We start from the raw sequence: 50,041 nt of genomic DNA on the forward strand, positions 1-50,041 counted from the left end.
CACCAGCCGGAACGATTCGCCCAGCCGCTGCTCCAGCGTCGCGTGCAGCTTCTCGTCGACGGTGCGGCGCATTTCCTCGAGCTTGGCGGCATTGTTGGCCTCGATGTCCTGCAGCTTCTGCTCCAGCGTGGCGCGGACCTCGGCCAGGCGCCGCTCGTTGGCCTCGGACAGTTGCGCCAGCTGCTGCTGCAGGCCGTCGCCGAAGCGGCGCAGCGTGCCGGCCTGCTCGTCGCGCGCCTGCTGCGACTGCAGCATCAGGTGCTGGCGCACCTGCTCCAGTTGCTGGGTGTTGGTCTCGGTCAGCTTGGCCAGCTGCTGCGCGAAGGTGTCGATCTGGTTGTTCTGCAGCGTGGCGATGCCGGTCAGCTGCGACGACAGCGCCTGCTGGAAACTCAGCATCTGCTGCGCCGACTCGCCGCGGCTGCCGCGCGCGGCCTCGGCCACCTCGGTGCGCACCTCCCGCTCCAGCCGTTCCATGCCGCGTGCCTGCTCCAGCCGCATCTGGTCGAGCTGCCGCGCCATGCCGGCCCCGGATGAGCCGGCCTGCTGGCGCAGCAACACGATGGCCAGCAGCACGAGCGCGAGCAGCGCCGCGGCCAGCGTCAGGAACGGAATCAGGGTCATGCGAAAACCTCAGCGGCGATGCGGCATCACTTCAGGGTTGATCACGGTGGGCGGATGGCCGGCGCGCGGGCCCTGGTCGAGCGCCGCGATCAGGTTGTCGGCAGCGAGGATGGCCATGGCGCGGCGGGTTTTCTCGGACGCGCTGGCGATATGCGGCGTCAGCACGACGTTGGGCACGGTCAGCAGGTCCGGATGGACCGACGGCTCGCCCTCGAACACATCGAGGCCGGCGCCAAAGATGCGCTTGTCGCGCAGCGCCTGCGCCAGCGCGGCGTCGTCGACGATGCCGCCGCGCGCCAGGTTCACCAGCGTCGCGGTAGGCTTCATCAGCGCCAGTTCGGCGGCGCCGATGGCGTGGTGGCTTTGCGGGCCATAGGGCAGCACCAGCAGCAGATGGTCGGACTGGCGCAGCAGCGCTTCCTTGCTGACATAGCGGGCGTTGAGCGCGCGCTCGGTCTCGGCCGGCAGCTGGCTGCGGTTGTGGTACAGCACGTTCATGCCAAACCCGCCCGCGCGCCGCGCCAGGGCCTGGCCGATGCGGCCCATGCCGAGGATGCCCAGCGTGCTGCCGTACAGGTCCATGCCGACCAGCATGTCGTAGCTCCAGCGCTGCCACTTGCCGGCGCGCAGATAGTGCTCGGCCTCGGTCACGCGGCGCGCGGTTGCCATCAGCAGGGCCCAGCCGAAGTCGGCGGTGGTTTCCGTCAGCACGTCCGGCGTATTGGTGGCGACGATGCCCGCGGCGGTCAGCGCCGGCAGGTCCAGGTTGTTGTAGCCGACCGCCATGTTGCAGACCGCGCGCAGCGCCGGCAGCCCGGCGATGACCCCGGCGTCGATACGGTCGGCGGCATTGGCCAGCACGCCGGCCTTGCCGGCCAGCCGCGCCTTCAGCGCCGCGGCGTCCAGTACCGCGTCCTGCTGGTTGTCGTCGACGTCGAAATACTGCGCCAGGTGCGCGATGACCTCGGGATAGATGGCGCGGGTGACCAGGACGGACGGCTTCATGGCATCAGATATGGAAGAAGAGGAAGGTCATGATGACGAACAGCGGCACCAGGAAAATACCTGAATACAGCATGTAGCCGAAGAAGCTCGGCATGCGCACGCCGCGGTTTTCGGCGATGGCCTTGACCATCAGGTTGGGCGCATTGCCAATATAGGTGTTGGCGCCCATGAACACCGCCCCGGCCGAGATCGCGGCCAGCGTCGAGGCATCGCGCGTCATCAGCGTGGCGGGATCGCCACCGGCGGTATTGAAGAACACCAGGTAGGTCGGCGCGTTGTCGAGGAAGGACGACAGCACGCCCGTCGCCCAGAAATACATGCTGTCGACCGGCTGGCCGTTGGCGTCGCTGACCGCGCGGATCACTCCCGCGAAGGCGCCGTCGGTCCCCGCCTTCAGCATGGCGATGACCGGGATGATGGTCAGGAAGATGCCGGCGAACAGCTTGCCGACCTCGAGGATGGGCTCCCAGTTGAATTCATTGCCCACGCGCGCCGAGCGCGGCGTGACCAGCAGCGACACCACCGCCACCACCACCAGCAAGGCGTCGCGCACCGCGGCCTGCAGCGGCACCTCGGTGCCCATGAGGTCGAACGAGATCCCCGGCTTCCACAGCCCGCTCATCAGCACCAGGCTGACCACCGCCAGCAGCAGCACGAAGTTGAACTTGCCTTCGATGGCGATGCCGCCCGAATCCGGGGTGGGATCGACTGGCAGCTGCTCTTCCTTGTTGCGGTAGTAGTGACGGTCGACCAGGTAGAACACCAGCAGCAGCGCCGCGCAGATAAAGAGCGTTTCCGGGAAGATGTTGCGCAGGGTCCAGAAGAAGTCGACGCCCTTCAGGAAGCCCAGGAACAGCGGCGGGTCTCCCAGCGGCGTCAGCGAGCCGCCGGCGTTGGCCACCAGGAAGATAAAGAACACCACCACGTGCGCCACGTGGCGGCGATTGTCATTGGCGCGCAACAGCGGCCGGATCAGCAGCATGGCCGCGCCGGTGGTACCCATGAAGCTGGCCAGGAACGTGCCCAGCGCCAGGATGCCGGTATTGAGCCCCGGCGTGCCGTGCAGGTTGCCGCGCACGCAGATGCCGCCGGCCACGATATAGAGCGTGGTGATCAGCGCGATGAACGGAATGTACTCGGCCAGAAGCGCATGGACCGTGCTGGCCGCGGCGGCATGCGCGCCGAACACGAGCGCGAACGGCAGCAGGAACAGCAGACCCCAGCCGGCGGCGATCTTGCCGTAATGGTGGTGCCAGAACTTCGGCCCCAGCAGCGGCCACAGCGCGATCGACAGCAGGATGCCGGCAAAGGGCAGCCCCCACAGCGGCGACAGCGATGCCCCGTCGAGCTCGGCGGCATGGCCGGCGGCGGGAAAGGCGGCCAGCACGGCCAGCAGTGGCAACAGCACGGGGGCACGTCGCATCAGGCAGGATCTCCTCGAACAATGCAGCGCTCATGGGCGCACGCGGCGCGATGCCAAAGCATCGCGGGCAAGCCTGCAAGTGTAATGCAAGGCCCTGCCCGCGCTTCCTCATGCGCCGTGCATTTTCGGATTGCGGCGCGCTGGCTTCGCGCCACGTGGCTCAGGCCGAGTCGACCAGGATCACATGCACGCGGTACGGGCCGTGCGCGCCCAGCACGATGGTCTGTTCGATATCGCCGGTGCGCGAAGGTCCGCTGATGATGTTGGTGGCGCGCGGCAGCTCACCGCGCTCGCTGCGCACCAGGGCAAACGCATCTTCCAGGCCGGCAACGATGCGCGAGCGCGGCACCACCGCGACATGGGTCTCGGGCAGCAGCGCGGCCGAGGCGAAGGTAGCCGGGCCGGACAGCAGCATCAGCGAGCCGGTCTCGGCAATCGCGCAGAAGCAGCCGGTGATGCCGACCAGGTCGCCATGCTCGCGGTCGGCCACGGCGTCGCGCACCGGTGGGCGGCATTCCACCGCGAGCCCCGCGTCCTGCCACGGCAACGGGCCGAACTCATCCCAGGCGACCGCGCGGCGCACCAGGGCCAGGCTGTCGAGGTAGCGCACCGTGGCGGCGGGCACCTCGGCCATGGTCGCGACCCGGTCGACAGTCGACGCCATGCGCTGCGCCTGCGCCAGGAAGGCTTCGGCGAGGTCGGGCGCGGCGGCCGGACGCGGGCCCTGCGGATGGCGGGCCAGGTAATCGGCAACGGCGCCGCGCTCTCCCGCGCTCGGCCGGGCCGGCCTGCCCTGGGCGGCACGGATGCGGGCAAAGATGCGGTCGCGGGCGTCGTTGGTTTCCATGGGGCCTGGCTGGAGTAGCAATGCGCAAAGGCGCGATGCGGCGATTATAGGGTCGATAAGGCGGGGTCGATACAGCGGGCGCCGTGCCCGAGCTCGCTACGCGGCGGGCTGCACCGAATACACCTGGCGCAGGTAGGCCAGGTAGCCGGGATCGTCGCACATGGTCTTTTCGGGCGTGTCAGACAGCTTGGCCACGGGCTGGCCGTTACAGCGCACCATCTTCAGCACGATCTGCAGCGGCGTGTAGCCGAGGTCGTTGGTCAGGTTGGTGCCGACGCCGAACGCCAGCCGGCAGCGGCCGTGGAAGCGCTGGTACAGCTCGATCACGCGCGGGATGTCGAGGCTGTCGCTGAAGATCAGCGTCTTGGTGCGCGGGTCGACGCGGTTGGCGGCATAGTGGGCCACCATGCGCTCGCCCCACAGCACCGGATCGCCGGAATCGTGGCGCACCCCGTCGAAGAGCTTGCAGAAATACAGGTCGAAGTCGCGCAGGAAGGCGTCGAAGCCATAGGTGTCCGACAGCGCGATGCCCAGGTCACCGCGGTACTCGCGTGCCCAGCGCTCCAGCGCAAACACCTGCGAATCGCGCAGCCGCGGCCCCAGCGCCTGGCAGGCCTGCAGGTACTCATGCGCCATCGTGCCCAGCGGCACCATGTTGTGCAGGCGCGCGAAGTGGACGTTGCTGGTGCCGGCCAGCTGCGGTCCCAGCAGGCGCCGCATGGTCAGCAGCACCTCTTCCTGCCAGTCGCGCGAGAAACGCCGGCGCGTGCCGTAGTCGGCGATGACGCAATCGCCCAGCTCGGGCGCCTTCAGCAGCGCCAGCTTGGTTTCCAGCCGGCGGCGGCCTTCGGCCAGGTCGGGCCGCGGCTGGGTGCGGCGGAAGTAGACCTCGTTGACGATGGCCAGCACCGGCACTTCGAACAGGATGGTGTGCAGCCACGGGCCGGCGATGGCAATCTCGATCTCGCCGTTGCCCAGCGGCGACGGGCGCACCGAGACATATTTCTCGTTCAGGTGGAACAGCCCGAGAAAATCGACGAAGTCGCTCTTGATAAAGCGCAGGCCGCGCAGGTAGGCCAGTTCTTCCTCGGTGAAGCGCAGCTGGCACAGGTGCGCCACCTCGGCGCGGATCTCGTCGATATACGGGGTGAGATCGATGCCCGCGTTGCGGCACTTGAAGCGGTATTCCACTTGCGCCTGCGGGAACTGATGCAGCACCACCTGCATCATGGTGAATTTGTACAGGTCGGTGTCGAGCAGAGACTGGATGATCATAGCGGGGCAGACGGCGATGCCGGGTCAGAACGCCATGCTACCTGAAGTCCGGCCGCTGCCGGCTGGCCCGGTGGTGCCACGCAGCATGCTCAAACGCAGGCAAAGCCGCTGACCGCAGAGCGTGCGTTAAATCAAAAGTACATAAAGAAATAAGAAAACTATCTGATCCGGCTATATAGACCCGCTATCCTTGCCAGAAGGCTCGGCTACAATACCGGTTTCCGAAAGGCCTCGGCCGGCGCTCGCCCAGCCCATGCTGCCATGCGGCACGCGGGCACCCCCATGTGGTGGATGCGGCGCGTCTCGCCGGCAAGAAGCGGCCCCACAGTTTCCCATTAAAAGCCGACCCGTTTTCCTGGAACCGAAATGACTCACGTTGTCACCGAATCCTGCATCCGTTGCCGCTACACAGACTGCGTTGACGTGTGTCCGGTCGATTGTTTCCGCGAGGGCCCCAACTTCCTGGCCATCGACCCGGATGAGTGCATCGACTGCGCCGTGTGCGTGGCCGAATGCCCGGTGAACGCCATTTACGCCGAGGAAGACGTCCCGGGCGACCAGCAGCAGTTTATCGAGCTGAATGCCGAACTGGCGCGCGCCTGGCCTTCCATCACCAAGACCAAGGCCCCGCTGGCCGAGGCCGAAGAATGGAAGGACGCCACCGACAAGCTGCAGTACCTGGAGCGCTGAGCGCGCCGGGCAGCAAAGAAAGCCGTCCCCACGCGCTTTCCGCAATGCCGGGCACCCGCGTGCCCAACCAACGTATCAGGACGAATATGGACTTGAGCATTCCAAATCCCGTTGCCGACACGACCAGGCAGGTCGAGGGCGGCAGCCCCGCAGGCGGCCAGCCGCTGGAAATCGACGCGCTGATCGTCGGTGCCGGCCCGGTCGGTCTGTTCCAGGTGTTCGAACTGGGCCTGCTCGAAATCAAGGCCCACGTCATCGATTCCCTGAAGGTCGTTGGCGGCCAGTGCGTCGAGCTGTATCCGGACAAGCCCATCTACGATATCCCGGCCGTGCCCAGCTGCACCGGCCAGGAACTGACCGACAACCTGCTCAAGCAGATCGAGCCGTTCGAGCCCACCTTCCACCTGGGCCAGGAAGTCTCCGTGGTCGAGCGCCGTGAAGACGGCCGCTTCTTCGTCGAGACCTCGCTCGGCACGCGCTTCATCACCAAGACCATTTTCATCGCCGCCGGCGTGGGCTCGTTCCAGCCGCGCACGCTGAAGGTCGATGGCATTGACAAGTTCGACGGCAAGCAGCTGTTCTACCGCGTCAAGGACCCGAGCCGCTTCCACGGCCGCAACCTGGTCATCGTCGGCGGCGGCGACTCGGCGCTGGACTGGACCCTGGACCTGGTCGGCAAGGCCGAGTCGGTGGTGATGATCCACCGCCGCGACGGCTTCCGTGCCGCGCCGGCGTCGGTCGCCAAGATGAAGGAACTGTGCGAGCAGATGGAAATGCAGTTCCTGGTCGGCCAGATCAGCGGCTATGAAGAGAAAGACGGCGTGCTCACCGAGATCAAGGTGTCCGGCGCCGACGGCGTGACCCGCCGCCTGCCGCTCGACGACCTGCTGGTGTTCTTCGGGCTGTCGCCCAAGCTGGGCCCGATCGCCGAATGGGGCCTGGACCTGGAGCGCAAGCAGATCAAGGTGGACACGGAGAAATTCCAGACCAATATCCCCGGTATCTTCGCGGTCGGCGATATCAACACCTATCCCGGCAAGAAGAAGCTGATCCTGTCGGGGTTCCACGAAGCCGCGCTGGCCGCGTTCGGTGCTGCGCCGTATATCTTCCCCGAGAAGAAGATCCACATGCAGTACACCACCACCTCGCCGAAACTGCACAAGGTGCTGGGCGTGGAATCGCCGGTGTTCGACTGAACCTTCGCGGACCCCGCAGAAAAAAACCGCCGCGAGGCGGTTTTTTTTTCTGGCACAAAGGCGGAACCGTCGCTATAATGCGGCCTCGCTGTTCGGCGCCCACGGCCTCGAAGCCGGCGTCCAGCCTCTCTGGATCGCACGCCAGGCAGCAAGCCGGCCTTCCCCGCACCCCCGCGACGAGAACTAAAATGTCGAAAGGGTGTTGACGAAGAAAAGAGAAACTGGCTATAATTTCTTTCTCAGCTGTTCCCCGATAGCTCAGTCGGTAGAGCGACGGACTGTTAATCCGCAGGTCCCTGGTTCGAGCCCAGGTCGGGGAGCCAACCGATACGGAAGCCCGGTGCAAACGCACCGGGCTTTTTCGTTTGCGGGTCGCAAATGGCTTTGGTTCGGGGCTGCCCCAGCGCCCCGCCCTTCGTTTTACCCCTGCAACGTAGCGCCTGCGGCCTTCAGCGCCACGACGATAGCCTCTGCATTGGCTTCGACCCGATGCAGCGGCCCAGCCACCGACATCCCGTAGACAACGCCGCCGAGCGATACCGGCATCGCGATCGCCCCCAAGTCGGGGAAAGACTCGCCGAAATTCGGATACCACCCCTGCGTCTGCCATTGCTGCATCGCCGCCTCGAATACCCGCAGCGAGTCCACCGTGCGGCCGGTGCGCGACGCAAAGGAAGCGCCGGCCAGCAATTCCGCGCGGCTTTCCATGGTCATGGTGCCGAGGATGGCGCGGCCGATCGAATTGACATGCGCGTCGCGCAGCTCGCCCGGCGCGGCGATATAGCGCACGGGATTGGACGATTCGCGCACTTCCAGATACAGCACGCGGCCGTCGTCCTGCAGCTTGCCGAATACCACGGTCTCGCCGGTAATGTCGCGCAGCGATTCCAGCACCGGCTGCACGCGCTCCAGCAGCGGGTCATTGCGGGCGATGCGCTGCGCGATGTCGAGCAGCCGGCGCGTCGGGTAGTAGCCCTGGCGGCGCCCGGTCTCGTACAGATAGCCCAGCGAGGCCAGCGTGCGGATCAGTCCCAGGCAGCTCGACATCGGCGCGCCCAGCAGCTTGGCCAGCTCGGTCAGCGTCAGCGAGCGGCCTTCGCGCGCATAGATTTCCATGATTTCGATCACGCGCAGCGCCGTCTTGACGCTGCCGTAACCGGACTTTTCCGCCACTTCGTTTGCTGCCATCGCTTGGCTTCCTCGACTTCAGTATCCGTTGGCCGGGATTGTACGCGGCGGCGGCGCGGGTCAGTCCTCCTGACCTGGGGCTGGCGGCAAGGCCTGCGGCCAGCTGCGGATATTGCCGGGCGTGCGCGAGAAGCGCGTGGGAATGCCGACGCCGCGCAGGCGCCCTTCGCTTGGATGGTCGTATTCGAACATCATGCCGGTGGCGCGCAGGTGCGGGTCGTCGGCAAGGCTGTCGAAGTGCGGCACCTCGCTGTGCGGGATGTCGGCATCGCGCAGCAGCGCGAGCCATTCGGCAGTGGTGCGCTGCGCGACGATCTCGGCCAGCGTGGCATAGAGCGCGTCGATATTGGCGCTGCGCGCGGCCGGCGTCGCGTAGCGCGGATCGCTGGCCAGCGGTGCATGTCCGGAGACATCGAAGAAGCGCTGCCATTGCGCGCTGGTGTAGGGAAGCAGCGCGATATGCCCGTCGCGGGTGCGATACGGCTTGCGGTGCAGCGACATCACGCGCGGATAGCCGGCCGGGCCGAGCGGCGGCACGAAAGTCTGCCCGGCCAGCTGTTCGGTGGCCAGGAACGACACCAGCGTCTCGAACATCGGCACCTCGATGGCCTGGCCGCGGCCAGAGCGCTCGCGCTCGTACAGCGCCATCGGAATCGCATAGGCCACGGTCAGCCCGGCGACCTTGTCGGCAAGGATGGTGTTGACGTACTGCGGCCCTTCGTTCGAGTTGGCGCCCTGGAACTGCGCCATGCCGCTACGCGCCTGGATGATGTCGTCGAAGGCCGGCGCGCCGGCGTACGGCCCTGACTCCGAATAGCCATAGGCGCCGCAGTAGATCAGCCGCGGATGGCCGGCGCACAGCGAGGCATAGTCCAGGCCGAGCTTGCGCAGCGACTGCGGCCGCACGTTCGAGACAAAGACATCGGCGCCGGCGATGAGCGTCTTCAGCGCCGCCAGGTCGTCGGGCTGCTTCACGTCCAGCACCACGAACTGCTTGTTGCGGTTCAGGTTGAGGAAGCTCGCGCCCATGGCGGCGTGCCGCGCCGGCTCGGCGTGGCGGAATACGTCGCCGGCCGGCGGCTCGACCTTGATCACCTCGGCGCCCATGTCGCCGAGGATCTGCGTGGCATACGGTCCCATCGCCACCGAAGTCATGTCGATCACGCGGATCCCGGCCAGCGGCCCGGTCGCCGCACTGGCCTGCACTGGCTTGTCTTGCATCGCCGCTCCCGCTCAGTACGACTTGGGCAAGCCCAGCACGCGCTCGGCGATAAAGCACAGGATCAGCTGCGGGCTGACCGGCGCGATGCGCGGGATATAGGATTCGCGCAGCAGCCGCTCGACCCGGTACTCGCGCGAATAGCCCATGCCGCCCAGCGTCAGGATCGCGGTCTGGCAGGCATTGTGGCCGGCCTCGGCGGCCAGGTACTTGGCGGCGTTGGCCTCGGCCCCGCAGGACTGGCCCGCGTCGTAGCGGGCCGCGGCCTTGAGCATCATCAGGTTGGCCGACTCCAGCTGCATCCACGCCTGCGCCAGCGGATGCTGCACGCCCTGGTTCATGCCGATGGGGCGGCCGAACACCACGCGCTCCTTGGCATACTGCGTGGCGATGGCCAGCGCCGCGCGGCCTAGCCCGATGGCCTCGGCGGCGATCAGGATGCGCTCGGGGTTGAGTCCGTGCAGGATGTACTCGAAGCCCTTGCCCTCTTCGCCGATGCGGTCTTCGTCGGGGATGAACAGGTCGTCGATGAACAGCATGTTGGTGTCGACGGCGGCGCGGCCCATCTTGTCGATCTCGCGGATCTCGATCTTGCTGCGGTCGACTTTCGTATAGAACAGCGACAGCCCCTCGGTCGATTTCTTCACCGACTCCAGCGGCGTGGTACGCGCCAGCAGCAGCATGCGGTCGGCCACCTGCGCGGTCGAGATCCAGATCTTGCGCCCACTCACCGAATAGCCGCCCGGCACCTTGCGCGCAAAGGTCTTGAGCTTGGTGGTGTCGAGCCCCGCATCGGGCTCGGTCACGCCGAAGCATGCCTTCTCCTGGCCGGCGATCAGCGGCGGCAGGAAGCGGCCCTTCTGCGCGTCGGTGCCGAACACCACCACCGGGTTCAGGCCGAACACGTTCATGTGCACCGCCGACGCGCCGGTCATGCCCGCCCCCGACTGCGAGATGGTCTGCATCACCAGCGCCGCCTCCAGGATGCCCAGCCCCGCGCCGCCGAAGGCCTCGGGCATGGCCACGCCGAGCCAGCCGCCTTCGCACAGCGTCTGGTAGAACGCGTGCGGATAGGTGCCGGACTTGTCGAGGCGGTCCCAGTATTCCATGTCGAATTGCGCGCAGACCTGCTGCACCGCCTCGACGATGGCGGCCTGTTGTTCGGAGAGATCGAAATTCATCGCGTTACCTGCTTGCTGTCGTTGTCTGTTCGATGGTGTCTTATTCCGGCTGGATGCCCGCGTCCTTCACCAGCCGCGCCCACTTCTGCAACTCGGCCGCGACAAACTGGCTAAGCTCCGCCGGCGTGCTGCCGAACGGCTCGAAGCCGAGCGCGTGGAACTGCGCCGCATGCTGCTTGCTGGTGGCGATCGCCACCAGCTCGCGGTTCAGGCGCTCGACCACCGGCGCCGGCACCCCGGCCGGCGCGAACACGCCGTTCCACGAGGTCACGTCGAAGCCTTTCAGCTCAGGCACGCTCGCCAGCGGCGGCAGGTCCGGCAGCAGCGCACTGCGCTGCGCGGTGGTGACCGCCAGCGCGCGCAGCTTGCCGGCGCGCACGTTGGCGATGCCGGCGGCAAAGTCGACGAACATGGCCTGCACCTGGCCGCCCATCACGTCGGTCATCGCCGGCGGCGTGCTCTTGTACGGCACGTGCAGCATCTTCAGCCCCGCCATCTTCGACAGCGTCGCGCCCGAGACGATGCCGGTGCTGTTGCCGCTGGCATAGGTCAGGCCCGGATGCGCCTTGGCATAGTCGACGAACTCGCGCAGCGTCTTGACCGGCAGCGCCGGGTTGACCACCAGCATGAACGGCAGGTTGCCCATGCGCGAGATCGGCGTGAAATCCTTGACCGGGTCATAGCGCAACTGCTTCATCAGCGATGGGTTGGCCGAATGCGTGGTGTTGGTGGTCATGAACAGCGTGTAACCGTCGGCGGGCGCCTTGGCCACGAACTCGGCGGCGATGGTGCCGTTGGCGCCGGGCTTGTTGTCGACCACCACCGGCTGCTGCAGCGACTCGCCCAGATACTTCGCGGTCAGGCGCGCCACCGCATCGGTGCCGCTGCCGGCGGCAAACGGCACCACCAGGCGCAACGGCTTGGAAGGGAATTCATCTACGGCAAGCGCCGGGATCGCGGCCAGCGCCGCGCTGCAACCCAGCACCAGGCCGGCCAAAGCGTTCTTGAAGGACTTCACGGTGGTTGTCTCCTGTCGTTTTATGCCCTGCCCGTGACCGCCGCGCCTCAGGCGGGCCGTATCACGCGTTCAGGGGATTCCTCGTAGGGCGGGGAATAGATCACCAGAATCTTCGCCGGCTCATCGCTGACCACCGTGAAGACGTGCATCTGGTCGGGCGGGAAGAAGCAGCAATCGCCCGGACCGAGCTCCCGGCGCTGGCCGCCGACCTCGGCAATGGCGCGCCCTTCCAGCACATAGCAGACCTGTTCGATGCCGGGATGCGCGTGCGGCAACGCGCCCTTACCCTTCTCGATGGTGCCGTGGATCACTTCCAGGTGGCGCGAACCGACGGTCTCCGGCGCGATCAGCCGGCGGTTGAGCGTGCCGACATGGTTGGCGGGGTGGTAGCCCTCGACCTCTTCGGTCGAGATGAAATACACGGGTTGGTCCGCCATGCGGTTCTCCTGCCTGAATTCATGTTTGTGAAAAATAGTTTATACACATGAATTCAGACGTCAAACGATTTTGATGCGTTTGCGGGTTTACCGGGAGGGAATGGACGGGTCCGCGCCGCGCGTTGGAAACGATGCGCTATCATGCGGATGTCCGCGGCGCCGAAGTGCTCTCAAAATAACTATCAGCCACGTGCCATCACGCGTACATTGCACTGCATTCTTGACAGCGCCGTCGTATACATGCCATAGTTACGGGCGTATAGCATTCATGGAAACCGGTACTGTCAGGCTCCCGTAATGTTCGGACCTGGCGCTATCACCCCTGACACTGGTTGCACGGACTGAAACGTCCACATCTTTCAGGTTCGCGGGGGCGCACCAGGGCATCGCCCCGCGTGCAATACCAGTCGCTCCGGCGACCGCAGTTTCCCCCCGTGTGAACCAGCCGCCCCGGCGGCAATCCCCTAAAGGACTGAATTGACTAAGATCGTCTTGAAACCCGGTGAGCCCGTTGAAGTTGCAATGCGGCGTTTCCGTCGTGCCATTCTGCAGACTGGCCTGATCGTTGAACTCAAGAGCCGTACCGCTTACGAGAAGCCGACGACCGAGCGCAAGCGCAAGAAGAAGGCCGCCGAAGCACGCCTGCGCAAGCGCCTGCGCATGCAGATGCTGCCGAAGAAGATGTACTGATTGCGGTACGCTTCTCTGCCCGGCATCGCCAGGCATAAAAACCGCCAGTTCGCTGGCGGTTTTTTTATGCCCGCGTGCCGCGGCATACGCGTCCGCGCCAGCACGGCTCTGCTGCAGTGCGCCACCTGAGCGCCGCGCGGATGACCGGCATAATGGCGGATATTGCGCCGTTGCGGCGCCACACCGGACCCTGCCTTGACTGCCATCCTCGAGTTGCGCAAGGTGCGCAAGCAATACGGCGACACGGTCGTGGTCGACGACCTCGACCTTCAGGTTTTCCGTGGCCAGTGCTTTGGCCTGCTGGGCCCCAACGGCGCCGGCAAGACCACCACGCTGAGGCTGCTGCTGGGCCTGACCACGCCCCTGGCGGGCACCCTGACGCTGTGCGGCGAGCCCATCCCCGAGCGCGCGCCGCAGGCCCGCATGCGCGTGGGCGTGGTGCCGCAGTTCGACAATCTCGACCCGGACTTCTCGGTGATCGAGAACCTGCGCATCTTCGGGCGCTACTTCGGGCTGTCGTCGGCCGAGATCGAACGGCGCGTGCCGAAGCTGCTGGAATTCGCGCGCCTGGAAAACCGCGCCGACGCCCAGGTGCGCGACCTCTCCGGCGGCATGCGCCGGCGCCTGACCGTGGCGCGCGCGCTGATCAACGACCCGGACCTGCTGGTGATGGACGAGCCCACCACCGGCCTGGACCCGCAGGCGCGCCATCTGATCTGGGAGCGGCTGAAGTCGCTGATGGCCAGCGGCAAGACCATCCTGCTGACCACGCACTTCATGGAAGAAGCCGAACGGCTGTGCAACTATCTGTGCGTGATCGACGGCGGCCGCAAGATCGCCGAAGGCAAGCCGCACGAGCTGATCGACAGCCAGATCGGCTGCGACGTGGTCGAGGTCTATGGCGATGAACTGGACACCCTGCGCGGCACGCTGACGCCGCTGGCGCAGCGCACCGAAATGAGCGGAGAGACGCTGTTCTGCTACGTGCGCGAGCCTGCCCCGCTGCTGGCGGCACTGCACGGCAGGAGCGGCGTGCGCTACCTGCACCGCCCGGCCAACCTCGAGGACGTGTTCCTCAAGCTGACCGGCCGCGAGATGCGGGACTGAACCAAGGGACGACATGAGCGAACAGGACCCCCGCGCGGACGCCGCCGATGCCTCCCCCGCCACCGCCATGGCGGCGCGCCAGACCTATCCGCAGCCGCTGCTGCCGCGCAACCTGCGCAACTGGATGATGGTCTGGTACCGCAACTACATGGTGTGGAAGAAGCTGGCGATCCCGTCGATGATCGGCAACCTGGCCGACCCGATGATCTACCTCTTCGGCCTTGGCCTCGGGCTGGGGCTGATGGTCGGCCAGGTCGACGGCGTGTCGTATATCGCCTTCCTGGCGGCCGGCACCACCGCGTCAAGCGTGATGATGTCGGCCAGCTTCGAGTCGATGTATTCGGCGTTCTCGCGCATGCATGTGCAGCGCACCTGGGAAGCCATCATGCATGCGCCGCTGACGCTGGGCGACGTGGTACTGGGCGAGATCGCCTGGGCCGCGAGCAAGGCGGTGCTGTCGGGCCTGGCCATCATGCTGGTGGCGGGCGCGCTCGGCTATGCGCAGATGCCGGGGGCGCTGCTGGCGCTGCCGGTGATCGTGCTGGCCGGGATTGCCTTCGCCGCGCTGGCGATGATCGTGACCGCGCTGGCGCCCAGCTACGATTTCTTCATGTTCTACCAGACCCTGGTGATGACGCCGATGCTGCTGCTGTCGGGCGTGTTCTTCCCGCTGGAACAGCTGCCCGAAGGCGTGCAGGCCGCCGCCAAGTCGCTGCCGCTGGCGCACGCGGTGGCGCTGATCCGGCCGTTGATGCTGGACCGCCCGGTCGACGGTGCGGGCCTGCACCTCGCGGTGCTGGCCGCCTATGCGGTGGCCGCGCTGGTGGCATGCCTGGTGCTGCTGCGCCGCCGGCTGCTGCGCTGACCCCGCCCCCATGCCAGGCTCAACCCACTACCGAGTTCCATGCCGTCTTTATTTCCCCGCTTGCGTCGCAAGCTGCGCCACGATCGCGAAACCGCCGCCACCCTGCCCCGCCTCGCCCTGATGCTGGCGGCCGCCTGTGCCGCCGGGTCGCTGTCCGGCTGCATGGTGGTCGGCGCTACCGTGGCGGTCGGCAGTGCCGCGGTGTCGACGGTGGCGACGGTGGGCTCGGCCGCGGTCAGCGTGGCCTCGACCGCGGTCGGCGCCACCTATGACGTTACCGCCGCCGGCGTAAAGGCGATGGCCGGCAGCGATGAGCCCGCACTGCAAGCGCCGGCACCGCAAGGGCCGGTCCTGCAAGAACCGGCCCCGGTGGTCGCGGCGACCGAGTAGCGCCTCAGTCGCCCAGGCCGCGCAGCAGGTCGGCCTTCAGGTCCTCGACCGACTCCAGCCCCACCGCCAGGCGGATCAGGCCTTCGCCGATGCCCGCGGCCGCCTTGGCCTCGGGGCTCACGCGTGCGTGCGTGGTGGTGTAAGGGTGTGTGATGGTGGTACGGGTATCGCCCAGGTTGCCGGTGATCGAACACAGCCGCGTGTTGTCGATCACGCGCCAGGCATTGGCGCGCTGCTGCTCGGGCGTGGCGCCCTTGAGCTCGAACGACACGATCGCGCCGCCGCCGCTTTGCTGGCGCATGGCGATCTGGTGCTGCGGGTGCGACGCCAGCGCCGGGTGAAATACGCGCGCCACCGCCGGGTGCGATTCGAGAAACTGCGCCAGCGCCAGCGCGCTGGCCGAATGGCGCTCCATGCGGATCGCCAGCGTCTCCATGCCCTTGAGCAGCACCCAGGCATTGAACGCCGACAGCGTCGGGCCGGCGGTGCGCACGAACGGGAACACCTTGCCCATGATGAAGTCGTGCGTGCCCAGCACCGCGCCGCCCAGCACGCGGCCCTGGCCGTCGATATGCTTGGTGGCCGAGTGCACCACGATGTCGGCGCCGAACTTCATCGGCTGCTGCAGCGCGGGCGAGCAGAAGCAGTTGTCGACCACCAGCAGCGCATTGGCGTTGTGGGCGATGTCGGCCACGGCCGCGATGTCGGCCACTTCGGTGAGCGGATTCGACGGCGTCTCCAGGAAGAACAACCTGGTGTTCGGCCGCACCGCCGCGCGCCATGCTTCGAGATCGGTCGGATCGACAAAGGTCGTCTCCACGCCGAACTTGCCGAAGATATTATTGAACAGCGTCATGGTCGAGCCGAAGATCGCGCGCGAGCTGACCAGGTGGTCGCCGGCCTGCATCGACGACAGCACCACCGACAGGATCGCGCTCATGCCCGAGGCCGTCGCCATGCAGGCCTGCGCCCCTTCCAGCGCGGCCAGGCGCGACTGGAACATCGACACGGTCGGGTTGGTGAAGCGCGAATAGGTGTAGCCCTCTTCCGAGTTGGCAAAGCGCTCGGCGGCCTCGGCCGCGCTGTTGAAGCAGAAGCTCGAGGTCAGGTACATGGCCTCGGAGTGCTCCATGAACTCGCTGCGCAGCGTGCCGGCGCGCACGCCAAGGGTATCGATGCCGAGCGATTCGGGATTGAGCGGTTGGTTCATGCTGGTGGCGCGGTCGTACCCGCGCGAATGCGATGGTTGCGACAAGCTGCGCACCGCCCTGCGGACGGCGCGCGGCCATGAAAAAAGCCCGTGCGATCGGATGGGCCGGATCGACGGGCTTGCTGTCCTGCGTGTGCGTATGGCCTTGGGCTTCAGGCTGTGGCGGCCGGCTTCCGGGCATCGCCGCGCCGGCAAGGCGCTGCGCAGCGGGAATCGTTGCTGGCCACCATCTCTTTAGCTGTTTCGGGCTGTACCCGCGTCCGCAAGCTGACTGTCAAATCGACGCCCGGCCATGTTACGGCCGGGCATCGCGTTCGTCAACGCGCGCGGCGCGGCTTACTCGTTGCCGCCGGAGCGCTGCAGGTGCAGTTGCGAGCGCTCGGTGTCGCCACCGGTGCCGTCGCGGTCGGCCTGGCTGCGGGCGGTTTCCAGGCGGTCCAGGTAGGCCTCGTCGATATCGCCGGTGATGTAGCGGCCGTCGAAGCACGACGCGTCGAAGTCCTTCAGCGCGGGGTTGATGTCGCGCACCGCCTGCTTCATCGCTTCCACGTCCTGGTACACCAGCTTGTCCGCGCCGATGATCTTCGCGATCTCCTCGTGCGTGCGGCCATGCGCCACCAGTTCGCTGCGGGTCGGCATGTCGATGCCGTACACGTTGGGGAACTTCACCGGTGGCGCGGCCGAGGCGAAGATCACCTTGTTGGCGCCGGCGTCGCGCGCCATCTGCACGATCTCGAACGAGGTGGTGCCGCGCACGATCGAGTCGTCGACGATCAGCACGTTCTTGCCCTTGAACTCCACGCCCATGGCGTTGAGCTTCTGGCGCACTGACTTCTTGCGCACCGCCTGGCCCGGCATGATGAAGGTGCGGCCGACGTAGCGGTTCTTGAAGAAGCCTTCGCGGTAATTGACGCCTAGGCGGTTGGCCACCTGCATCGCGGCCGGCCGGCTGCTGTCCGGGATCGGCATGACCACGTCGATATCGCCGGCGGACACTTCCTGGCGGATCTTCTCGGCCAGGTAGTCGCCCATGCGCAGGCGCGCGTCATAGACCGGCACGCCGTCGATGCACGAATCCGGGCGGGCCAGGTAGACGTATTCGAAGATGCACGGCGTCAGCACCGGGTTGTCGGCGCATTGCTTGCTGTAGAGCTTGCCGTCGAGGTCGATGAAGATGGCCTCGCCCGCCGCCACGTCGCGTTCGAACTTGTAGCCGATGCCTTCCAGCGCCACCGACTCGGAGGCCACCATCCATTCCTTGCCGGTGGGGGTTTCGACGCTGCCCAGGCACAGCGGGCGGATGCCGAACGGATCGCGCACGGCCAGCATGCCGTAGCCGGCGACCTGCGCGGCGATCGCGTACGAGCCGCGCACACGCCGGTGCATGCCCGCCACCGCCTTGAAGATCGTTTCGGGATCGAGCGCCATGCCGTTGCTGGCGCGCTGCAGCTCGTCGGCGAGCACGTTCAGCAGCACTTCGGTGTCCGAGTGCGTGTTGATGTGGCGACGATCGCGGCGGAACATTTCCTCGCGCAGCTGCTGCCAGTTGGTCAGGTTGCCGTTATGCGCCAGGATGATGCCGTAGGGGGCGTTGACGTAGAACGGCTGCGCCTCTTCCTCGCTCGACGCCGACCCCGCGGTCGGGTAGCGCACCTGGCCGATGCCCGCCGTGCCCGGCAGGCCGCGCATGTTGCGGGTGCGGAAGACATCGCGCACCAGGCCGTTGGCCTTGTGCATGTGGAAGGTACTGCCGTTGGCGGTGGCGATGCCGGCAGCATCCTGTCCGCGGTGTTGCAACAACAGCAGGCTGTCGTAAATCAGTTGGTTGACAGGGGTGGCTGAAACCACACCGACGATACCGCACATGCCAAGCTCCCAGGAAAGGCTTTGATTCAGGGGGCGCAGCCCGGCCCGGGATCCTCCGGGCCCGAAGGCCTGCGTTACTACCAGCCGGGCAACGTGCCCGGCTTATGTCTTCACGTACTTCGCCAGCTCCGGCGGCAGCCATGGCTTGATCGATTCCATGGCCTGCATCACATACGGGCGGCTCACCGCATCGCGCCAGAACGGTTCTTCCGGCAATTTCGTCAGGCTGGCCAGCGTCACCATCACCATCACCAGCAGCACGCCGCGCAGCAGCCCGAACACCAGTCCAAGGCCGCGGTCGGCGGGCTTGAGGCCGGTGCTCTCCAGCAATTGCCCGACCACCATGCCGGCCAGCGAGGCCCCAGCACGGTGCCGATCAGCAGCACCACGAAGCCCAGCGCATGGCGGGCCAGCTCGCCGCCCGGCAGGGATTCGGGCATCCAGCCCGCGGCCACCGCGCCGTAGCGGAACGCCACCCAGAACGCCACCACCCAGCCGATCAGCGACAGCACCTCTCGCACCAGCCCGCGCAGCACGCCCAGCACGCCCGAGGCCAGCAGGATGAAGACCACGGCATAGTCGAAGAAAGTCGGCTGCATCGTTGCTGGCGGCCGCGCACGCGCGCCGGCCGCGGCGCCCTTACTGTTCCACGACCTTCGAGGTCAGTCCCACGGCCCGCACCCGCTTGTCGGCGGCGTCGGCGGCGTCGCGGTCGTTGAAAGGACCAGCGCGCAGCAGGATGCGCTCGCCATCGGCCAGCACTTTCCTTTCGACATAGGCCGGCACCTTGCTCGCCTTGAGCTTGGCCAGCCAGCCCTTGGCACGTTCTTCCGAAGAAAACGCGCCGATCAGGATCAGGTACTTGCCGCTGCCGGTCTTGGCTTCGGCCCTGGTTTCAGGCTTCGCCTCGGGCTTGGCTTCGGTCCGCTGCGCGGGCTTGTCGGCGGGCGCCGCCGCGGGCTTCGGCGCATTGACGATTTCTTCGCCGGCATCGAGCGCGGCGGCATCGTTGCGCGACGCCGGCGAAGCCGGCGCCGGCGGCAGCGGATCGGCCTTGCGCGGCTCGACGCGCGGCTTCTGCGGGCCGGTGACACCGTTGGCGACCTTGACCGAGACATCGTCGGACACCGGCCGCGGCTTGGTCTCGAACACGATCGGCAGCACGATCACGGCCGCCACCATCAGCACCACGGCGCCGATCAGCCGGCGGCGCGCGCGCTGCTTCTGCGGGAATTCAGGGTCCAGCGTGTCGTCGGCATACTCGTCGGCCAGGCGGCGCGACGAGGCGATGCCCGCACCCGTATCGGCGCGCTGGCGCCGGGCACGCTCGGGTGCCGGGTCGTTGCCCTTGCGGGAGGAAAACAGCGAAAGCAGGCCCATAGATTGGTTCGGTGATACGGCCCCGTGGGCCGCTCGTTGCGTTTGCCGCTCAGTGATCGGCCAAGGCCGCCGGGGTTGCCGGCTCGGCGCGCGCCGGGACGCCCGCTTCAGTTAGCCTGCGTGGCACGGTAAGCCATCACGCCGGCGACGGTATAGAACGATCCGAAGACCAGAATTCTATCATTCTCGGTGGCGCGCTCGATGGCGTCGCGGAATGCCGCCTCGGGGCTGGAAAAGCAGGCCGCGGTGGCATCCGGGCCGGGGCGGAAACCGCCCGCTTCCAGCTTGTCGAGCAGATCCGCGGCGCTGGCCGCGCGCTCGGTGGGCAGGTCGCACAGGCACCAGTGGTCGACCTTGTCGGCCACATGCTGCAGCACTCCGGCGATGTCCTTGTCCTGCATCGCGCCGAACACCGCATAGGTGTAGCGGAAGAAGCCCATGTTCTCGAGGTTCTGCCCCAGCGTCGCCGCGGCATGCGGATTGTGCGCCACGTCGAGGATGACCGCCGGGCGACCCGGCAGCACCTGGAACCGGCCCGGCAGCTCGACGAAGGCCAGGCCGTTGCGCACTTCCTGCGCGCTCACCGGCAGGCGCTCGCGCAGCGCCTGCAGCGCCGCCAGCGCCGCCGACGCGTTCAGCAGCTGGTTGGCGCCGCGCAGCGCCGGATAACCCAGGCCGTTGAGCTTGCGCCCGCCGCCGCTCCAGTCCCATTGCTGGCGCTCCTGGCCCTTGGCGGCCTGGAAGTGGTAATCGCGCCCCACCAGCCACAGCTCGGCGCCAACCGCTTCGGCGTGCGCCAGCAGCGACTTGGGCGGCACCGGGTCGCCGCAGATCGCCGGCACGCCCGGACGGAAGATGCCGGCCTTCTCGAAGCCGATTTCCTCGCGGGTGTTGCCCAGGTACTGGGTATGGTCGATATCGACGCTGGTGATGATGGCGCAGTCGGTATCGATCACATTGGTCGCATCGAGGCGGCCGCCCAGCCCGACCTCGAGGATGATCGCGTCCAGGCCGGAAGCCGCGAAGAAATGGATGATCGCCAGCGTGGTGAATTCGAAGTACGTCAGGCTGACCGGGTCGGCAAAGCTGTTGCGCGCGCGCTCGACCGCCTCGAAGTGCGGCAGCAGCTGCGCGTCGGTGGCGATCTCGCCGTTCAGGCGCGCGCGCTCGTTGAACGTGATCAGGTGCGGCGAGGTATGGCAGCCCACCTTGTAGCCGGCTTCCAGCAGGATGCGCTCGAGCATGGCGCAGGTCGAGCCCTTGCCGTTGGTGCCGCCCACCGTGAAGACCGCGGCGTCGATGCGCAGCCCGAGGGCTTCCTTCACGCGCGTGATGCGCGTCAGGCCCATGTCGATGCCCACGGGATGGGCGGTTTCGAGATGGGCGAGCCATTCGGGGAGCGTGTGGAAGACAGGCATTTCAGGTGTGCGAGGGATGCGTTTGAAGCGTTTGCTACCAGATTCGGGCAGGCGGGCGCAAAGTCAAGAGCTGGCGCCGCGCCCGCCCAGAAAAGGCGAAAGGCGCGTCAACCACCCGCGCCTTCGGTACCGCGATATTGGCGGCGTCAGGCCACCGCGTCGGCCGGCTGCTTCTGCAGCAGCGCCAGCAGCTGCGCCAGTTCGGCGCGCATCTTGCGGCGGTCGACGATCATGTCGACGGCGCCCTTGGTCAGCAGGAACTCCGAGCGCTGGAAGCCTTCCGGCAGCTTCTCGCGCACGGTCTGCTCGATCACGCGCGGGCCGGCAAAGCCGATCAGCGCCTTGGGTTCGGCGATCACCACGTCGCCCAGGAAGGCGAACGAGGCCGACACGCCGCCCATGGTCGGGTCGGTCAGCACGCTGATGAACGGCAGCTTGGCGGCGCTCAGCTGGTTCAGCATCGCCGTGGTCTTGGCCATCTGCAGCAGCGACAGCAGGCTTTCCTGCATGCGCGCGCCACCGGTGGCGGTAAAGCAGATGAACGGCACCTTCTGCTCGAGCGCGGCCTGCGCGCCGCGCACGAAGCGCTCGCCCACCACCGAGCCCATCGAGCCGCCCATGAACTCGAACTCGAAGCAGCTCGCCACCACCGGGATGGTGTGGATGGCACCGCCCATCACCACCATGGCATCGGTCTCGCCGGTGTCGTCCATGGCGGCCTTGATGCGGTCGGGGTACTTCTTGGAATCCTTGAACTTAAGCGCGTCGACCGGCACGATCTCCTGGCCGATCTCATAGCGGCCTTCGGCGTCCAGCAGCGCGTCCAGGCGCGCGCGCGCGCTGATGCGCATATGGTGGTCGCACTTGGGGCAGACGTGCAGGTTGGCCTCGACGTCGGTCCGGTACAGGGTGGACTCGCACGACGGGCACTTGACCCACAACCCCTCGGGGATGCCCTTGCGGGTGCTGGGGTCGGTCTGTTGAATCTTGGGGGGCAGGAGTTTATCCAACCAGCTCATGAAAGCTCCTTTCGGATGACTGCGGTCCGCCGGCAGGGCCCGTGGTCGGGGCGCCGGTTGGCGGAAGGCAGGGAATCAACCCGCGAATTTACCATGACGGCCGGGTGAGCCCGAAGCGCAACGCGCGAATTGCGCACAATAATGCACCTCTTGCATCCACCCAGGCCGGCAATGCATCACTTCAGGCGTCCAGCGCCTGACGAATCTCGGCGATAAACGATTGCAACGCCGACACCGCCTGCTCGCGCGGCGTGTCTTCCAGCAGCTGCACCAGCCGGCTGCCGATCACCACCGCATCGGCCACGCTGCCGATCGCGCGCGCGGTCTGCGCGTCGCGAATGCCGAAGCCCACCCCTACCGGCAGATTGGCGTGCTGCTTGATCAGCGGCAGGCGCGCCGCCACGCTGTCGAGGTCGATCGATGCGGAACCGGTCACGCCCTTGAGCGAGACATAGTAAAGATAGCCGCTGGCGACCTTGGCCACCGCCTCGATACGCGCATCGGTCGAGGTCGGCGCCAGCAGGAAGATCGGGTCCATGCCGTGGGCGCGCATCAGCGCGGCGAACGACTCGCACTCCTCGGGCGGATAGTCGACCACCAGCACGCCGTCGACGCCGGCCGCGCTGGCGGCCTTGGCGAAGGCGTCCTCGCCCATGCGCTCGATCGGGTTGGCGTAGCCCATCAGCACCACCGGCGTGTCCGCATTGGTCTGGCGGAACTCGCGTACCCACTGCAGCACCTGCGCGAGCGACACACCCTGCGCCAGCGCGCGCTCGGAGGCGCGCTGGATCACCGGGCCGTCGGCCATCGGGTCGGAGAACGGCACGCCCAGCTCGATCACGTCGGCGCCGCCCGCCACCAGCGCGTGCATCAGCGCCACGGTCAGGCCGGGCTCAGGATCGCCGGCGGTGATGAACGGAATCAGGCCCTTCTTCTGCTGCGCGGCCAGTGCCGCGAACGTCTTCTGGATACGGGACATATCAGGGAATCAGGTGAGGCCGCGGCGCCGGCGAGACATCGTCGTTGGCGGCGGCCAGGGTTGGGGTGGCCAGGCTTGGGGCACCATCGGGCTCGATCGCGGGCATGGCTTGCGCGGCCGCGGCCACGCGCCCGCACGCCACCTGCACGTACTCCGGGTTGATCTCGTAGCCGACAAAGCGCCGACCGTGGCGCAGGCACGCCACCGCGGTGGTGCCGCTGCCGGCGAACGGGTCCAGCACCAGGCCGCCCGGCGGGCAGCTCGACAGCACCATGCGCTCGACGATCTCCAGCGGCTTCTGGGTGGGGTGGTTGGCGCGCTCCGGGTCCTGGCGGTGGATGCGCGAGACGCTCCACAGGTCCTTCGGGTTGTAGCCCACCTCCAGCCACTTCTTGCCTTCGAAACGCGGCCGGCTGCGCGCCTTCTTGGTCTCGGGGTCGTACGGGATGCGCACCGGGTCGAGATCGAAGTAGTAGTCGCGGGCCCTGGCGAAGAAGCCGATGTTGTCGTGCACCGACGAGAACTTGCGCGTGGTGCCGCCCATGCTGGGCACGCGGCGATCCCAGATGATCTCGTTGATCATGGTCAGGCGCCGCTTCAGCATCACGAACAGCTCGGGCGAGTACTGCCACGTGCAGAACAGGTAGAGCGTGCCCCTGGGGGCGAGCTTGGGCACCACCGCGTCCATCCAGCGCTCGGACCAGTCCAGGTAGGCCTGGCCCGACAGCAGGTCGGAATCGTTGCCGTAGTCCTTGCCCAGCCCGTACGGCGGATCGGCGACGATCAGGTCGACCGAGCCGTCCGGCAGGCGGGCAATGCCCTCGAACATGTCTTCGTGGAACAGGCGCAGCTGGGCGGAGTCGGGCGCGCCGGCGGCATCCGGCGCGCCGGCGCCGCCCACGGCAAGTCCGGTCGGAGGCAGCGCGCGCATCAGAGCTTGAGCCCCGCGCGCTCGGCCACGGTATGCATGTCCTTGTCGCCGCGGCCGGACAGGTTCACCAGTAGCAGCTTGTCCTTGGGCAGCGTCGGCGCCAGCTCGCAGGCATAGGCGATGGCGTGGCTCGATTCCAGCGCCGGGATGATGCCCTCGATGCGGCAGCAGTCGTGGAAGGCCTTGAGCGCCTCCTCGTCGGTGACCGGCACATACTGCGCGCGGCCGCTGTCCTTGAGCCAGGCATGCTCGGGGCCGACGCCCGGGTAGTCCAGGCCGGCCGAGACCGAATGCGTCTCGATGATCTGGCCGTTGTCGTCCTGCAGCAGGTAGGTGCGGTTGCCGTGCAGCACGCCCGGCGTGCCGCCGGTCAGCGAAGCCGCGTGGCGGCCGGTATCGAGGCCGTCGCCGGCGGCCTCGACGCCGATCAGCTGCACATCCTGATGCTCGATATACGGGTAGAAGATGCCCATGGCATTGGAGCCGCCGCCGACGCAGGCGATCACCGCATCCGGCTGGCGCCCGGTCATTTCGGGCATCTGCACCTTGGCCTCCTCGCCGATCACGCACTGGAAGTCGCGCACCATCATCGGGTACGGGTGCGGGCCGGCCACGGTGCCGATGATGTAGAAGGTGTTCTCGACGTTGGTGACCCAGTCGCGCATGGCCTCGTTGAGCGCGTCCTTGAGCGTGCGCGAGCCGCTTTCGACCGGCACCACGGTCGCGCCCAGCAGCTTCATGCGGTAGACGTTGGCGGCCTGGCGCTTGACGTCCTCGGCGCCCATGTAGACCACGCACTCCATGCCGAAGCGCGCGGCGATGGTGGCGGTGGCCACGCCGTGCTGCCCTGCCCCGGTCTCGGCGATCACGCGCGGCTTGCCCATGCGCCTGGCCAGCAGCGCCTGGCCGATGACGTTGTTGATCTTGTGCGCGCCGGTGTGGTTCAGGTCCTCGCGCTTGAAGTAGATCTGTGCGCCGCCGAGCGTCTCGCTCCAGCGCTGCGCGTGGTAGATCGGCGACGGACGGCCGACGAAGTGCTTCAGCTCGCGGCGGAATTCGGCGTCGAACTCAGGATCCTTCTGGTAGTGCGCATAGGCGTCGCGCAGCTCATCGAGCGCGTGCACCAGCGTTTCGGACACGAAGGTGCCGCCATAGGGGCCGAAATGGCCGCGGGAATCGGGCAGGTCGTACATGTCTAGGCTCTTCGGAACAGCGGCCTTGCCTCAGCCGGCAAGGGCGCGTGGTTGACTGGGGTGCGCGATGGCCGCGTTGATGCGGCGGACACGGGGCGGGCAGGAAATCGGTCTTCGCTCCGGCTCATCCGGCCTCGGCGCTGCGGACAGCGCGCACGAATTCGGCAATGCGGGCGTGGTCCTTCACGCCCTTGGCGGCCTCTACCCCGCTGCTGACATCGACGGCGTAGGGGCGCACGCGCTCAATCGCGCCAGCGACGTTTTGCGCGTTCAACCCACCACTCAAAACGATGCGAGGAGCGCCGCTTGCGTTCGGGTTGCCGGTTGCCATGACCGGGGGATTGGGCGGAAGCCATGCCGGAGGAATCAGGGTCCAGTCGAAGACGTGGCCGCCACCGCCATAGCCTTCGACGAAGGCATCGAGCAGCAAGGCAGCGGCATCACGGTATTGATCGGCGAATTCTACCAAATCGAGCCCCGCACGGACACGGGCGGCACGCAGGAACGGCAACGCGCAGCGCTGGGCGGCCTGGGTGCAGAACTGCGGGGTTTCGTCGCCATGCAGTTGCAGCAGCGTCAGCGGCACCCGCTCGGCGACGTGGGCGATGTCTTCGAGGTCGGCGTTGACGAACAGGCCCGTCACCGTGACGAACGGCCCGGCAGCCTCGGCCAGCGCCGCGGCTTGCGCCACGTCGACATAGCGCGGGCTCTTCGGGTAGAACACCAGCCCGATTGCGTCCGCGCCCGCGTCGACGGCAGCGCGCACGTCGTCCTCGCGGGTCAGGCCGCAGATCTTGATGCGGGTGCGCTGCGGCAGGTGCGCCGCACTGCCCTCAGGCTGCGTCATCGAACACTCCATGGAACAGGCTCGCGGACGGGTCGGCCGCGGGGATCGGGTAAGCATCAGGATACTTGACGCCGACCAGGTAGAGGCCATCCGGCATGAAGGTCGGCGCCGCCAGCTTGCGGTCGCGCCCCGCCAGCACCTGCGCCAGCCACTGCGGCGGGTAGCGCCCGCGTCCCACCGCCACCAGGCAGCCCATCAGGTTGCGCACCATGTGGTGCAGGAAGGCGCTGGCCCGGAAGCGCAGGAACACCCAGTTGCCGTCGTCGCGGATGGTCACGTCATACATGGTCTTGACCGGCGACTTGGCCTGGCATTCGGCGGCGCGGAACGCGGAAAAGTCGTGCTCGCCGACCAGGTGCGCCGCGGCAGCGCGCATGGCATCCACGTCGAGCCGTTGCCCGGGCGGCAGCATCTGGTAGCCGGCGCGGCCATGCACCAGCGGCACCCGGTGCGGACCGGTGTAGAGCGCGTAGTAATACATGCGCTCGTACGCCAGGAAGCGGGCATGGAAGCCATCGTCCACCGGCAGCGCCCACTGCAGCGCGATCGACGGCGGCAGGAAGGCGTTGACGCCGCGCACCCAGGAAAAGGGCTCGCGCACCAGCTCGGTATCCAGGTGGATCACCTGGCCCAGCGCGTGCACGCCGGTATCGGTGCGGCCCGCCACCGTGGTCGCCAGGCGCACGCCGGCAAAGCGCTCGATGGCGTCTTCGAGGTGGTCCTGGACGGTATTGCGGTGCGGCTGCGACTGCCACCCGGAAAAGGCGGCGCCGTCGTAGTGCAGGCCAAGGGCGATGCGGTTCATGTCAGGGGAAAAGGCATGGCGGCGCGCAGGCTATGCGCGCCGGCGATGTGCGCCGAAAAAGCAAATGCGCCGGAAGGGACGCTTCCGGCGCATCGCTTCGGGCCGCGGCAGCGCCTGCCGCGGCCGGACCGCCAATGATAGCTCAGGCCACTTCCAGCAGCAGCGAGCGGGCCTCGGCCTGCAGCGGATCCTGCGACTGCTCGACCACTTCCTGCAGCAGCTCGCGTGCGCCTTCCTTGTCGCCGATCTCGATATAGGCGCGCGCCAGGTCCAGCTTGATCTGCATGTCGCGCCCGCCGTCCATGCCGTCGGTCGACAGCGTGCTGGGCGACACGCTCTGGCCCAGGCCGCCCGCAGTATCGGGCGCCACCCGCGACAGGTCGATCGGCTCGGCCAGCTTGCCGTCGCGCAGCATGGTGGTGGCGGGAAGCGGCACCGACGCCTCGTCGAGCGCGGCCGGGGCCGCGGCATTGCCTTGCGGCGCGCTGCCCAGGTCCAGCGACAGGCCCGACATGTCGAACTCGAGGGGGCGGCCGCGGGTCGGCGTGTCGAGCGTCGGCACGTCGTCATCGGCAAGCGGATCGGCGCCCGGCAGGCCCATGTCGAGGCGCACCGCTTCGCCCGGCTGCGGCGTCTCGGCGCCGAACACCATCGCCGCCGAGGCCGGCGCGACGATCGGGTCGCCGGCGGCCGGCGCCGGGAAAGCATCCAGCGGCAGCGACAGGTCGCCCAGCGACGGCTCCAGCCGCGCGATCGAGGCGGGATTCTGCGATGGATCCTGCGTGCGCCACTGGTCGGTTGCCGGCGCTGCCGTATCGGGGCCAGCGGCCTCCGGCGTCACCACCATGTACAACGCGTTGCCGGGCTCCAGCGCGCGCCCCATTTCCGCGGCCTTCAGCCATTCCGCTCCGTGTCCGCCGGTCTGGGCGAACATTTCCTCTGCAATCACGCGGAACCCTTCCACATCCTGTCTGTTGCTGTAAATCTCCAGGAGCTTGAGCCGTACCGGCTGCTGCTCCGGGTGTTTCTCCAGGGCTTCGCGCAGGATTTCCTCTGCCTGCACATCGCGCCCGTAGGCGATATAGACCTCGGCCTCGGCGATCGGGTCGACCTCGTTGGCTTCCGGCGTGTTGTTGCCGATACGGAAGTCGGCGCCGAACACGCTGTGCTGCGAGGTGTCGACGCTCTGCCCGCCGGCGGTGCCGAACAGCGAGTTGGCGCCGGCCATGACCGTGCTTTCCTGCGACAGGATGCTGTCGCCGAATCCGCTGGCCTCGCCCGCCTTCTGCTTCTGGCGACGGCGATAGATGGCGTACACGCCCAGCAGCGCCACCACCAGGCCACCGCCCGGCAGCAGCATCGGGTTGGCCAGCAGGCCATCGAGGAACGACGGTTCGGGCACCGGCTCGGGCTGCGCGACCACCGGCGGCACGGGTTTGGCCGCAGGGGTCGATGCGGCGCCCTGCGTCGCGCTGGCTGCCACGCCGGCGCCAGGCTGCGAGACGGGCGCCGCGGCCACGGCGGAGGCTGCCGCGGGCGCCACGGCGGCCACGGCACTGGCGCCGGCAGCTGGCGTGGCAGGGGCGCTCGCCGCATTCGCCGCAGCGGCGGCGGCAGCGGTTGCTGCGGCCGCTGCGGCGGGCGCCACGGCGTCTGCCTTGGGCGGCTGGGCCGGCACCACGGCCGGCGCTGCGGCAGCCGCCCTGGCGGCGGCATCAGCCTTTTCCTTGTCGGCCAGCGCGGCCTCGTTGGCCTGTTTGGCCTGGTTGGCCTGGCTGAGCTTGGCGATCTCGGCGTTCTTCAGCTCGAGCAGCTTCTGCATGTCGCCGACGTTCTTTTGCAGCTGCGCCAGGCGCGCCTCGGCTTCCTTCAGCTGGCGCTCGCGCGCGACGTCGGCTTCTGCCTTGGCCGCGGCGTCGGCCTGCGCGCCACGCGCGGCCTTGCTGAGCTTCAGTTCATCGCGCGGGCCGTCGGTCGGCGTCGCCTGCTCCTGCACGCGCGCGGTCACATTGCCGGACTGCTGGCGGCCGCTGTCGGGCTCGACCGACTTGGCCGCGGCGGCGCTGGCCAGCCGGCTGCGGTAGGCGTCGAAGCCCTGCGTGCGCGCCACCACTTCGCGGCGCGCGGCCTTGGGCGTCACCGCCTGCGCCTGCTGCTGGGTCGGCACCTGCAGCACCGCGCCGCTGCGCAGGCGGTTCATGTTGCCGCCGATGAAGGCGTTGGGATTGTTGCGATAGAGCGCCACCAGCATCTGGTCCAGCGAGACCGATTCCTGGCCCTGCACGGCCTCGCCGGCAATGCCATAGAGCGTGTCGCCGCGCTGCACGGTGTAGCCGCCGCCGGGGGCCATGTCGGTGCCGCCGGCCGGTGCCGCGGCGCGCCGGGCGCTCTGGCGCGCGGGGCGGGCGGGTGCGGCGGGACGGGCCGGCTCGGCCTCGGCGCTGGCCGCGGACGGCTGCGCCGGCGCGGGCTGCGCGGCGGCAGGTGCCGGCGCAGCCGGTGCGTCGGGCGTGGCGGCCTGCACCACCGGTGCCGGCGAGAACGTCTGGCTGGAAGCCCTGGCCCCGGCGGGGTCGAGCAGGAAGGTGTAGGCGCGCGAGACCTTGCCGCTGGCCCAGCTCATGTCGACCAGGATATCGACGAAGGGCTCGCTGATCGGCTGGCTGGAACGGACCCGTGCCACGTAGCTGCCGTTGGCGCGGCGCTCCAGTTCCAGCCGCAGGCTGCCGACGCTTGGCAGATAGGTCAAGCCGGCAGCGGCATAGGCGCCCGGCGGCGCCAGCCTGACGCTGAGCCCGGCGGCCTCCTCGGCGGTGACCCCGCTGATGTCGATCTCAGCCTGCAGTGGCTGCCCCAGATTCGACTGAACCCGCAATTGCCCGAACCCCGCGGCATACGCGGCCGGCTGCGCGAGCAGCAGGCCCAGTGCCGTGACGGCCAGCGTTGACCAGCGCTGACGGGCAGTAGGCGCATCTTTCCGGCGATGTTGGCTCACACTCACCTTGTGCTCCGTTATGTTTTAGTAGCGATATGAATCGACAAACCGACCCCATAAACCAGGTCCGCCCGGCCGGCGGGGCATTCTGAACGGCCCCTTTGCCAGCCTGCGCGCAGGCGCCCGTCCCTGCGGGCGCGGCGCGCATGCCGGCGTATTGTGACGCATCGCCCAGGAAAATAGGCGCCCGGATACAACAACGCCGCGCATGGGCGCGGCGTCGTAAGCAAAGCGCTGCATTCTGTTGCCTGGCTGCAACGGGCGCAACCAGGCCACAGGCGGCAGCCTGCGATCAGGCGTCGATCAGGACTCGATCAGGACTCGATCAGGATACGCAGCATGCGGCGCAGCGGTTCGGCCGCGCCCCACAGCAGCTGGTCGCCGACCGTGAAGGCCGACAGGTACTCGCCGCCCATCTGCATCTTGCGCAGGCGGCCGACCGGGATGGTCAGCGTGCCGGTCACGGCCGCGGGAGTCAGGTCGGTCATGCTGGCTTCGCGCGTATTCGGCACCACCTTGGCCCACGGGTTGTGCGCGGAGAGCATGCCTTCGATCTCGTCCAGCGGCACATCGCGGCGCAGCTTGATGGTCAGCGCCTGCGAATGGCAGCGCATCGCGCCGATGCGCACGCACAGGCCGTCGACGGCGATCGGCGTGGCGCCGGTCGCGCCCAGGAAGCCCTCGCCGCGGCCCAGGATCTTGTTGGTCTCGGCGCCGCCCTTCCATTCTTCCTTGGACTGGCCGTTGCCGAGGTCCTTGTCGATCCACGGGATCAGGTTGCCGGCCAGCGGCACGCCGAACTGCTTGGTTTCTTCCGCCGACAGGCCGTGCTGGGTCGACAGGATCTGGCGGTCGATCTCCAGGATGGCCGATGCCGGGTTGTCCAGCAGCGGCTTGACCGACGCGTTCAGCGTGCCGAACTGGGTCAGCAGCTCGCGCATGTGCTGCGCGCCGCCGCCCGAAGCCGCCTGGTAGGTCATCGAGGTCATCCACTCGATCAGGTCGGCCTGGAACAGGCCGCCCAGGCCCATCAGCATGCAGCTCACGGTGCAGTTGCCGCCGATGAAATTCTTGACGCCCTTGGACAGCGCGTCCTTGATCACACCCTGGTTGACCGGATCGAGCACGATGATGGCATCGTCCTTCATCCGCAGCGACGACGCCGCGTCGATCCAGTAGCCCTTCCAGCCCGCCGCGCGCAGCTGGGGGAAGACCTCGTTGGTGTAGTCGCCGCCCTGGGCGGTCAGCACCACGTCGCACTGCTTCAGTGCCTCGATGTCGTTGGCATCCTTGAGCGTGGTTTCGTTCTTGGCCATGGCGGGCGCCTTGCCGCCGGCGTTGGACGTGCTGAAGAAGACGGGCTCGATATGGTCGAAATCACGCTCTTCCTGCATGCGCTGCATCAGGACGCTGCCGACCATTCCCCGCCAACCGACGAGACCTACAATCATGATTTACCTCGGATGTGATTTTTACTTCCCCGCCATTTTCCTCGCCCGGCGTGGCTGCGCGGGGAAGACGGGCAGGCACGACGAACGGATCTAGGCGATCGCGGTTTTAATAATGGTTTTAATCGTCGTTGCGGTCTGGCCGAGCGAAATCGTGCCAACCGGGCCGCGGGTAGCGGTCAGGGCGACAACAGCAGTCAGGGTGGACTGGGAAAATCGGGCCATCGGCAGAGTCTACACGATTTTGCGGCGCTGCCGCACCGTGCAAATTGGGGACAAATAAAACGCAGGGCACCGCGATTGCGGTGCCCCTTCTTCGCGTGACTGGCGTGTGACTTACAGTGCCGCCAGCACGGCCTCGCCCATCTCGCGGGTGCCGACCTGCTTGCAGCCCGGCGTCAGGATGTCGCCGGTGCGGTAGCCCTGCGCCAGCACCTTCTTGACGGCGTTCTCGATGCGGTCGGCCTGCTCGGTCTTGTTCAGCGAGTAGCGCAGCATCATCGCGGCCGACAGGATGGTCGCGAGCGGATTGGCGATGCCCTTGCCGGCGATGTCCGGCGCCGAGCCGTGCGACGGCTCGTACAGGCCCTTGTTGTTGGCATCCAGCGACGCCGACGGCAGCATGCCGATCGAGCCGGTCAGCATCGCCGCCTCGTCCGACAGGATGTCGCCGAACATATTGCCGGTGACGATCACGTCGAAGCTCTTGGGCGCCTTGACCAGCTGCATCGCGGCGTTGTCGACGTACATGTGCGACAGCTCGACTTCCGGGTATTCCTTGCTGACGTCGATGACGATGTCCTTCCAGAACTGGAAGGTCTCGAGCACGTTGGCCTTGTCGACGCTGCACAGCTTCTTGCCGCGCTTGGCCGCGGCCTGGAACGCCACGTGCGCGATGCGGCGGATTTCCGGCTCGCTGTAGCGCATGGTGTCGAAGGCTTCGCGCGCGCCCTGGAACAGCCCGTCCGGCGCTTCGCGCAGGCCGCGCGGCTGGCCGAAGTAGATGTCGCCGTTCAGCTCGCGCACGATCAGGATGTCGAGGCCGGCGACCAGCTCGGGCTTCAGGCTGGAAGCGCCGGTCAGTTCCGGATAGCAGATCGCCGGACGGAAGTTGGCGAACAGCTGCAGGTGCTTGCGCAGGCCAAGGATGGCCTGCTCGGGGCGCAGCGCGCGCTCCAGGCTGTCGTACTTCCAGTCGCCGACGGCGCCGAACAGGATGGCGTCGGCTTCCCTGGCCAGCTTGAGCGTGTTCTCCGGCAGCGGATGGCCTTCGGCCTCGTAGCCGGCACCGCCCACGGGCGCGGTTTCCAGTTCGAATTTCTCGTCGAGCGCGTTCAGGACCTTGACGGCCTCTGCAACGATTTCGGGACCGATGCCGTCACCCGGCAGGACTGCAATCTTCATTGTTGTCTTTCCTCGTAGAGCCTTATCCGACCAGGCGGTTGTTCAGCCACGGCATCTTCGCCACGCGCTCGGCCTCGAAGGCCTTGATCTTGTCGGCATGGCGCAGGGTCAGGCCGATATCGTCGAAGCCGTTCAGCATGCAGTACTTGCGGAACGGCGCAATGTCGAACTCGTAGCCCTGCCCCGACGGCGTCAGCACCACCTGCTTGTCGAGGTCGATGGTGAGCTGGTAGCCGTTGAACGCATTGGTCTCGTTGAACAGGTGGTCGACCTGCTGCTCGCTCAGCACCACCGGCAGCAAGCCGTTCTTGTAGCAGTTGTTGAAGAAGATGTCGGCGAAGCTGGGCGCGATCACGGCGCGGAAGCCGTATTGCGTCAGCGCCCACGGCGCGTGCTCGCGCGAGCTGCCGCAGCCGAAATTGCGGCGCGCCAGCAGGATCGACGCGCCCTGGTAGCGCGGCTGGTTCAGCACGAAGTCCGGGTTCAGCGGACGCTTGCTGTTGTCCATGCCGGGCTCGCCCACATCCTTGTAGCGCCACTCGTCGAACAGGTTGGGACCGAAGCCGGTGCGCTTGATCGACTTCAGGAACTGCTTCGGGATGATGGCGTCGGTGTCGACGTTCTCGCGGTCGAGCGGCGCGACCAGGCCGCTGTGTACGGTGAACTTTTCCATGTGCTCTGTCCTTGCTTGTTCAGCCCAGCTTGCGGATATCGACGAAGTGGCCCTCGATGGCGGCCGCCGCGGCCATCGCCGGGCTCACCAGGTGGGTGCGCCCGCCCGCGCCCTGGCGGCCCTCGAAGTTGCGGTTCGAGGTCGAGGCGCAGCGCTCGCCCGGATCGAGGCGGTCGGCGTTCATCGCCAGGCACATCGAGCAGCCCGGCTCGCGCCACTCGAAGCCCGCCGCCTTGAAGATCTGGTCCAGGCCTTCGCGCTCGGCCTGTTCCTTGACCAGGCCCGAGCCCGGCACCACCATCGCCAGCTTCACGTTCGACGCGACCTTGCGGCCCAGCTTCTGCACCACCCAGGCGGCGGCGCGCATGTCTTCGATGCGGCTGTTGGTGCAGGAACCGATGAAGACCTTGTCGATGCTGATGCTGTCGACCGGCACGTTGGGCTGCAGCCCCATGTATTCGAGCGCGCGCTCCATCGCGTTGCGCTTGTTCGGGTCCTTTTCCTTCTCCGGGTCCGGCACGCGGTCTTCGATGCTGATCACCATTTCCGGCGAGGTGCCCCAGGTCACCTGCGGGCGCACGTCTTCCGCGCGCAGCTCGACCACCTGGTCGAACTTCGCGCCGGCATCCGAATGCAGCGTGCGCCAGTAAGCCACGGCCTGCTCCCACTCCACGCCCTGCGGCGCGTACGGGCGACCCTTGACGTATTCGAGCGTGACATCGTCGACCGCCACCAGGCCGGCGCGCGCGCCCGCCTCGATCGCCATGTTGCAGACCGTCATGCGGCCTTCCATGGTCAGCTCGCGGATGGCCGAGCCGGCAAACTCGATGGTGTAGCCGGTGCCGCCGGCAGTGCCGATCTTGCCGATGATGGCCAGCACGATGTCCTTGGCGGTGCAGCCGCGCGGCAGCTTGCCTTCCACCCTGACCAGCATGTTCTTGGCCTTCTTGCCCAGCAGCGTCTGCGTGGCCAGCACGTGCTCGACTTCCGAGGTGCCGATGCCGTGCGCCAGCGCGCCGAAGGCGCCGTGGGTGCTGGTATGCGAGTCGCCGCACACCACCGTCATGCCCGGCAGCGTCGCGCCCTGCTCCGGTCCGATCACGTGCACGATGCCCTGGCGGTGGTCGTTCATCTTGAACTGCGTGATGCCGTAACTGTCGCAGTTGGCATCGAGCGTATCGACCTGCAGCTTCGACACCGGATCGGCAATGCCCTGGCTGCGGTCGGTGGTCGGCACATTGTGGTCCGACACCGCCAGGTTGGCGCTGATGCGCCACACCGGACGCTCTGCCATCTTCAGGCCCTCGAACGCCTGCGGGCTGGTCACTTCATGCAGCAGGTGACGGTCGATATAGAGCAGCGTGGTGCCGTCTTCCTCGACGTGGACGGTGTGGTCATCCCAGAGTTTGTCGTAGAGCGTCTTGGCCATGATGCGATGGCGGGACCGATGACCTTGCCTTGGCAGGCCGGGCCGCGGGGACCGCGCAGTAGTTTGCAGGGGTAGTTTTCCGCTTCGTCGCGGCGGGCGAACCGGCGGAAAAACCGCCGAAAGCCACCGGAAGCCGCCGAAAAGCGTGCGTTATCTCAAGCGTTGCCGCAATGCTTGACTTGGCAATCGATTATGCCACCGCTCGGGCTCCGGGCCGGGCCGGGTCGGGGTGGAAATGTAATGTGATTGGCGAAAGGGGGATTTCGCGGATGGCGAAAAGGTTTCGCCTGCTTGCTTCCGATGCCGGCAGCAAGCTCCCCTCTCCCGCCTGCGGGAGAGGGGCCGGGGGTGAGGGCAGGAGGGTCGAAGGCTGACGCCCGTGGGTTAAAACCGAAGGCTTCGCTCGGTTCGGTACCTGGCTAGCCCACCCCTCACCCCGGTCCCTCTCCCCATGAGGGGGAGAGGGAGAACACCTTGCGTAGGCCAGTTCGGGTGGCTTGGGAGCACCCGAAACCGCCCTCCTCTTTGGCGTCGGGGCGCTTGGTCAGCCGCCGAGGTACGCCGCCTTGATCCGGTCGTTCGCCAACAGGTTGGCGCCGGTATCGGCCAGCACCACCTTGCCGGTCTCCAGCACATAGCCCCGGTCCGCCACCTGCAGCGCCTTGTTGGCGTTCTGCTCGACCAGGAACACGGTGACGCCCTCGTCACGAATGGTGCGGATGATGTCGAAGATCTGCGCGATGATCAGCGGCGCCAGGCCGAGCGTGGGCTCGTCCAGCAGCAGCAGGCGCGGCCGGCTCATCAGCGCGCGGCCGATCGCCAGCATCTGCTGCTCGCCGCCGGACATGGTGCCGGCGCGCTGGCCGGCGCGCTGGTTCAGGCGCGGGAACAGCTTGAACACGTGCTCGATGCCCGCCTCGATCTCGTCGCGCCTGGCGAAGAACGCGCCCATCTTCAGATTTTCCAGCACCGTCAGGCTGGGGAACACGCGCCGGCCCTCGGGCGAGATCGCCATGCCCAGGCGCATGATCTCGTGGGTCGAGCGATGGGTGATGTCCTGCCCTTCGAACAGCACGCGCCCGCTCGAGGCGCGCGGCGTGCCGCACACGGTCATCATCAGCGTCGTCTTGCCGGCGCCGTTGCTGCCGATGAGGGTGACGATCTCCCCCTTGTTGACTTCGATCGATACGCCCGACAGCGCCTCGACGGCGCCGTAGTGGGTATGGACCTGTTCCAGCTTCAGCATCAGTCCTCTCCCAGGTAGGCCTTGATCACGCGCGGGTCGTTGCGCACTTCTTCAGGCTTGCCGATCACGATGGGCTTGCCGTGTTCCATCACCAGGATGCGGTCGGACACCCCCATCACCAGGCTCATGTCGTGCTCGATCAGCAGCACGGCAATGCCGAACTCGCGCCGCAGCTGGTCGATCAGCTGCTGCAGCTCGAGCTTTTCCTGCGGGTTCAGGCCGGCTGCGGGCTCGTCCAGCATCAGCAGGCGCGGCCGGGTGATCATGCAGCGCGCGATCTCGAGCCGGCGCTGGTGGCCGTAGGAAAGCGTGCCCGCCTCGCGGTTGGCGACGCTGGTCAGGCCCATGCGCTCCAGCCATTGCGCGGCGCGCTGCAGCGCTTCGCGCTCGGCGCGGCGGTAGGCCGGGGTCGCGAACAGGCCGCGCAGGATGCCGGACTGCACCTGCAGGTGTTGCGCCACCATCAGGTTCTCGACCACGGTCAGGTTCTTGAACAGGCGGATGTTCTGGAACGTGCGCACCAGGCCCTTGCGCGCCACCATGTGGCTCGGCAGACCGGCAATGGCATGGCCGTCGAGCGTGACGTCGCCCGCGGTCGGCTTGTAGAAGCCGCCGACGCAGTTGAACACCGTGGTCTTGCCGGCCCCGTTCGGGCCGATGATGGCGAAGACCTCGTCCTTGCGCACATCGAAATCGATGCCGTCGACGGCCAGCAGGCCGCCGAAGCGCATCTGCAGGCCCGACACCCTGAGCAGTTCTGCCGTTGCATTCATCGGCGCATTCATCGGCGCATTCATCGGGGAAGCTCCACGTGCGGGCGGCTCGCGGGCAGCAGGCCCTGCGGACGCCACATCATCATCAGCACCATCACCAGGCCGAAGATCAGCATGCGATATTCGGCAAAGCCGCGTGCCACCTCGGGCAGCACCGTCAGCAGCATCGCCGCCAGGATCACGCCCAGCTGCGAGCCCATGCCGCCCAGCACCACCACGGCCAGCACCAGCGCCGATTCGATGAAGGTGAACGATTCCGGGTTGACCAGGCCCTGGCGCGCGGCGAAGAAGGCGCCGCCGAGGCCGGCGAACGAGGCCCCCAGCGTGAACGCCGACAGCTTGATGCGGGTCGGGTTCAGGCCCAGCGAGCGGCACGCGATCTCATCCTCGCGCAGCGCCTCCCAGGCGCGGCCCATCGGCATGCGGATCAGGCGGCTGGTGACGAACAGCGTGAAGCCGACCAGCAGCAGAGCGATCAGGTAGAGGAAGATCACCATGTGCTGGCTGGCATAGTCCAGGCCGATCAGCTCGTGGAAGGTGCGCGTGCCCTCGACGCTGGCGCTGCGCGCCATCTCGATGCCGAACACGCTGGGCTTGGGGATGCCCGAGACGCCGTCCGGACCGCCGGTCAGGCTGGTCAGGTTGTTCAGCAGCAGGCGGATGATCTCGCCGAAGCCGAGCGTGACGATGGCCAGGTAGTCGCCGCGCAGGCGCAGCACCGGGAAGCCGAGCAGGAAACCAAAGGCCGCCGACATTGCCGCCGCGATCGGCAGGCATTCCCAGAAACTCAGGCCGAAGTACTGGTTCAGCAGCGCGTAGGTATAGCCGCCCACCGCATAGAAACCGACGTAGCCCAGGTCGAGCAGGCCGGCATAGCCCACCACGATATTCAGGCCCAGGCCCAGGATCACGTAGATCAGCGCCAGCGTGGCCACGTCGACGGCGCCGCGCGAGCCGAAGAACGGCCACACCAGCCCCACCGCCAGCAGCACCCACACCGCCACGCGCTGCTGCTGCGCGCCCAGCTGCGGCAGCGCCGGCAGACGCACCGCGCTGCCCGCGCGCGACAGCACCGGCTTGAACAGCTGGAACAGGAATACCGCGGCTACGGCGAGCCACACCGGCCGCCAGTGCGGTTCCAGCACCACCCGGTAGCCTTCCAGCTTGAGCTGCAGGCCCAGGATGGGGATGGTCAGGATAGCGGTCATCACCGCCGCCGTGATTGCGTTCTTCAGCGACTGGCCCGGCGTGGCGCCGCGCGCGGCGACCCTGGCCCCCGGCATCGCAGATACGTTATTGGTCATGGTTTCGCCTCCCCCTCAGACCTTTTCGACATCAGGCTTGCCCAGCAGCCCGGTCGGACGGAACAGCAGCACCAGCACCAGCAGGCTGAATGCGACCACGTCCTTGTATTCGGCCGGCATGTAGCCCGAGGCGAAGGTTTCCGCCAGGCCCAGCAGCACGCCGCCGAGCATCGCGCCCGGGATGCTGCCGATGCCGCCCAGCACCGCCGCGGTAAAGGCCTTGATGCCGGCGATAAAGCCGATGAAGGGATTGAGCTTGCCGATGGTCAGCCCGATCAGCACGCCGCCCACTGCCGCCAGCATCGCGCCCAGCACGAAGGTGAACGAGATCACCTTGTTGGTGTCGATGCCCAGCAGGTTGGCCATGCGCATGTCCTCGGCGCAGGCGCGGCAGGCGCGGCCCATGCGCGAGCGGCCGATGAACAGCGTCAGCGCCACCATCAGCGCCAGCGTCACGCCCACGATCAGCAGGCGCGAGTACGGCACCGTCACGGTGAAGTCGCCGCCCATCTGGAACTCGATGGCGCCGGAGATCAGCACCGGCACCGAGACATCGCGCGCGCCCTGCCCGATCTGGACATAGTTCTGCAGGAAGATCGACATGCCGATGGCCGAGATCAGCGGCACCAGCCGCGGCCCCCCGCGCAAGGGGCGGTATGCCACCCGCTCGACCGCATAGCCGTAGACGCCGGTGACCAGCACCGACACCAGCAAGGCGGCGCCGAGCACCAGCGGCAGCGGGTAGCCGGCCTGGGCGCCGATGGCGGTGAGCGTGACCAGGCCGACATAGGCGCCGATCATGTAAATCTCGCCGTGCGCGAAATTGATCATGCCGATGATGCCGTAGACCATTGTGTAGCCGATGGCGATCAGCGCATAGATCGCACCCAGCGTCAGGCCGTTGACCAGCTGCTGGGTGAACTGTGGAAGGAATTCATTCATTGGGAAGCCTCGTAGGCGCCGGAACTGGCCTCGGCGGGATGCACCAAAACCATTCGAACTTGCCAGAGCAAGGTGTTCTCCCTCTCCCCGCATGGGGAGAGGGCCGGGGTGAGGGGTGGTTTAGCTGGGCGCCACATCAAGCAAGGCCAACGGTTTAAACCCGCCGGCCTCAGCCTTTGACCCGCCCGCCCTCACCCCTGCCCTCTCCCGCAAGCGGGAGAGGGGAGCAACCCGTCGGGATGCGAATACCTCAGTTCGCCGCCGTCTTGCTGGCGTCCTTGTGCCAGGTGTAGACCACGAACTTGAAGGACTTCAGGTCGCCCTTGGTGTCGTACTCGACCTTGCCGATCGGCGTGGTGAAGGCGTTCTTGTGCATGTACGCCGCGACCTTGGTGGGATCGGTGCTCTTGGCGCCGGCGATGGCGTCGCCGATGATCTTGACGGCGGCATAGGCCGGCATCTGGAACGGACCGTTGGCGTCACGCTTCTTGTCGGCAAAGGCCTTGACCAGGCCGGCGTTGGCCGGATCGGCCGAGAAGTCGGCCGGCAGCGTCACCAGCATGCCTTCCGACGACGGGCCGGCGATCGCGGTCACGTCCTTGTTGCCCACGCCCTCGGGGCCCATGAAGGCGGCCTTCACGCCCTGCTCGCGCGCCTGGCGCAGCAGCAGGCCCATTTCCGGGTGGTAGCCGCCGAAGTAGACGAAGTCCACGCCCTGCGACTTGAGCTTGGTGATCACCGCCGAGTAGTCCGAGTCGCCGGCGTTGATGCCTTCGAACACCGCCACCGGGATCTTGGCGGCTTCCAGGTCCTTCTTCACCGAGCTGGCGATGCCCTGGCCGTACGACTGCTTGTCGTGCAGCACCGCGACCTTCTTCGGCTTGATCTTGCCGATGATGTACTGGGCGGCGGCCGGGCCCTGCTGGTCGTCGCGGCCGATGGTGCGGAAGATGAAGTTGCGCTTCTTGGTCTCGGTCAGCTGCGGCGCAGTAGCCGACGGCGTCACCATCACGATGCCTTCGTTCTCGTAGATGTCCGAGGCCGGGATGGTCGAGCCCGAGCACACGTGGCCGATCACGTACTTGATGTTCTGGCTGACGATCTTGTTGGCCACCGCCACGGCCTGCTTCGGCTCGCAGGCGTCGTCCATCAGCACCACCTCGAACTTGTTGCCGCCGGCGCCGCCGGCTGCGTTGATCTGTTCGACGGCGGTCAGCGCACCGGCCTTGACCATGTCGCCATACTGCGCCACCGAGCCGCTCATCGGGCCGGCAATGGCGATCTTCACGGTCTCGGCGTTGGCGGCGGCGCCAAAGGTAGCCAGCATGGCAGCCAGCGAAATGGTGGAAAGACGTGACAGCGTCATCAGGAGCTCCTCGATTTATGTTTGGGTCATCCGGGCAGAAACGGTATGACCTGCGCAATCGAACAACACCCGCGGACGACTGGGATCGGGCTGGCAGAAGCGCTACCCGAGACGCGGAAGTCGGGCCTGCAAGGAAGAGACAGCGCGGGGCCCGGCAAGTGTCAGTCCCGCTGAGGTATGGGGACCAAGGTTCGGAAAGACAACGTTTGATGCGTTCTCTATTGCGCAAGCGATTCGCCTGCCCCGCTTGCCGCACCGCATGCCGGAAGGGTGGCCCGGCTGCCGTCGGCAAAGCAGCCCGCATTATAGGGTCAAATTTCCTGCGGCACGCGACAATCGCACAATTTATGCGGAACCGATTTGGGAAAACGCGACACAATCCTCCACGAATTGCGCCCTGGACCATTCGGGGTGCAATTTCCTGCCCTTCTGAACGCCGCACCGCACAACCGCGCCTGCCCCACAAAGACAAACGCCCCGGCGGGCCGGGGCGTCTGGAATTGCTGCACTGCGCAGCGGCGGGACCAGCTTAGCGCTTGGCCACGTCCGGCACGTCGCGGGTGGCGGCGCCGACGAACAGCTGGCGCGGACGGCCGATCTTGTATTCCGGATCGGTGATCATCTCTTCCCACTGCGAGATCCAGCCCGGGGTACGGGCCAGCGCGAAGATGCAGGTGAACAGCGAGGTCGGGATGCCCAGCGCGCGCTGCACGATGCCCGAGTAGAAGTCGACGTTCGGGTACAGCTTGCGGCTGACGAAGTACTCGTCTTCCAGCGCGATCTTTTCCAGCTCCATGGCCAGCTTGAACAGCGGGTCGTTGTGCAGGCCCAGCTCGTTCAGCACTTCATGGCAGGTTTCGCGCATCAGCTTGGCGCGCGGATCGTAGTTCTTGTACACGCGGTGGCCGAAGCCCATCAGGCGCACGCCCGAGTTCTTGTCCTTGACCTGCTTGATGAACTCGGGGATGTTGTCGACGCTGCCGATTTCTTCCAGCATCTTCAGCGCGGCTTCGTTGGCGCCGCCGTGGGCCGGGCCCCACAGGCAGGCCACGCCGGCGGCGATCGCTGCGAACGGGTTGGTGCCCGACGAACCGGCCAGGCGCACGGTCGAGGTCGACGCATTCTGCTCGTGGTCGGCGTGCAGGATGAAGATGCGGTCCAGCGCGCGCTCCAGCACCGGGTTCACGGTGTACGGCGCGCACGGCGTGGCGAACAGCATGCGCAGGAAGTTGCCCGAGTAGGACAGGTCGTTCTGCGGATAGATGTAGGGCTGGCCAATGTTGTACTTGTACGCCATGGCGACCATGGTCGGCATCTTGGCGATCAGGCGGATGGCCGAGATCTCGCGCTGGTGCGGATCGTCGATGTCCATCGCGTCGTGGTAGAACGCGCTCATGGCACCCACCAGGCCGGTCAGCACCGCCATCGGGTGGGCATCGCGGCGGAAGCCGCGCATGAAGAACTGCAGCTGCTCGTGAACCATGGTGTGGTTCATCACGTGGCCGACGAATTCTTCCTTCTGCTTGGCGTTGGGCAGCTCGCCCTTCAGCAGCAGGTAGCAGGTCTCGAGGTGGTCGCACTTTTGCGCCAGCTGCTCGATCGGGTAGCCGCGGTACAGCAGCTCGCCCTTGTCGCCGTCGATATAGGTGATCTTGGAATTGCACGAAGCCGTCGACATGAAACCGGGGTCGTAGGTGAACTTACCGGTTTGTCCGTACAGCTTGCGAATGTCGATCACGTCCGGGCCAACCGTACCCTTGTAGATCGGCAGCTCAACGCTGGGGGAACCATCGGAGAACGATAGCGTGGCTTTCACATCGGACGGCGTCATGTCGGATCCTTCAAATGCTGTGAATAATAATGTTGACCAAAACTCAGACCGTACGCAGCAGGGCGATGACTCGCTGCATCGGGGGCGTGTCGAGCTCACCGTCCAGTTCCTTGCGCGCAAGGAGCAGGTCCATCAACTCGTTGTCGCTGAGCTCGAACAGCTGGCTCAGCGCAGCCACATCCTCGTCGGACAGGCTCTCCTCGTAACGGTTGAAGAAACGCTCGACGATGATGTCGTTCTCCAGGAGGCCGCGGCGGGCACGCCAGCGCAACCGGGCGCGCTTGTGCGGATCGGCCTGATGGGAGAAGGTGGTGGCAGGACTCTCGGTCATGGCTTCCTACTTTCGGCGCGCCCGCCAGATATAGCCGCTCTGGCTGACGCGCCGCTTACTACTTAGACAGCCGCAGGGTCACACCGCGCGGCGGACCATCAGTTCCTTGATCTTGCCGATGGCCTTGGTCGGGTTCAGACCCTTCGGGCACACGTCGACGCAGTTCATGATGCTGTGGCAGCGGAACAGGCGGTACGGGTCGTTCAGGTTGTCCAGGCGTTCATTGGTGGCCTGGTCGCGGCTGTCCGCGATGAAGCGGTAAGCCTGCAGCAGGCCGGCCGGGCCGACGAACTTGTCCGGGTTCCACCAGAACGACGGGCACGAGGTCGAGCAGCTGGCGCACAGGATGCACTCGTACAGGCCATCCAGCTCGTCCCGCTCTTCCGGCGACTGCAGGCGCTCTTTCTCGGGCGGCGGCTCGTCGTTGATCAGGAACGGCTTGATCGAGTTGTACTGCTTGAAGAAGTTCGTCATGTCGACGATCAGGTCGCGCACCACCGGCAGGCCGGGCAGCGGACGCAGCACGATGCGGTCCGGCAGCTCGCGCATGTTGGTCAGGCAGGCCAGGCCATTCTTGCCGTTGATGTTCATCGCGTCCGAGCCGCACACGCCTTCGCGGCACGAACGGCGGAACGAGATGGTCTCGTCCAGCTTCTTCAGCTTCACCAGCGCGTCCAGCAGCATGCGCTCGTGGCCGTCCAGCTCGACCTCGTAGGTCTGCATGCGCGGCGCCGCATCCTTGTCCGGATCGTAGCGGTAGACTTCGAAAATACGCTTCATTTCTGTGGGTCCTGTTGTCTCTACGATGCGGTGCTCAGAACGTGCGGGCCTTCGGCGGCACGCTTTCCACCGTCAGCGGTTCCATCTTCACCGGCTTGTAGTCGAGGCGGTTGCCTTCGCTGTAGAACAGCGTGTGCTTGAGCCAGTTCTGGTCGTCGCGGTTGGGGAAGTCGCTGTGCGCGTGGGCACCGCGCGATTCCTTGCGGGCCGCGGCCGAGATCATGGTGGCCTTGGCCACTTCCACCAGGTTGGCCACTTCCAGGGCTTCCACCAGCGCGGTGTTGAAGACCTTGGACTTGTCCTTCAGGTGGATGTTGGCGGCACGCTCGGTCACTTCCAGGATGCGCTCGACGCCTTCGTCCATCAGCTTCTGGGTACGGAACACGCCGGCATGCGACTGCATGTTCTTGCGGATGTCGTTGGCGACGTCCTGCGTGTACTCGCCCGACGACGAGCCCTGCAGCTTGGCCAGGCGCGACAGCGCGCGGTCGGCGGCATCGGCCGGCAGCGGCTTGTGCTCCTGCTGCTTCAGGTTCTGCGCGATGATGTGGTTGCCGGCGGCGCGGCCGAACACCACCAGGTCGAGCAGCGAGTTGGTGCCCAGGCGGTTGGCGCCGTGCACCGACACGCACGAGCATTCGCCGATCGCGTAGAAGCCGTTGACGACCTCGTTCGGGTTGCCGTTCTTCGGCACCACCACCTGGCCGTGGTAGTTGGTCGGGATGCCGCCCATCTGGTAATGGATGGTCGGGACCACCGGGATCGGTTCCTTGATCGCGTCGACGTTGGCGAACTTCAGGCCGATCTCGCGGATCGACGGCAGGCGCTTCATGATGGTCTCGGCGCCGACGTGGGTCAGGTCGAGCAGCACGTAGTCGCCGTTCGGTCCGCAGCCGCGGCCTTCCTTGATTTCCTGGTCCATCGAGCGCGAGACGAAGTCGCGCGGCGCCAGGTCCTTCAGCGTCGGCGCGTAGCGCTCCATGAAGCGCTCGCCGTCCTTGTTGCGCAGGATACCGCCCTCGCCCCGCACGCCTTCGGTGATCAGCACGCCCGCGCCGGCGACGCCGGTCGGGTGGAACTGCCAGAACTCCATGTCTTCCAGCGGCACGCCGGCGCGTGCGGCCATGCCCAGGCCGTCACCGGTGTTGATGAAGGCGTTGGTGGAAGCGGCGTAGATGCGGCCGGCACCGCCGGTCGCGAACAGCGTGGTCTTGGCCTCGAGGATGTAGACCTCGCCGGTTTCCATTTCCAGCGCGGTCACGCCCAGCACGTCGCCGTCCTGATCGCGGATCAGGTCCAGCGCCATCCATTCGACGAAGAAGTGGGTCTTGGCGCGCACGTTGCGCTGGTACAGCGTGTGCAGCAGCGCGTGGCCGGTACGGTCGGCCGCGGCGCAGGCACGCTGCACCGGCTTCTCGCCGTAGTTGGCGGTGTGGCCGCCGAACGGACGCTGGTAGATGGTGCCGTCGGGGTTGCGGTCGAACGGCATGCCGAAGTGCTCGAGCTCGTACACGACCTTCGGCGCTTCCCGGCACATGAACTCGATCGCGTCCTGGTCGCCCAGCCAGTCCGAGCCCTTGATGGTGTCGTAGAAGTGATAGTGCCAGTTGTCCTCGCTCATGTTGCCGAGCGAGGCACCGATGCCGCCCTGCGCCGCCACCGTGTGCGAGCGGGTCGGGAACACCTTGGACAGCACGGCCACGTTCAGGCCGGCTTCCGCGAGCTGGAGGGATGCGCGCATCCCGGCGCCGCCAGCACCGACGATGACCACGTCAAAGCGGCGACGCGGCAATCCAGTCTTGACTGCGACCATTTATTACACCCTCCAGAGAATCTGAGCAGCGTAGCCCGCGCAACCGACGAGCCACAGAATCGTAAGAACTTGCAGCACCAGGCGCACCGCCATCGGCTTGACATAGTCCATCCAGATATCGCGCACGCCGATCCAGGCGTGATACAGCAGCGACAGGATGGTCAGGAACGTGATGATCTTCATCCACTGGTTGGCGAAGAGCCCTGCCCACGCTTCATACGAAGCGCCGTTCGACAGCAGGAAGGCAATCGCCAGGATCACGGTGAAGACCACCATGACCACGGCGGTGACGCGTTGCGCGAGCCAGTCTTTCAGGCCGTAGTGCGCACCGACGACAAGACGCTTGGGACCGATATTGTTATTTGCCACCTTGATTCTCCTCAGAACAGGCCGAACAGCTTCAGGCCGAAAATCAGGGTAAGCAGCAGGCTGACAACCAGCACGCTGATGGCAGACTTGGCCGAAGCGGGCTTGGAGACACCAACGTGCACGTCCAGCAGCAGGAAACGGATCCCGGCGCAGAAGTGATGCAGATAACCCCAGATCAGGGCCAGCACAACCAGCTTGACAAAGCCGCCGGACAGAAGGGCCGAGAACTTTGCGAAGCTCAGTTCGGAGGTGATGCTCTGCTCAAACAGATACAGGACGAAGGGAAGGAGGAGGAACATCAGTGCACCGCTCACGCGATGCAGGATGGATACCTTGCCGGCCCAGGGCAACCGGTATTTCGCGATCTGCGAAATACCGATATTCCGGAACTCCGGCCTGGCTTGTTTGACGGCTTCAGCCATGCGAGACCCCATTAGCGGTAAACAAAGAAACGAAACTGCCATTGCCTGCATGCAACGGGATGCATTAGGGCAAATCCATGAGATTTTAGCGCCTTTGTTGCGCGCTGCACCAATAATTTTCTGCTATCACCGCCCGACAAGCGCCGCCCGACAATCGCACACTGCGCACATCGGGCGCGTCACTTCGCGCGACAACCAGCGCGTCGCGCCACAGCCGGCATTACCCCGGGCCAAGTCAATAATCGGCGCGCGCACCCCAGGCGCGACACCGCCATTTCAGCTCAGGTCGTTCTGGTAATAGTGCCGGGTGGTGACGTAGAGCCCACGGCGCACTTCCACGGGGCGATCGCCATAGGTGTAGGACACGCGCTCGACCGACAGCAGCGGCGCGCCCACCGGCACGGACAGCAGCTCGGCGGCGGTCTCGTCGGCGGGCACGGCGCGGATCTTTTCCGAGGCGCGGATCATGCGCGTACCGAATTCGGCCTCGAACAATGCATACATGGGCCCTTTCCACTCGGTCAGCTTTTCCGCGGTCAGGCCCTTGAAGTTGGCGCCGAGCAGCCAGATTTCGTCCAGCACGGTCGACTCGCCGGAGAAAGTCAGCACGCGGCGGATTTGCACCACGCTGTCGCCGGTGCGGATGTCGAGCAGCCGCGCGATTTCGGCGGGGGCGCGCAGGCGCTTGCATTCCAGCACGCGGCTGGCGCCATAGTGGGGTTCGCCCTCGTCCGGGACGAGGCGCAGGAAACGGAACTTGACCACGTCTTCATGGTGCGTGGTCACGAAGGTGCCCTTGCCCTGGCGGCGCGCCACCAGGTTCTCGGCGGCGAGCTCGTCGATGGCCTTGCGCACCGTGCCCTGGCTGACCTTGTAGCGCGACGCCAGCTCCATCTCGCTGGGAATCATCTCGCCCGGCTTCCATTCGCCGGATTGCAGGCTGCGCGTGATCAGCGCCTTGATCTGCTGGTAAAGCGGGCTGAACGTGGGCGATGGCACTGACTGCAGACCAGGAGCGGAACCAGAAGCGGCACCAGTTTGCGGGGCGGCCTGCGGCGCGGCGGCCGGCGCGGGCGCCGGCGGCGAAAGCGGCTGCGTCCCGGCGCCAGGCGTGGCGGCGCCAGATTCCTGCGCGCCGGGTGTGGCTGCGCCGGTCAGGGACGTAGGCAGGGAGGACATAGCGCGATTTCACCACAAAAGGGCAAGTAACGTCCAGCCTTACGTTAATTGTCTTATGTCTTATATAAGACATATGAATTGACAGGATGGAGAGGCCGGGCCTACACTCGCGCTGGTCCACGCCCGCGATCGCCCGTCTCCAGGCCCGCCAGCCGCCGCCCCAGGGCGCAACTGTACCGCGCCCGCGGCGGCCCGGTCTGGAAATGGCGCCTCGCTTCGCAGTAGACTAACGCCTTGTTGCATCACCATGACCCGTTGTGGCTCTCCCCCACCGGCCCCGCCACCAGGCTCCGGCGGACGGCCGCTCCCCGCTGTGGCGACAACCAGCACCCGGTGACACACCGCGCGCCCCTGCATGGCGCCGGCGCGCCACCGACCGGCATCCCCCCTTCTATCGTTTGGAGATTTACTCATGGCTAAAGCCCCAATGCGCGTCGCAGTGACCGGCGCCGCTGGCCAGATCGGCTACTCCCTGCTGTTCCGCATCGCCAACGGCGACATGCTGGGCAAAGACCAGCCGGTCATCCTCCAACTGCTCGACCTCCCGCAAGCCCAGCAGGCCGTCAAGGGCGTGGTGATGGAACTGGAAGACTGCGCGTTCCCGCTGCTGGCCGGCGTGGTCATCACCGATGACCCCAAGGTTGCCTTCAAGGACGCCGACGTGGCCCTGCTGGTGGGCGCCCGTCCGCGCAGCAAGGGCATGGAGCGCAAGGACCTGCTCGAAGCCAACGCCCAGATCTTCACGGTGCAGGGCAAGGCGCTGGACGAAGTCGCCAGCCGCAACGTCAAGGTGCTGGTGGTCGGCAACCCGGCCAACACCAATGCCTACATCGCGATGAAGTCGGCCCCGAACCTGCCGCGCGAGAACTTCACCGCGATGCTGCGCCTGGACCACAACCGTGCGCTGTCGCAGATCGCCGCCAAGACCGGCAAGCCGGTGTCGTCGATCGAGAAGCTGTTCGTGTGGGGCAACCACAGCCCGACCATGTACGCCGACTACCGCTACGCCACCGTCGACGGCCAGAGCGTCAAGGACCTGATCAACGACCCGGTGTGGAACAACGACGTGTTCCTGCCGACCGTCGGCAAGCGCGGCGCCGCCATCATCGAGGCCCGTGGCCTGTCGTCGGCCGCCTCGGCCGCCAACGCCGCGATCGACCACGTGCGCGACTGGGTGCTGGGCAGCAACGGCAAGGTCGTCACCATGGGCATCCCGTCCAACGGTGAATACGGCATCCCGGCCGACACCATGTTCGGCTACCCGGTGACCACCGCCAACGGCAAGTACGAAATCGTCAAGGGTCTGGAGATCGACGCCTACAGCCAGGAGAAGATCAACATCACCCTGAAGGAACTGGAAGAAGAAAAGGCCGGCGTGCAGCATCTGCTGGGCTGATCTTCCCAAGCTCTGACCAGGGACCGGGGTTCCGCAACGATGACAGAATCGGCGCGGACCCCGGTTTTTTCATAGGCAGCGGCCCAGGTGCCCTGTCCTGTCCGCCAACTTCAACTTTCCGAATCTCCGTGCATCCTTCCGAGGTCTTGTTCCAGGGCGAAGCCATCCCGGTCCAGCTGCCGGTGTGTGACCATTACGCGGGCAGCGAAAAGCTGATGCGCAAGTCGCTTGCCCTGCAACAAGAGCTTGGCCCGGTCTTCGACATCACCTTCGACTGCGAGGACGGCGCCGCCGTCGGCCACGAGCGCGAGCACGCCGAGCTGTGCGCGCAACTTGTCAACGGCCCGCTCAATGCCCACAACCGCGTGGGCGTGCGCATCCATGACCCGGCCCACCCCAGCTGGCGCGAGGACGTCGACGTGCTGGTGCGCGCCGCCGGGGCGCGGCTGGCCTATGTGGTGGTGCCCAAGGTCACCGACGTGGTCGAGGTCGCGCGCGTGACCGACCATGTCAACCAGGTCGCGCGCAGCGCCGGCATTGCGCGCCATATCCCCATCCATGTGCTGATCGAAACCCATGCGGCGCTGGAGCAGGCTTTCGATATTGCCGCGCTGGTGCAGGTGGAATGCCTGAGCTTCGGCCTGATGGACTTCGTCTCTGCCCACCATGGCGCGATCCCCGGCGAGGCCATGCGCTCGCCGCAGCAGTTCGAACACCCGCTGGTGCGCCGCGCCATGCTGGAAATCTCCGCCGCCTGCCACCGCCACGGCAAGGTGCCGTCGCACAACGTCAGCACCGACGTGCAGGCGCCGCAGCGCGCCGGCGACGACGCGCTGCGCGCGCGCAGCGAATTCGGCTACCTGCGCAAGTGGAGCATCCATCCGGGCCAGATCGCCCCGATCGTGGCGGCATTCCGCCCCGGCGCGGAAGAGATCGGGGCGGCCAGCCAGATCCTGCTGGCCGCGCACGAGAACAACTGGGCGCCGATCCGCCATCAAGGCCAGCTGCACGACCGCGCCAGCTACCGCTATTACTGGTCGCTGCTGCAGCGCGCGCAGGCCACCGGCACGCCGCTGCCCGCCAATGTGGAAGCGCTGTTTTTCGGCTGAAGCCGGTCCCCGGCCCCATCCCCATCAAGTTCCGCAGTGCCCAAGGAGACACGGATGCCCGCCTCGAAGCTTGCCGCAACCGACCCCACGCTCGACCCCGCACTTGGCACCGAGGCCAGCGCGCCGGCCGCGCCACGGATCAAGAAATCCGTCGCGCTGTCGGGCGTGACCGCCGGCAACACCGCGCTGTGCACCGTCGGCCGCACCGGCAACGACCTGCACTACCGCGGCTACGACATCCTCGATATCGCCGAGACCTGCGAATTCGAGGAAATCGCCCACCTGCTGGTGCACGGCAAGCTGCCGACCAAATCCGAGCTGGCCGCCTACAAGGCCAAGCTCAAGAGCCTGCGCGGCCTGCCCGCCAACGTCAAGGCGGCGCTCGAATGGGTGCCCGCCAGCGCGCACCCGATGGACGTGATGCGCAC

47 protein-coding genes, 1 tRNA gene and 1 pseudogene (1 of these 49 cut by a window edge) are annotated in these 50,041 nt (G+C 66.8%); 10 read left to right on the forward strand and 39 right to left on the reverse strand.

All coding sequences use genetic code 11. The annotated features are described in order from the left end of the window. From A3AG_RS0109510 to pncB, 5 genes are all read right to left on the reverse strand, one after another. On the reverse strand, positions 1-624 hold the start of the coding sequence (locus A3AG_RS0109510) for a DNA recombination protein RmuC (RefSeq protein WP_018005173.1). Its footprint begins 876 nt before the window's first position; only the first 624 of its 1,500 coding nucleotides appear in the window; it begins with the start codon at positions 622-624; its stop codon lies beyond the left edge, outside the window. A 9-nt stretch (positions 625-633) separates the two neighbouring features. Then, the gene (locus tag A3AG_RS0109515; RefSeq protein ID WP_018005174.1) at positions 634-1,629 is read right to left on the reverse strand and encodes a 2-hydroxyacid dehydrogenase; all 996 of its coding nucleotides are present in this window, start codon (positions 1,627-1,629) and stop codon (positions 634-636) included. Positions 1,630-1,633: 4 nt separating this feature from the next. After that, entirely contained in the window at positions 1,634-3,052 is a 1,419-nt protein-coding gene (locus tag A3AG_RS0109520) for a sodium:proton antiporter (protein ID WP_018005175.1), read from the reverse strand. A gap of 160 nt (positions 3,053-3,212) precedes the next feature. After that, positions 3,213-3,899, reverse strand: coding sequence for a LutC/YkgG family protein (locus tag A3AG_RS0109525; protein ID WP_018005176.1), 687 nt, complete (start codon positions 3,897-3,899; stop codon positions 3,213-3,215). A 96-nt stretch (positions 3,900-3,995) separates the two neighbouring features. Then, a complete protein-coding gene (gene pncB / locus A3AG_RS0109530) occupies positions 3,996-5,174 on the reverse strand; it encodes a nicotinate phosphoribosyltransferase (RefSeq protein WP_018005177.1) in 1,179 nt (392 codons plus the stop codon). 366 nt (positions 5,175-5,540) lie between these two features. On the opposite strand from pncB, the gene fdxA reads away from it, so the two are divergent. The 3 genes from fdxA to A3AG_RS0109545 all read left to right on the forward strand — a co-directional run bounded on the left by fdxA (position 5,541) and on the right by A3AG_RS0109545 (position 7,383). Then, on the forward strand, positions 5,541-5,864 hold the full coding sequence (fdxA, locus tag A3AG_RS0109535; protein ID WP_012353337.1) for a ferredoxin FdxA: 324 nt from the start codon (positions 5,541-5,543) through the stop codon (positions 5,862-5,864). Positions 5,865-5,950: 86 nt separating this feature from the next. Continuing rightward, entirely contained in the window at positions 5,951-7,060 is a 1,110-nt protein-coding gene (locus tag A3AG_RS0109540) for an NAD(P)/FAD-dependent oxidoreductase (protein WP_026164075.1), read from the forward strand. A 247-nt stretch (positions 7,061-7,307) separates the two neighbouring features. Next, positions 7,308-7,383, forward strand: a tRNA-Asn gene (locus A3AG_RS0109545). Positions 7,384-7,480: 97 nt separating this feature from the next. Here A3AG_RS0109545 and A3AG_RS0109550 read toward each other — a convergent pair. Genes A3AG_RS0109550 through A3AG_RS0109570 form a run of 5 tightly spaced genes read right to left on the reverse strand, consistent with a single transcriptional unit; the run spans position 7,481 to position 12,103 of the window. Continuing rightward, complete coding sequence (locus tag A3AG_RS0109550; protein ID WP_018005179.1) at positions 7,481-8,248, reverse strand: IclR family transcriptional regulator; 768 nt, start codon at positions 8,246-8,248, stop codon at positions 7,481-7,483. A 60-nt stretch (positions 8,249-8,308) separates the two neighbouring features. Beyond that, positions 8,309-9,469: a CaiB/BaiF CoA transferase family protein gene (locus A3AG_RS0109555; RefSeq protein ID WP_018005180.1), complete on the reverse strand. Its 1,161-nt coding sequence runs from the start codon at positions 9,467-9,469 to the stop codon at positions 8,309-8,311. A 12-nt stretch (positions 9,470-9,481) separates the two neighbouring features. Next, the gene (locus A3AG_RS0109560; RefSeq protein ID WP_018005181.1) at positions 9,482-10,648 is read right to left on the reverse strand and encodes an acyl-CoA dehydrogenase family protein; all 1,167 of its coding nucleotides are present in this window, start codon (positions 10,646-10,648) and stop codon (positions 9,482-9,484) included. 40 nt (positions 10,649-10,688) lie between these two features. Next, positions 10,689-11,666, reverse strand: coding sequence for a Bug family tripartite tricarboxylate transporter substrate binding protein (locus A3AG_RS0109565; RefSeq protein ID WP_018005182.1), 978 nt, complete (start codon positions 11,664-11,666; stop codon positions 10,689-10,691). 47 nt (positions 11,667-11,713) lie between these two features. Next, positions 11,714-12,103 (reverse strand): cupin domain-containing protein, encoded by a 390-nt coding sequence (locus A3AG_RS0109570; RefSeq protein ID WP_018005183.1) that lies wholly within the window; start codon positions 12,101-12,103, stop codon positions 11,714-11,716. 477 nt (positions 12,104-12,580) lie between these two features. Here A3AG_RS0109570 and rpsU point away from each other — a divergent pair, with 477 nt between their 5' ends. The 4 genes from rpsU (at position 12,581) to A3AG_RS0109590 (ending at position 15,155) form a co-directional block, all read left to right on the forward strand. Then, positions 12,581-12,793 carry a 30S ribosomal protein S21 gene (rpsU, locus tag A3AG_RS0109575; RefSeq protein WP_010814647.1) on the forward strand — a complete coding sequence of 71 codons (213 nt, stop codon included), beginning with the start codon at positions 12,581-12,583 and terminating at the stop codon, positions 12,791-12,793. Between the two features lie 195 nt (positions 12,794-12,988). Next, positions 12,989-13,900 (forward strand): nodulation factor ABC transporter ATP-binding protein NodI, encoded by a 912-nt coding sequence (gene nodI, locus A3AG_RS0109580; protein WP_020384444.1) that lies wholly within the window; start codon positions 12,989-12,991, stop codon positions 13,898-13,900. Positions 13,901-13,913: 13 nt separating this feature from the next. After that, positions 13,914-14,765 carry an ABC transporter permease gene (locus A3AG_RS0109585; protein ID WP_018005185.1) on the forward strand — a complete coding sequence of 284 codons (852 nt, stop codon included), beginning with the start codon at positions 13,914-13,916 and terminating at the stop codon, positions 14,763-14,765. A 39-nt stretch (positions 14,766-14,804) separates the two neighbouring features. After that, positions 14,805-15,155 (forward strand): hypothetical protein, encoded by a 351-nt coding sequence (locus tag A3AG_RS0109590; RefSeq protein WP_026164076.1) that lies wholly within the window; start codon positions 14,805-14,807, stop codon positions 15,153-15,155. A 4-nt stretch (positions 15,156-15,159) separates the two neighbouring features. On the opposite strand, the gene A3AG_RS0109595 is transcribed toward A3AG_RS0109590, so the two are convergent. The 29 genes and pseudogenes from A3AG_RS0109595 to A3AG_RS0109730 form a co-directional block, all read right to left on the reverse strand. Further along, complete coding sequence (locus A3AG_RS0109595; protein WP_018005187.1) at positions 15,160-16,365, reverse strand: O-succinylhomoserine sulfhydrylase; 1,206 nt, start codon at positions 16,363-16,365, stop codon at positions 15,160-15,162. Positions 16,366-16,701: 336 nt separating this feature from the next. After that, positions 16,702-18,231 carry an amidophosphoribosyltransferase gene (gene purF, locus A3AG_RS0109600; RefSeq protein ID WP_018005188.1) on the reverse strand — a complete coding sequence of 510 codons (1,530 nt, stop codon included), beginning with the start codon at positions 18,229-18,231 and terminating at the stop codon, positions 16,702-16,704. Positions 18,232-18,333: 102 nt separating this feature from the next. Continuing rightward, positions 18,334-18,830 (reverse strand): annotated as a pseudogene (locus A3AG_RS31545) (CvpA family protein). A gap of 40 nt (positions 18,831-18,870) precedes the next feature. After that, positions 18,871-19,611 carry an SPOR domain-containing protein gene (locus A3AG_RS0109610; RefSeq protein ID WP_018005189.1) on the reverse strand — a complete coding sequence of 247 codons (741 nt, stop codon included), beginning with the start codon at positions 19,609-19,611 and terminating at the stop codon, positions 18,871-18,873. A 107-nt stretch (positions 19,612-19,718) separates the two neighbouring features. Beyond that, complete coding sequence (folC, locus tag A3AG_RS0109615; RefSeq protein WP_018005190.1) at positions 19,719-21,029, reverse strand: bifunctional tetrahydrofolate synthase/dihydrofolate synthase; 1,311 nt, start codon at positions 21,027-21,029, stop codon at positions 19,719-19,721. Positions 21,030-21,175: 146 nt separating this feature from the next. Further along, on the reverse strand, positions 21,176-22,048 hold the full coding sequence (accD, locus tag A3AG_RS0109620; RefSeq protein WP_018005191.1) for an acetyl-CoA carboxylase, carboxyltransferase subunit beta: 873 nt from the start codon (positions 22,046-22,048) through the stop codon (positions 21,176-21,178). Positions 22,049-22,229: 181 nt separating this feature from the next. Next, entirely contained in the window at positions 22,230-23,027 is a 798-nt protein-coding gene (gene trpA, locus A3AG_RS0109625; RefSeq protein WP_018005192.1) for a tryptophan synthase subunit alpha, read from the reverse strand. Between the two features lies 1 nt (position 23,028). Then, on the reverse strand, positions 23,029-23,958 hold the full coding sequence (locus A3AG_RS0109630) for a DNA-methyltransferase (RefSeq protein ID WP_018005193.1): 930 nt from the start codon (positions 23,956-23,958) through the stop codon (positions 23,029-23,031). Continuing rightward, complete coding sequence (trpB, locus tag A3AG_RS0109635) at positions 23,958-25,151, reverse strand: tryptophan synthase subunit beta (RefSeq protein WP_018005194.1); 1,194 nt, start codon at positions 25,149-25,151, stop codon at positions 23,958-23,960. The genes A3AG_RS0109630 and trpB overlap by 1 nt, the downstream gene beginning before the upstream one ends. 124 nt (positions 25,152-25,275) lie before the next feature. Then, a complete protein-coding gene (locus tag A3AG_RS0109640; RefSeq protein WP_018005195.1) occupies positions 25,276-25,998 on the reverse strand; it encodes a phosphoribosylanthranilate isomerase in 723 nt (240 codons plus the stop codon). Beyond that, a complete protein-coding gene (truA, locus tag A3AG_RS0109645; protein ID WP_018005196.1) occupies positions 25,985-26,803 on the reverse strand; it encodes a tRNA pseudouridine(38-40) synthase TruA in 819 nt (272 codons plus the stop codon). Before truA ends, A3AG_RS0109640 begins: the two co-directional genes overlap by 14 nt. Before the next feature lie 142 nt (positions 26,804-26,945). Next, positions 26,946-29,804, reverse strand: coding sequence for a motility hub landmark protein FimV (locus A3AG_RS0109650; RefSeq protein ID WP_018005197.1), 2,859 nt, complete (start codon positions 29,802-29,804; stop codon positions 26,946-26,948). Between the two features lie 308 nt (positions 29,805-30,112). Further along, positions 30,113-31,249: an aspartate-semialdehyde dehydrogenase gene (asd, locus tag A3AG_RS0109655; RefSeq protein WP_018005198.1), complete on the reverse strand. Its 1,137-nt coding sequence runs from the start codon at positions 31,247-31,249 to the stop codon at positions 30,113-30,115. A 90-nt stretch (positions 31,250-31,339) separates the two neighbouring features. Further along, entirely contained in the window at positions 31,340-31,471 is a 132-nt protein-coding gene (locus A3AG_RS34705) for a hypothetical protein (RefSeq protein WP_012353360.1), read from the reverse strand. 111 nt (positions 31,472-31,582) lie between these two features. Beyond that, positions 31,583-32,650 (reverse strand): 3-isopropylmalate dehydrogenase, encoded by a 1,068-nt coding sequence (gene leuB / locus A3AG_RS0109660; RefSeq protein ID WP_018005199.1) that lies wholly within the window; start codon positions 32,648-32,650, stop codon positions 31,583-31,585. A gap of 22 nt (positions 32,651-32,672) precedes the next feature. Next, a complete protein-coding gene (gene leuD / locus A3AG_RS0109665; RefSeq protein WP_012353362.1) occupies positions 32,673-33,323 on the reverse strand; it encodes a 3-isopropylmalate dehydratase small subunit in 651 nt (216 codons plus the stop codon). Between the two features lie 19 nt (positions 33,324-33,342). Then, the gene (gene leuC / locus A3AG_RS0109670) at positions 33,343-34,752 is read right to left on the reverse strand and encodes a 3-isopropylmalate dehydratase large subunit (RefSeq protein ID WP_018005200.1); all 1,410 of its coding nucleotides are present in this window, start codon (positions 34,750-34,752) and stop codon (positions 33,343-33,345) included. A gap of 544 nt (positions 34,753-35,296) precedes the next feature. Beyond that, complete coding sequence (locus A3AG_RS0109675; protein ID WP_018005201.1) at positions 35,297-35,998, reverse strand: ABC transporter ATP-binding protein; 702 nt, start codon at positions 35,996-35,998, stop codon at positions 35,297-35,299. Continuing rightward, positions 35,998-36,771: a high-affinity branched-chain amino acid ABC transporter ATP-binding protein LivG gene (livG, locus tag A3AG_RS0109680; protein ID WP_026164077.1), complete on the reverse strand. Its 774-nt coding sequence runs from the start codon at positions 36,769-36,771 to the stop codon at positions 35,998-36,000. The genes A3AG_RS0109675 and livG overlap by 1 nt, the downstream gene beginning before the upstream one ends. 20 nt (positions 36,772-36,791) lie before the next feature. Further along, complete coding sequence (locus A3AG_RS0109685) at positions 36,792-38,054, reverse strand: high-affinity branched-chain amino acid ABC transporter permease LivM (RefSeq protein ID WP_035848292.1); 1,263 nt, start codon at positions 38,052-38,054, stop codon at positions 36,792-36,794. 36 nt (positions 38,055-38,090) lie between these two features. After that, a complete protein-coding gene (gene livH, locus A3AG_RS0109690) occupies positions 38,091-39,017 on the reverse strand; it encodes a high-affinity branched-chain amino acid ABC transporter permease LivH (RefSeq protein ID WP_018005204.1) in 927 nt (308 codons plus the stop codon). 250 nt (positions 39,018-39,267) lie between these two features. Beyond that, complete coding sequence (locus A3AG_RS0109695) at positions 39,268-40,383, reverse strand: branched-chain amino acid ABC transporter substrate-binding protein (RefSeq protein WP_018005205.1); 1,116 nt, start codon at positions 40,381-40,383, stop codon at positions 39,268-39,270. Between the two features lie 529 nt (positions 40,384-40,912). Next, positions 40,913-42,214, reverse strand: a complete 1,302-nt coding sequence (gltA, locus tag A3AG_RS0109700) for a citrate synthase (protein ID WP_018005206.1) — start codon at positions 42,212-42,214, stop codon at positions 40,913-40,915. Between the two features lie 43 nt (positions 42,215-42,257). Then, a complete protein-coding gene (locus A3AG_RS0109705) occupies positions 42,258-42,545 on the reverse strand; it encodes an FAD assembly factor SdhE (RefSeq protein ID WP_012353370.1) in 288 nt (95 codons plus the stop codon). Positions 42,546-42,623: 78 nt separating this feature from the next. Next, a complete protein-coding gene (locus tag A3AG_RS0109710; RefSeq protein ID WP_010814619.1) occupies positions 42,624-43,325 on the reverse strand; it encodes a succinate dehydrogenase iron-sulfur subunit in 702 nt (233 codons plus the stop codon). A gap of 34 nt (positions 43,326-43,359) precedes the next feature. Then, positions 43,360-45,138, reverse strand: coding sequence for a succinate dehydrogenase flavoprotein subunit (gene sdhA / locus A3AG_RS0109715; protein WP_018005207.1), 1,779 nt, complete (start codon positions 45,136-45,138; stop codon positions 43,360-43,362). A gap of 3 nt (positions 45,139-45,141) precedes the next feature. Next, positions 45,142-45,507 carry a succinate dehydrogenase, hydrophobic membrane anchor protein gene (gene sdhD / locus A3AG_RS0109720; RefSeq protein ID WP_012353372.1) on the reverse strand — a complete coding sequence of 122 codons (366 nt, stop codon included), beginning with the start codon at positions 45,505-45,507 and terminating at the stop codon, positions 45,142-45,144. Between the two features lie 11 nt (positions 45,508-45,518). Beyond that, positions 45,519-45,929, reverse strand: a complete 411-nt coding sequence (gene sdhC, locus A3AG_RS0109725) for a succinate dehydrogenase, cytochrome b556 subunit (RefSeq protein WP_012353373.1) — start codon at positions 45,927-45,929, stop codon at positions 45,519-45,521. 276 nt (positions 45,930-46,205) lie between these two features. Then, positions 46,206-47,108, reverse strand: a complete 903-nt coding sequence (locus A3AG_RS0109730; RefSeq protein WP_018005209.1) for a GntR family transcriptional regulator — start codon at positions 47,106-47,108, stop codon at positions 46,206-46,208. Between the two features lie 412 nt (positions 47,109-47,520). Between A3AG_RS0109730 and A3AG_RS0109735 the strand changes: the two genes are divergently transcribed. The 3 genes from A3AG_RS0109735 to A3AG_RS0109745 form a co-directional block, all read left to right on the forward strand. Then, positions 47,521-48,504 carry a malate dehydrogenase gene (locus A3AG_RS0109735; protein WP_012353375.1) on the forward strand — a complete coding sequence of 328 codons (984 nt, stop codon included), beginning with the start codon at positions 47,521-47,523 and terminating at the stop codon, positions 48,502-48,504. A gap of 128 nt (positions 48,505-48,632) precedes the next feature. Next, positions 48,633-49,613: an HpcH/HpaI aldolase/citrate lyase family protein gene (locus A3AG_RS0109740; protein WP_018005210.1), complete on the forward strand. Its 981-nt coding sequence runs from the start codon at positions 48,633-48,635 to the stop codon at positions 49,611-49,613. A gap of 54 nt (positions 49,614-49,667) precedes the next feature. Next, a partial coding sequence (locus tag A3AG_RS0109745; protein ID WP_026164078.1) for a citrate/2-methylcitrate synthase occupies positions 49,668-50,041 on the forward strand: 374 nt, incomplete at its 3' end.

Source organism: Cupriavidus neocaledonicus, assembly GCF_000372525.1.
Lineage (GTDB): Bacteria > Pseudomonadota > Gammaproteobacteria > Burkholderiales > Burkholderiaceae > Cupriavidus > Cupriavidus neocaledonicus.

Excerpts from the sequence above, each read along its gene's own strand:
- A3AG_RS0109515 (WP_018005174.1), bottom strand. The coding sequence starts at position 1,629 with ATGAAGCCGTCCGTCCTGGTCACCCGCGCCATCTATCCCGAGGTCATC.
- A3AG_RS0109520 (WP_018005175.1), bottom strand. The coding sequence starts at position 3,052 with ATGCGACGTGCCCCCGTGCTGTTGCCACTGCTGGCCGTGCTGGCCGCC.
- A3AG_RS0109525 (WP_018005176.1), bottom strand. The coding sequence starts at position 3,899 with ATGGAAACCAACGACGCCCGCGACCGCATCTTTGCCCGCATCCGTGCC.
- pncB (WP_018005177.1), bottom strand. The coding sequence starts at position 5,174 with ATGATCATCCAGTCTCTGCTCGACACCGACCTGTACAAATTCACCATG.
- fdxA (WP_012353337.1), top strand. The coding sequence starts at position 5,541 with ATGACTCACGTTGTCACCGAATCCTGCATCCGTTGCCGCTACACAGAC.
- A3AG_RS0109540 (WP_026164075.1), top strand. The coding sequence starts at position 5,951 with ATGGACTTGAGCATTCCAAATCCCGTTGCCGACACGACCAGGCAGGTC.
- A3AG_RS0109550 (WP_018005179.1), bottom strand. The coding sequence starts at position 8,248 with ATGGCAGCAAACGAAGTGGCGGAAAAGTCCGGTTACGGCAGCGTCAAG.
- A3AG_RS0109555 (WP_018005180.1), bottom strand. The coding sequence starts at position 9,469 with ATGCAAGACAAGCCAGTGCAGGCCAGTGCGGCGACCGGGCCGCTGGCC.
- A3AG_RS0109560 (WP_018005181.1), bottom strand. The coding sequence starts at position 10,648 with ATGAATTTCGATCTCTCCGAACAACAGGCCGCCATCGTCGAGGCGGTG.
- A3AG_RS0109570 (WP_018005183.1), bottom strand. The coding sequence starts at position 12,103 with ATGGCGGACCAACCCGTGTATTTCATCTCGACCGAAGAGGTCGAGGGC.
- A3AG_RS0109585 (WP_018005185.1), top strand. The coding sequence starts at position 13,914 with ATGAGCGAACAGGACCCCCGCGCGGACGCCGCCGATGCCTCCCCCGCC.
- A3AG_RS0109590 (WP_026164076.1), top strand. The coding sequence starts at position 14,805 with ATGCCGTCTTTATTTCCCCGCTTGCGTCGCAAGCTGCGCCACGATCGC.
- A3AG_RS0109595 (WP_018005187.1), bottom strand. The coding sequence starts at position 16,365 with ATGAACCAACCGCTCAATCCCGAATCGCTCGGCATCGATACCCTTGGC.
- purF (WP_018005188.1), bottom strand. The coding sequence starts at position 18,231 with ATGTGCGGTATCGTCGGTGTGGTTTCAGCCACCCCTGTCAACCAACTG.
- A3AG_RS0109610 (WP_018005189.1), bottom strand. The coding sequence starts at position 19,611 with ATGGGCCTGCTTTCGCTGTTTTCCTCCCGCAAGGGCAACGACCCGGCA.
- folC (WP_018005190.1), bottom strand. The coding sequence starts at position 21,029 with ATGCCTGTCTTCCACACGCTCCCCGAATGGCTCGCCCATCTCGAAACC.
- accD (WP_018005191.1), bottom strand. The coding sequence starts at position 22,048 with ATGAGCTGGTTGGATAAACTCCTGCCCCCCAAGATTCAACAGACCGAC.
- trpA (WP_018005192.1), bottom strand. The coding sequence starts at position 23,027 with ATGTCCCGTATCCAGAAGACGTTCGCGGCACTGGCCGCGCAGCAGAAG.
- A3AG_RS0109630 (WP_018005193.1), bottom strand. The coding sequence starts at position 23,958 with ATGCGCGCGCTGCCTCCGACCGGACTTGCCGTGGGCGGCGCCGGCGCG.
- trpB (WP_018005194.1), bottom strand. The coding sequence starts at position 25,151 with ATGTACGACCTGCCCGATTCCCGCGGCCATTTCGGCCCCTATGGCGGC.
- A3AG_RS0109640 (WP_018005195.1), bottom strand. The coding sequence starts at position 25,998 with ATGACGCAGCCTGAGGGCAGTGCGGCGCACCTGCCGCAGCGCACCCGC.
- truA (WP_018005196.1), bottom strand. The coding sequence starts at position 26,803 with ATGAACCGCATCGCCCTTGGCCTGCACTACGACGGCGCCGCCTTTTCC.
- asd (WP_018005198.1), bottom strand. The coding sequence starts at position 31,249 with ATGATTGTAGGTCTCGTCGGTTGGCGGGGAATGGTCGGCAGCGTCCTG.
- A3AG_RS34705 (WP_012353360.1), bottom strand. The coding sequence starts at position 31,471 with ATGGCCCGATTTTCCCAGTCCACCCTGACTGCTGTTGTCGCCCTGACC.
- leuB (WP_018005199.1), bottom strand. The coding sequence starts at position 32,650 with ATGAAGATTGCAGTCCTGCCGGGTGACGGCATCGGTCCCGAAATCGTT.
- leuD (WP_012353362.1), bottom strand. The coding sequence starts at position 33,323 with ATGGAAAAGTTCACCGTACACAGCGGCCTGGTCGCGCCGCTCGACCGC.
- leuC (WP_018005200.1), bottom strand. The coding sequence starts at position 34,752 with ATGGCCAAGACGCTCTACGACAAACTCTGGGATGACCACACCGTCCAC.
- A3AG_RS0109675 (WP_018005201.1), bottom strand. The coding sequence starts at position 35,998 with ATGCTGAAGCTGGAACAGGTCCATACCCACTACGGCGCCGTCGAGGCG.
- livG (WP_026164077.1), bottom strand. The coding sequence starts at position 36,771 with ATGAATGCAACGGCAGAACTGCTCAGGGTGTCGGGCCTGCAGATGCGC.
- A3AG_RS0109685 (WP_035848292.1), bottom strand. The coding sequence starts at position 38,054 with ATGCCGGGGGCCAGGGTCGCCGCGCGCGGCGCCACGCCGGGCCAGTCG.
- livH (WP_018005204.1), bottom strand. The coding sequence starts at position 39,017 with ATGAATGAATTCCTTCCACAGTTCACCCAGCAGCTGGTCAACGGCCTG.
- A3AG_RS0109695 (WP_018005205.1), bottom strand. The coding sequence starts at position 40,383 with ATGACGCTGTCACGTCTTTCCACCATTTCGCTGGCTGCCATGCTGGCT.
- gltA (WP_018005206.1), bottom strand. The coding sequence starts at position 42,214 with ATGACGCCGTCCGATGTGAAAGCCACGCTATCGTTCTCCGATGGTTCC.
- A3AG_RS0109705 (WP_012353370.1), bottom strand. The coding sequence starts at position 42,545 with ATGACCGAGAGTCCTGCCACCACCTTCTCCCATCAGGCCGATCCGCAC.
- A3AG_RS0109710 (WP_010814619.1), bottom strand. The coding sequence starts at position 43,325 with ATGAAGCGTATTTTCGAAGTCTACCGCTACGATCCGGACAAGGATGCG.
- sdhA (WP_018005207.1), bottom strand. The coding sequence starts at position 45,138 with ATGGTCGCAGTCAAGACTGGATTGCCGCGTCGCCGCTTTGACGTGGTC.
- sdhC (WP_012353373.1), bottom strand. The coding sequence starts at position 45,929 with ATGGCTGAAGCCGTCAAACAAGCCAGGCCGGAGTTCCGGAATATCGGT.
- A3AG_RS0109730 (WP_018005209.1), bottom strand. The coding sequence starts at position 47,108 with ATGTCCTCCCTGCCTACGTCCCTGACCGGCGCAGCCACACCCGGCGCG.
- A3AG_RS0109735 (WP_012353375.1), top strand. The coding sequence starts at position 47,521 with ATGGCTAAAGCCCCAATGCGCGTCGCAGTGACCGGCGCCGCTGGCCAG.